The organism is Agromyces mariniharenae, assembly GCF_008122505.1.
GTDB lineage: Bacteria > Actinomycetota > Actinomycetes > Actinomycetales > Microbacteriaceae > Agromyces > Agromyces mariniharenae.
This window is the reverse complement of record NZ_VSSB01000001.1, coordinates 520925-578595: the sequence shown is the minus strand read 5'-3', so window position 1 is coordinate 578595 and position 57671 is coordinate 520925. Positions and strand designations below refer to the sequence as shown.

Here is a 57671-nt window from a genome sequence, read left to right as displayed (position 1 = left end):
AGGGCCGGTCGATGGGCGCGTTCTTCGGGGCCGAGCGGGAGTGGGTCGACTGCGGCGTCTCGGTCGGCATCGCGCCGACGCTCGAGGAGCTCATGGACGAGGTCATGGGCTACGTCGAGGAGGGCTACCGCCGCATCAAGCTCAAGATCAAGCCCGGCTGGGACCTCGTGCCGACGGGCGCGGTGCGCGAGGAGCTCGGGCCGAAGGGGCTGCTGCAGGTCGACGCGAACACCGCGTACACGGCCGACGACATCCCGCTGCTCGCGCAGCTCGACGCGTTCGACCTGCTGCTCATCGAGCAGCCGTTCGCCGAGGAGGACATCGCCGCCCACGTGCGCCTCGCCGAGGCGTGCGAGACGCCCGTCTGCCTCGACGAGTCGATCGTCGACACGACCACCGCCGTCGACGCGATCGACCGCGGGGCGACGTCCATCGTGAACATCAAGCCCGGTCGCATGGGCGGCTATCTCGAGGCGCTGCGCGTGCACGACGCGTGCCGCGCGCTCGACGTGCCCGTGTGGTGCGGCGGCATGCTCGAGACGGGGGTCGGCCGTGCCGCGAACGTGGCGCTGGCCGCGCTGCCCGGCTTCACGCTGCCCGGCGACACGTCGGCCTCGGCGCGCTACTTCGCCGAGGACCTCACCGAGCCGTTCGTGCTCGGCGACGGCGAGCACCGCGGGCAGCTCCGCGTGCCGGATGCCCCGGGCACGGGCGTCACCGTGCGCGAGGACCTCGTGCGTGACTGGGCGGCCGCCGCCCCGGTCTCGATCACGGGCTGACCGCGGCCGCGGCATCCGGGGCCCTAGGAGGAGACGAGCCCGAGCGCTCGCTCGCCGAGCGTCGTCGCCGACGCCGCGAGCCCGGGGTCGTCGTCGAGCGCGAACCACGTCGACGAGAGCGCGCACCACGCGACGAACCAGCGCGCCATCCGCTCCGGCGGGATCCCTGTGGTCGCGAGCACCACGGCGAACTGGCGCTCGAGCCGACCAGGTGCGAGGGCGCGCTCGTGCGACGGGTTCGTGAGCACGTTGCACGCGTCGAACGCGGCCTCGCCGAGCAGCCCCTTGGGGTCGATCGCCAACCAGCCGCGCTCGCCGAAGTCGAGCACGTTGCCGTGATGCAGGTCGCCGTGCAGCACGGTCTCGTCGCGCGGATCGTCGAGCAGTGCATGGGCGATGTCGGCGCCGCGACGGTGGAAGGCGCCGAAGTCGTCGGCGTACGCGAAGAGGTGGCGGAACCACGTCGGCAGGTCGATGAGCTCGGGCGGCGACGCCGATGCGAGCACGTCGGCCGTCGCCTCGTGGATGGGCTTCGCGACCTCGCAGATGATGCGCGTCGCCTCGTCGTCGCGTCCGGCTCGCACCATCCGGACGAGGTTCCGTCCGCCGGTCGCGCGCTCGACGAGCGTCGCCTCGCCCTCACGGCGCAGCACGCGAGCCACCCCGTGACCGTCGAGCGCCGCGAGCAGCTCCGAGCCTCGGGCCTCTTCCTCGGAGTGCGCGATCTTCAGCATGACCGGGTCGCCCGTCTCGGTGCGGGCGCGGATGAGCAGGCTCGACGCGGTCGTCCGCGGATCGCCCTCGGGTCGGAGCCGCCACCGGCGCAGCCACTCGACATCGGCCGCGTACCCGGGGTTCACCGGACCGAGATCGCTCACGACGTCACCCCCGCGGGGGCGGGGCGGGCGGGCCGGCGCATCAGCCGATCGTTCCGTCGGCGTTGCGGTACCGGGCCCACGGGTCGTAGTCGACCTCGAGCGGCTCCTGCTGGGGCCGCTCGCCCTCGGGCACGTGCTGCAGGTTCACCCGGATCCGATACCAGAGCGAGCTCGATCCGCGCATGCCGTCGACGAGCACGTCGGCCGGCTCCAGCTTCGCGACGACGTCGGGATGCCGCGACTTCCACCGTTCGAGCCCCTCGAGCGCCTCGGGCTTCGTCTTGGCCCGCGCGATCTCGATGAGCGGCATCGTGGACTGCCGCCGCCCCGATCCGTCGCCCGCCCGCGGTGGCTTCTCGGCCGGGCCGAGCTCCTCGGCGAGGGCCAGCAGCGCGTCGAGGCTACCGGCGGCGTCGTCGATGCCCGCGTGCGGGTCGCCGCGCTCGGCGAAGCGCGCGAGCACCGTCGGCACGGTGAACCGCTCGGGACGTGACCGCGGCACCTCGTCCCAGTCGAGCGGTGTCGAGACGCGGGCGTCGGGCAGCGGTCGCACCGAATAGGCGGATGCCACGGTGCGATCCTTCGCGTTCTGGTTGAAGTCGACGAACACGCTCTCGCCGCGCTCCTCCTTCCACCACCGTGCGGTGGCGAGGCCGGGCGCCCGCCGCTCCACCTCGCGGGCGAACGTCTCTGCGGCCAGCCGCACCTGTCGGTAGTCCCAGCGCGGCTCGATGCGCACGAGGATGTGCATGCCGCGCGAGCCCGACGTCTTCGGCCAGCCGACGAGGCCGACGTCCTCGAGCACGTCGCGGGCGAGCATCGCGACGTCGACGATCTGCGCCCAGTCGACGCCGGGCATCGGGTCGAGGTCGATGCGGAGCTCGTCGGGGTGGTCGAGGTCGGGTGCGCGCACCGGGTGCGGGTTGAGGTCGAGGCATCCGAGGTTCACGACCCAGGCGAGCGCCGCCGCATCGTTCACGACCACCTCCTCGGCGGAGTTGCCCGAGGCGTAGTGCAGCGTCGCGGTCTCGATCCAGTCGGGCCGCTTCTCGGGCGCGCGCTTCTGGAAGAACGCCTCCTGGTCGATGCCCTTCACGAATCGCTTCAGCACCATCGGCCGTCCGGCGACGCCCCGCACGGCCCCGTCGGCGACCGCGAGGTAGTAGCGCACGAGGTCGAGCTTGGTGAGGCCGGGCTCGGGGAACACGACCTTGCCGGGGCTGCTGACGCGGACCTCGCGACCGTCGATCTCGAGGAGCTCGGCGTCGTCCTTGGCTGGACTCACGCCTTCACCCTAGGCACGACCGCCGGGCACGAGGAACCCCCGCGCCCGGCGTGGCGCGCTCCCTCTGGCGGGTGACGACCCCGTCGCTAGGATCGGCACATGGCCGACGACGCGGTGAAGCAGGCACAGGAGGCGGCGGAGGCCGCAGCGGCAGCAGCCGAGGCGCTGCAGGCGCAGGCGCAGGAGGCGATCCGCAAGGCCGAGGAGGCGGCGGCGCTCGCGCAGGCGGCGCTCGACGCGCAGCAGGCGGCCGCGGATGCCGCGGCGACGGCCCAGGCGACGGCGACGGATGCCGCACCCGCCGCATCGACCCCCGTCGCACCCGCCGCATCGACCCCCGCCGCACCGCCCGCCCCCGCGGCATCCGGCCCGCTCGACGCCGAGCAGGTCGCCGCGATCCGCGACGGCTACGCGTTCGACGGCGCCGCGCTCGAGATGGGCGCGCTCGTCAACGGCGACCCCCTGCCCGACGTGCCGGTTCGCATCCCGCTCGCGATGACGAATCGACATGGCCTCGTCGCCGGCGCGACCGGCACGGGCAAGACCCGCACGCTGCAGGTGCTCGCCGAGCAGCTCGCCGCGAACGGCGTCGCGGTGTTCGCCGCCGACATCAAGGGCGACCTCTCGGGCATCGCGACGCCCGGCGAGGGGAACGAGAAGCTGCTGAAGCGCACCGAGGGCATCGGGCAGGTGTGGTCCGCGGCATCCTTCCCCGTTGAGTTCTTCTCCCTCGGCGGCATCGGCACGGGCGTGCCGATCCGCGCCACGGTCGCGGGATTCGGCCCGCTGCTGCTCAGCAAGGTGCTGGGCCTCAACGACACGCAGGAGTCGAGCCTCGGGCTCGTCTTCCACTACGCCGAGAACAACGGCCTCGCGCTCCTCGACCTCGAGGACCTCCGCGCCGTGCTGCAGTACCTCACGAGCGACGAGGGGAAGGCCGAGCTCGAGGGGCTGGGCGGGCTGTCGAAGGCGACCGTGGGCGTGATCCTGCGCGAGCTCGTCGCGTTCGCCGAGGCCGGTGCCGACGTGTTCTTCGGCGAGCCCGAGATCGACACGGCGGAGTTCCTGCGCGTGGCATCCGACGGACGCGGCATGGTGAGCCTGCTCGAGGTGCCCGGCGTCGCCGACCGGCCGGCCCTGTACTCGACGTTCCTCATGTGGCTGCTCGCCGACCTCTTCAACGACCTGCCCGAGGTCGGCGACCTCGACAAGCCCAAGCTCGTGTTCTTCTTCGACGAGGCGCACCTGCTGTTCAACGACGCGTCGAAGGACTTCCTGGCGCAGGTCGTGCAGACCGTCCGGCTCATCCGCTCGAAGGGCGTCGGCGTCTTCTTCGTCACGCAGACCCCGAAGGACGTGCCCGCCGACGTGCTCGCGCAGCTCGGCTCGCGCGTGCAGCACCAGCTGCGGGCGTTCACGCCCGACGACGCCAAGGCGCTGCGGGCCACCGTCTCGACCTACCCGAAGTCGGGATACGACCTCGAGGAGGTGCTCACGACCCTCGGCACCGGCGAGGCGATCGTCACCGTCATGAACGAGAAGGGTGCGCCGAGCCCCGTCGCGTGGACACGCCTGCGTGCGCCCCAGGCGCTCATGTCCCCGACGCCCGAGGCCGCGATCGACGCCGCGATCGCCGCCTCGCCGCTCACCCCGAAGTACGGCACCGCCGTCGACCGCGAGTCGGCGCACGAGCTCCTGACCGCGAAGATGAACGCCGCCGCGGCCGCCGCGCAGGCCGCCGAGGATGCCGCGGCGAAGGCCGAGGCCGACGCCGAGTTCGCGAAGCAGCAGGCCGCCGTCGAGAAGCAGCGCGCCAAGGAGGAGAAGGCCGCGCAGGCCGAGTACGACCGCCTCATGAAGCGCACGTCGGGCACCTCGCGGTCGAGCTCGTCGCGCTCGCGGGCGGCCGACAAGTCGGTCCTCGAACAGGTCCTCGGCTCCAAGGCCACGCGCGACGTGCTCACGAGCGTCGTCGAGGGCATCTTCGGCACCCGGCGGCGCCGGTGACGGGCGAGCGCCCGGATGCCGCGGTCGGCGAGCCGCGCGCCGCGGACACGGCCCCGGCGCAGCCGTTCATCCGTCCCTACCGTCGCGAGGACCGCGACGCGGTGTTCGAGATCTGCCTGCGCACGGCCGCGGGCGGCGGCGACGCGACCGGCGTGTACTCCGACGACGCGCTGATGCCCGAGGTGTTCGCGCTGCCGTACGTCGAGTACGCGCCCGACCTCGCGTTCGTCGTCGACGACGGGAAGGGGCGTGCGCTCGGCTACATCCTCGGCGTGGCCGACACCCGGGCGTTCGTGGAGTGGTGGACGCGGGAGTGGGGCCCGGCGTTCCGCACGCGGCATCCGCACGCAGGACCTCCGACCGGCCGGAACCCGGGCTACACCGAGGAGCAGCTGCTCGCGGCGGGCGCCGACCCGAACCGGATGCTCATCCCCGAGGTCGACGCGTACCCGGCGCACCTGCACATCGACCTGCTGCCCGACCTGCAGGGACAGGGCTTCGGGCGACGGCTCATCGACACGCTGCGGGCCGCACTCGCCGAGCAGGGGGTCGCGGCCGTGCACCTCGGCATGGACCCGGCGAACACCGCCGCGCGGGCGTTCTACGACCGGCTCGGGTTCCACGAGCTTCCGTCGAGCCGGCCCGACGCGCCGCTGCTGGGCATCGCGACGAGCTGACGCGGTCAGCGGCTGAGCGACCGGCGCTCGAACCAGTAGAGCAGCTCGGGGTCCGTCTGGCGCAGCTCGGCCAGCGTCACCGGTTCGGGGCGCACCGTCTCCTCGGTGCCGAGGATGCGCGCGACGCGATCCATGGTCGCCGTGTTCCAGAACCGACCGCGCATGCGGAAGACGCCGCGGCCGTTGCGGCTCACGACGAAGAGCTCCTGCGAGGTGTCGAGGCTGTTCGAGCGGTACAGCTGCACGCGCAGCACGCCGGCGATGTCGCGGGCGGCCACGGTGTACGTACCGCCGAAGAACCCGCGCTCCACGATGCCGTAGGTGCTGAGCGATGCCTGCGTCCGCTGGTAGGCGATCCACGCGGCGATGATGAGTGCCGCGATGATCGCGGCGGTCCATGCGACGACGGGCCAGGCGCCGCTCGGATCGAGCAACCAGAGCTCGGCGGCCAGCAGCGGAAGCACCAGGGCCACGAAGGGGAGGCCGATGCTCCACCCGAGAGTGCGACGCGGCCTCAGGGTGAACACCCTGAGGCCGTCGCCCCTTACTGTCGACGGCCCGGCGGAGGAGCCCCCTGCGTCCCCACTCCTCGTGTCCATCGGTGCCGTTGACATCTCTCACATCATCGAACGAGGGACGTCGCACCGCTATTCGGCATTAATGAGGACACGGCCGGGATCGGGATGCGGACGGGTCACGGATGCCGCGGGCCGCATCGGTCCCGGTCGGCACTCGCGGAGGCCGGGAATCGGGGTTCGCGAGGGGTTGGTACTGCTGGCGGAGGATGGGGGATTCGAACCCCGGAGATGACTGCTGCGCGTCACCCGGTTCGTACTGCTGGCGGAGGATGGGGGATTCGAACCCCGGAGATGACTGCTGCGCGTCACCCGGTTCGTACTGCTGGCGGAGGATGGGGGATTCGAACCCCGGAGATGACTGCTGCGCGTCACCCGGTTCGTACTGCTGGCGGAGGATGGGGGATTCGAACCCCGGAGATGACTGCTGCGCGTCACCCGGTTCGTACTGCTGGCGGAGGATGGGGGATTCGAACCCCGGAGATGACTGCTGCGCGTCACCCGGTTCGTACTGCTGGCGGAGGATGGGGGATTCGAACCCCCGAGGGCTTTCACCCAACACGCTTTCCAAGCGTGCGCCATAGGCCACTAGGCGAATCCTCCTGGGACTCCTCACGCACCCGCCAGAGCCCGGTTACCCTTGCTGCGTCTCCGCCCTGGGGGGGTTGGCCTGGATGGCGCCACGTGAGGAGCCTGAGTCAGTCTACCCGAGCCGGAGGGGCTCGATGAACGGCGGCCGCCCGCGGCATCCGCTCGACGAGTGATGCAGGAGGAATCGCGTCGCCGACGGCGTGTCGCGGCCCGACGCGCCGCGGCGGCGACCGAAGTTCCTGCATTCGCGATCGGGAGCCGATGCCGTCGCGCTGGCTCGCGCTGGGATTCCACCCGGAAGACCCGGCGCCCGCGGCATCCGTCGCCCTAGGCTGGAGCCCGTGGCGCACCGCATCTACATCTGCTCGGCCGAGGGCAACACGGGCAAGTCCACCGTCGCGCTCGGCGTGCTCGACACCCTCGCCCGGCGGGCGACCCGCGTCGGCGTGTTCCGGCCGATCGCCCGCACGACCGAGGAGCGGGACTACGTGCTGGAGCTGCTGCTCGCGCACGACGGCGTCGTGCCGCTCGAGTACGAGGACGCCGTCGGCGTCACCTACGACGACGTGCACGCCGATCCCGACCAGGCGCTCGCCACGATCGTGCGGCGGTTCAAGGCCGTCGAGGAGCGCTGCGACGCGGTCGTGATCATCGGCTCCGACTACACGGATGTCGGGAGCCCGACCGAGCTGGGCTTCAACGCGCGCATCGCCGCCAACCTCGGCGCCCCCGTGCTGCTCGTGCTCGGCGGTCGCGTCGGCCAGGGCCGCGCGCCGTCGGAGCGCCTCGGCCATGCGGACTCCCGCACGGCCGACGAGCTCGCCCAGCTGACCGAGCTCGCCATCGAGGAGCTCGCCCGCGAACACGCGAGCATCCTCGGCATCGTGGTGAACCGCGCCGACCCCGACCGGCTCGCCGAGATCGTCGAGCAGGTGGGCTCGGCGGCGCGCTGGGACATCGACGCGGTGACCGGACGGCAGGCGCTCGCCAAGGAGTCCATCGCGGTGTGGGCGATCCCCGAGGACCCGTTCCTCGTGGCGCCGTCGATGCGCGCGATCATGCGCGCCGTCGAGGGCGAGCTGTACGCGGGCGATCCCGACCTGCTCGAGCGCGAGGCGCTCGGCGTGGTGATCGCCGCGATGTCGATGGACCACGCGCTCGAACGCCTCATCGAGGGCTCGGTCGTGGTCGTGCCGGCCGACCGCAGCGAGGTGCTGCTCGGGGTGCTCACGGCGCACGCGTCCGCGACCTTCCCATCGATCGCGGGCATCGTGCTGAACGGCGGCTTCCCGCTGTCCGACGCGGTGGAGCGGCTCATCGAGGGCCTGAAGGCCGGGCTGCCGATCATCCGCACCGAGCTCGACACGTACCACACGGCGCTCGCCATCACGCAGACCCGCGGACGGCTGGCCGCCGATTCGCAGCGCAAGCGCGACACCGCCCTGGCGCTCTTCGAGAAGCACGTCGACGAGCAGGCGCTCCTCGACCTGCTCGACGTGGCCCGGCCCGAGGTCGTGACGCCGCTCATGTTCGAGTACGGGCTGCTCGAGCGGGCCCGCCGCGAGCGCAAGCACATCGTGCTGCCCGAGGGCTACGACGATCGCATCCTGCGCGCCGCGGCGACGCTGCTCGCGCGCGACGTCGCCGACCTCACGATCCTCGGCGAGGAGATCGAGATCCGCTCGCGGGCCATCGGGCTCGGCCTCGACATCTCGCGCGCCACGGTGCTCTCGAACCACGACCACGTGCTCGTCTACCGGTTCGCCGACGAGTACCACCGGCGGCGCCAGCACAAGGGCGTGACGCTCGAGCAGGCGCGCGAGACCGTGCAGGACGTGTCGTACTTCGGCACCATGATGGTCGCGCTGGGGCTCGCCGACGGCATGGTCTCGGGTGCGGTGCACACGACGGCCCACACCATCCGGCCGGCGTTCGAGATCATCAAGACACGACCCGGCGTCGACGTCGTGTCGAGCGTGTTCCTCATGGCGCTCGCCGACCGCGTGCTCGTCTACGGCGACTGCGCCATCGTGCCCATGCCCACCGCCGAGCAGCTCGCCGACATCGCGATCTCGTCGGCTGCGACCGCCGCCCGGTTCGGCATCGAGCCGCGCGTCGCGATGCTGTCGTACTCGACCGGGGAGTCCGGCTCGGGCGAAGACGTCGAGAAGGTCCGCCGCGCGACCGAGCTCGTGCGCGAGCGCGCCCCCGAGCTCGCGGTCGAGGGTCCGATCCAGTACGACGCCGCCGCCGACGCAGCGGTCGCGCGCACGAAGCTCCCCGAGTCCGATGTCGCCGGCCGGGCGACCGTGTTCATCTTCCCCGACCTCAACACGGGCAACAACACGTACAAGGCGGTGCAGCGCTCGGCGGGCGCGGTGGCGATCGGGCCGGTGCTGCAGGGCCTCAACAAGCCGATCAACGACCTCTCCCGCGGCGCGCTCGTGCAGGACATCGTGAACACCGTGGCCATCACGGCGATCCAGGCGGCGGATGCCTCGTGAGCGTCGTCCTCGTCATCAACTCGGGCTCCTCGTCGCTGAAGTACCAGCTCATCGAGGCCGAGGGCGGCACGACGCTGGCCACCGGACTCATCGAGCGGATCGGCGACGCGAACGGCGGGCACGCGAAGCACCGCGACGAGACGACGGATGCCGCGGCGGGCACGTGGGAGGCCGACGTCGAGGTGCCCGACCACTCGGCCGCCTTCGACGTGATGCTCGACGCGTTCGCGGGCACCGGACCCTCGCTCGAGGTGAACGCGCCCGTGGCGGTGGGACACCGTGTCGTGCAGGGTGGCGCCCGCTTCTTCGAGCCGACCGTGATCACCGATCTCGTGAAGATCAACATCGACGAGCTCGCGCCGCTCGCGCCGCTGCACAACCCGGCGAACCTCGAGGGGATCGAGGCCGCGCAGCGCGCCTTCCCCGACGTGCCGCACGTCGCGGTGTTCGACACGGCGTTCCACCAGACGATGCCGCCCGCGGCATACACGTACGCCATCGACCGGGCGGTCGCGGCGAAGCACCGCGTGCGGCGGTACGGCTTCCACGGCACGTCGCACCGCTACGTGTCGCGCGCGGCGGCCGAGTACCTCGGCCGGCCGATCGAGGAGCTGCGCATGATCGTGCTGCACCTCGGCAACGGGGCATCGGCCTGCGCCGTCTCGGGTGGACGCTCGGTCGAGACGAGCATGGGCATGACCCCGCTCGAGGGGCTCGTCATGGGCACGCGGTCGGGCGACATCGACCCGGCGGTGCTGCCGTACCTGCAGCACCGCGCCGGCTTCGACGCGAACGGCATCGACGACCTGCTCAACAAGCGCAGCGGCATCCTCGGCCTCGGCGGCCACCGCGACATGCGCGACCTCGTCGCCGCGAGCCAGGACGGCGACGACGCGGCGACGCTCGCGCTCGAGGTGTACACGCACCGCATCCGGTCGTACGTCGGCGCGTACGCGGCCCAGCTCGGGCGCGTCGACGCGATCGTGTTCACCGCGGGCGTCGGCGAGAACGCGGCGCTCGTGCGCGAGTGGTCGCTCGGCGGGCTCGAGGGCTTCGGGGTGGAGGTCGACGTGGAGGCGAACCGCGAGCGGGGGAGCGGGGCGCGGCGCATCTCGACGGATGCCTCGCGGGTCGCGGTGCTCGTCGTGCCGACGAACGAGGAGCTCGAGATCGCGCGGCAGACGCTCGAGGTCGTGGAGGCCTGACCGGCGAATCCAGTTGTACAAGAAGTGTTGTGCAAGAACTCTTGCAGAGCTAGCATGAGCGCATGGCCGAACACGGAAGCTCCATCGACCTCCACGAAGCAGGTCCCATGCGGGCCCTCGCGCATCCGCTGCGACTGCGCATCCTCGGGCTGCTCCGCGTGGAGGGTCCGAAGTCGGTGGGCATGCTCGTCGAGTCGACGGGGGCGGCATCCGGGTCGGTGAGCTACCACCTGGCGACCCTCGCGAAGCACGGCTTCGTGGTGCCGGCGCCAGAGCTCGAGCGCGACGGCCGCGAGCGCTGGTGGCGCGCCGCCCATGAGATGACGAGCACGCGCAGCGAGGAGTTCCTCGACGATCCCGAGCGCCGCGAGGCCTCCGACGCCATGCGCCGCACCGTGCTCGACTCCTACCACCGCGAACTGCTCGAGGCGCTCGACGCCGAGATGACGCTCGAGCCCGAGTGGGTGGCGGTCTCCGACTCGTCCGACGGGGCGGCGCAGCTCACGCTCGAGGAGTTCCGCGAGCTCAGCGCCGAGCTCGCCGCCGTGCGCGAGAAGTGGTGGGCGAAGGGGCGCGAGCCGCGACCCGGCACGCGTTCGGTGCGCTGGATGACCCACACCTTCCCGAGGACCACGCGATGAGCGCCGCGACCGACGCCGCTACGACCGCCGCACCCGAAGCGATGACGCACGACGCGACGGATGCCCCGCGCCGGCGCCTCCCGATCCTCGCGCTCTTCGCTGCCCAGTTCTTCTCGCTCTCGGGCAACGCCATCGCGATGATCGCGGTGCCGATCATCGCGCTCACCGAGACCGGATCGCCGCTCGCGGCCGGCGTCGCCGGCGTGTTCGCGACCGTGCCGCTCGTCATCGGCGGCGCGCTCGGCGGGGTCCTCGTCGACCGCTTCGGATACCGGCTGTCGAGCATCGTCGCCGACGTCGCGAGCGGCCTCACGATCATCGCGATCCCGGTCCTCTGGGCCACGGTCGGCCTGCCGTTCGGCGTGCTGCTCGCGCTCGTATTCCTCGGGGGCCTGCTCGACCCGCCCGGCGACACCGCGAAGACCGTGCTCGTGCCCGACCTGGCCGCCCTGGCACGGATGCCGCTCGCCCGCGCCGCGGGCGCCCAGTCCACCGTCCAGCGCACCGCGACGATGGTCGGGGCGGGCACGGCGGGCGCGCTCGTCGCCCTCGCCGGGCCGGCGCCCGCGCTCATCGTCGACGCGATCGGGTTCGCGATCTCGGCGCTGCTCGTGCTGTGCTTCGTCCCGAGGCGCATCGCGAGGGCGGCGGCGACCGACGGATCGGCGACCGACGGATCCGCGACCGGCGGCGAGGGCTCTGAGGACGCGTCCGCGAAGGGCGGCTTCGTCGCCGGCATCCGCTTCATCGCGGTGCATCCGCTGCTGCGCGCCATCGTGCTGCTCGTCACGCTCACGAACGCGATCGACGCGGCGGGCATGACCGTGCTGAAGCCCGTGTACGCGACCCGCGTGCTCGACGACCCGGCCGTGCTCGGGTTCATGGTCGGATGCTTCGCGGCCGGTGCGCTGGCCGGCTCGGCGCTCTTCGGGCTCGTCGCGCACCGCTGGTCGGGGCGCCCGATGTTCGCCGTCTGCTTCGTGCTCGCCGGCACGCCGCCCTATCTCGCGATGGCGCTCGGCGCGCCGCTGCCCGTGCTCCTGCCGGTGCTCGCGGCATCCGGACTCGCGGCCGGCGCGCTGAACCCGATGATCGCCACCGCCATGTACGGCGAGGTGCCCGACGGCATGCGTGCACGGGTGTTCGGCGCGACGACGGCCGGCGTCGCGGCGTCGATGCCCCTCGGCGCCCTGCTCGGCGGCCTCTCGGTCGACGCGTTCGGCATCACCGCGACGGTCGCGGGCGCCGCGCTGCTCTACCTGGTGCTCGGCGGGAGCCCGCTCTTCCTGCGCTCGTTCTCGGGGCTGACCTCCGCTCGCGCGCACGGGAGCGCGGCTGCCGTCGAATCGGCGACCGATGCGCCCGAGGTCGCGGCCGAGGCATCCGCGGCGCAGCTCACGCCCGGCGGGTGAGGCAGCCGCCGCGACGGCGCGACCCGCCCAGGTTCGTCAGCCGACGAGCCGGGCGCAGTCGATGCAGAGCACGGCCGTGGGACGCGCGTCGAGCCGCCCGACCGTGATGCGCTTGCCGCAGCGCTGGCAGATGCCGTAGCTGCCGTCGGCGATGCGGGCGAGGGCGCGGTCGACCTCGGCCAGCTCGGCCCGCACGTCGGCGAGCACCGCGGTGCGCTGCGACCACTCCTGCGTCATGGTCGGACCCTCGGGGTCGTGCTCGTCGTCGGCCGTGGCGTCGGACCTGGCGGTGCGCACCTCGGCCATCGCGTCGTCGAACTCCGCGAGGCGCTCCTCGGCGTCGGCGCGCTCGGCCATGAGCCGTGCTTCGAACCGTGCGAGCTGCGCCGGGGTCATCGTCGTCGCCGTCATCTCGCCCCTTTCCGATGATCACCGCATGCTACGCCCTGCCACCCCCATCGGGCTGTCAACGCCCCGGACGCCGTGTCGGATGCGGCAACTACGATTGAGGCGTGGTCACCGCCCTCTATCGCCGCTACCGGCCCGAGACGTTCGCCGAGATGATCGGCCAGTCGCAGGTCACCGAGCCGCTCATGACCGCGCTCCGCACCGATCGGGTCAACCACGCCTACCTCTTCAGCGGCCCCCGCGGGTGCGGCAAGACCACCTCGGCCCGCATCCTCGCGCGCTGCCTCAACTGCGTCGAGGGCCCGACCGATGTCCCGTGCGGCATCTGCCCCAGCTGCGTCGAGCTCTCCCGTGGCGGCGGCGGCTCGCTCGACGTGGTCGAGATCGACGCGGCGAGCCACAACGGCGTCGACGACGCCCGCGACCTGCGCGAGCGCGCCGTGTTCGCGCCCGCGCGCGACCGCTACAAGATCTTCATCCTCGACGAGGCGCACATGGTGACGCCGCAGGGCTTCAACGCGCTGCTCAAGCTCGTCGAGGAGCCGCCCGAGCACGTGAAGTTCATCTTCGCCACGACCGAGCCCGACAAGGTGCTCGGCACCATCCGCTCGCGCACGCACCACTACCCGTTCCGGCTCGTGCCGCCCGGGCCGATGCTCGAGTACGTGCAGCAGCTCTGCACCGAAGAGGGCGTCGAGGTCGCGCCGGGCGTGCTGCCCCTCGTCGTGCGCGCGGGCGGCGGGTCGCCGCGAGACACGCTCTCGCTGCTCGACCAGCTCATCGCCGGCTCCGAGGGCACGACCATCGACTACGAGCGCGCGGTCGCGCTGCTCGGCTACACGCACGGCGCGCTGCTCGACGAGGTGGTCGACGCCATCGGCGCGAAGGACGCGGCGGGTGCCTTCGCCGCGGCCGACCGGGTCGTGCAGACCGGGCAGGACCCGCGCCGCTTCGTCGAAGACCTGCTCGAGCGGCTCCGCGACCTCATCGTGGTCGCCGCGTCGTCGCCCGAGGCGGCGAAGGCGGTGCTGCGCGGCGTGCCCGACGACGAGCTCGCCCGCATGGCCGCGCAGGCCACGGCCTTCGGTCCCGCCGAGCTCTCGCGCGTCGCCGACCTCGTGAACCAGACCCTCACCGAGATGACCGGCGCCACGTCGCCCCGGCTCCACCTCGAGCTCATGCTCGCCCGCGTGCTCGTCCCGTCGAGCGACGACACCGAGCGCGGGGCGCTGGCCCGCGTCGAGCGACTCGAGCGTCGCGTCGGGGTCACGGATGCCGCGACCGACGGCGCGGGCACGGTGCCCGAGCGGTCGGCGGCCGCGCCGTCGACGGCCGGTGCGCCGGCGGCGCCGAGTGCGGCTGCATCGCGGGCTTCGGCACCGCCTGCGGCGGCGGCACCTGCCGCGGCGAGCGAGCCGGGCGCTGGAGCGTCCGAGCCCGCGGCGCCGGCCGCTTCGGCGCCGCCCGCCCCCGCGGCGAAGCCGAAACCGGTCGGTCCGGTCACGCTCCAGCAGATGCGCGACGCCTGGCCCGAGGTCCTCGCCTCGCTCCAGCGAACCAAGCGCAGCGCGTGGATGGTCGCGTTCACGGCGCAGGTGCGCGAGTTCCGCGACGACGACGTGCTCGTGCTCGCGTTCCCGAGCGAACACGACGTCGCCGGCTTCCGCGGCGGCGCCCCCGGCCAGAGCGTCAGCGAGCTCCTGCGGGCGGCGATCGCCGAGGTGCTCGGCGTGACCGTGAAGTTCATCGCCAAGGTCGAGGGGCCCGGCCGCGGCGGTGCGGCAACCACGCCGCCCGGCGCAGGAGCTTCGGCGCCAGCCGGATCGGGCACGCCGCCAGTGGGGTCGGGCACGCCCCCTGCCGGGTCGCGCACGTCGCCCGTCGGATCCGACACCGCTCCGGCGGGGGAGTCCAGCACGTCGGCGTCGGGCGCACCCGGCGGTGGTGCCGCCTCCGCACCGTCGGCCCGCGGGGAGCGTCGACCGTCGTCGAGCGCCGCGAAGCCGGTATCCGGCCCGGCTGCGCCCGTGGACACCTGGGCCACGGTCGCCATCCCGGGCGGCGACGTCGCGACCGATGTCGCGTCCGCGCCCGAGAGCTCCGCGGTCCTGGCGGGTGGCCACGGCGGCACGGCGACCGCGGTCGCTGCACCCCCCGCGCCTGCGCCGGTGTCGGCACGTGCGTCCGCTCGGTCGTCCTCGCCGGTGTCCGCTCCGACGGCACCCATCGACGACGTTCCCGACGATGCCGACGCGCCGCCCGAAGACGAGGAGCCGCCGTTCGACCCGGGCCCGGCACCCGAGATCGTCGTCGAGGCATCCGCCCCGCCGTCGGCCGTGTCGCGCGGCGGATCCGGCTCGGCACCCGCCGACGGCATCCAGCGCTACGGCGAGGCCGTCGTGCGCGAGGTGCTCGGGGCGACGTTCCTCGAAGAGGTCGAGGCGCCGGGCCGCCCCGGCTTCGGGGAGCGCGGGTAGCACGTGTACGAGGGCATCGTCCAGGAACTGATCGACGAGCTCGGGCGCCTGCCCGGCATCGGCCCGAAGTCGGCGCAGCGCATCGCGTTCCACATCGTGCAGACCGAGCACTTCGACGTGAGCCGCCTCGCCGAGATCCTGCTCGAGGTGCGCGACAAGGTGCGGTTCTGCGAGATCTGCGGCAACGTGTCCGAGCAGCAGACGTGCTCGATCTGCCGCGATCCGCGACGCGACCCCAGCCTCATCTGCGTCGTCGAGGAGGCGAAGGACGTCGTCGCGATCGAGCGCACCCGTGAGTTCCGCGGGCTCTACCACGTGCTCGGCGGCGCGATCAGCCCCATCGACGGCATCGGGCCCGACGAGCTGCGCATCCGCCAGCTCATGCAGCGCCTCGCCGACGGCACGGTGAGCGAGGTCATCATCGCGACCGATCCGAACCTCGAGGGCGAGGCCACGGCGACCTACCTTAGTCGCCTGCTGACCACGCTCGAGATCCGGGTCACCCGCCTCGCGTCCGGCCTCCCGGTCGGCGGCGACCTCGAGTACGCCGACGAGGTCACGCTCGGCCGCGCCTTCGAGGGCCGTCGCACTGTCGGCTGAGCCCGCGCAAGCCCCCCCGGCGCGGTTGTGGATGTCGGAGGGTACGCGTAGAAACGGACGCATGGCGAGCAGAGGTGCGGAATGGGTCGCGGGATACGTCGCGGCATGGGAGTCGAACGATCCCGAGCAGATCGGGGCGCTGTTCACGGATGACGCGGCCTACCTGACCGCCCCCGACGCCGAGCCGCGGCGGGGTCGCGAGGCGATCGTGGCGGGCTGGCTCGAGGACCTCGACGAGCCCGGCACGTGGAGCTTCGACTGGCAGATCCTCGACGAGCACGACGACTTCGTCGTCGTGCAGGGACGCACCGCGTACCCGGCCGAGAAGGACTACCTGAACCTGTGGATCATCCGGCTGGCCGAAGATGGCCGCGCCACCGAGTACACCGAGTGGTACATGCCGCGCGCGCACAAGGACTGAGGGCGGCATCCGCCGGCGATCGCCGTCAGCGCAGCACCTCGATGAGCACGATCCACGAGTGGAGGATCGCCGACGCGATCGCGAGGATCGCACCCGCGGCGAAGAACCACAGCCCTGCGGCGACCGAGCCGGTCATGAGCAGCACGCTGCCGATGAGGTAACTGGTGATGGGCACCGTGCCGGCGACCGACTTCGCCATCCGCCGCACGGTCGCGAGCACCTGGTCGTGCATGATCGCACGAATGGCCCGCACCTCGAACGCCGCCGCGAGGCTCGCGCCCACGAACACCTCGAGGCCGTAGGCCCAGGCCGGCTGCCCGGGAGCCAACCCGAGCGCCGTGGCCGCGAGCGCCACGAGCAGCGTCGTGAGCGCCGTCGCCATGCGGACCGGAAGCGACCTCGAAGCCATGATCGCCTTGAGGTTCACCGACATCGCGACGATGAGCAGGCCTGCCAACGCCGCCGTGGCGCCGGCCATCGCCACGTTGAACTGCGACCAGTCCTCGGCGAGTTCGGACATGGCCGCACTCTACGCCGCGGCCCGACCCCGGGGCCACGGGTGACGCGGCATCCGCCCTACCGCAGCACCTCGACGAGCACGACCCACGAGAAGAGCAGGCCGGCGATGATGCTCAGCACCGAGCCGACCGCCATGGTGATGAGGCCCGCCTCGAGGACGCCTGCGATCACGAGCAACGAGCCCCCGGTGAAGGCGGCGATCGGCAGGATGCCGGCGATGCTCTTCAGGATCCGGTCGGTCGCGGAAACGTGGTCCTCGCGCGCGACGACCCGGATCGCGTGCCACTGGAAGATCGCGGCGAGCACCGTGGCGACGAGCACCTCGATGCCGTAGGCGATCGAAGGCTGCCCCGGCACGAGCCCGAAGGCGCCCGCGGTGAGTGCGAGCACGAGGGCGGCGATCGACGCCGCGGCGCGCGGCGGCAGGGTGGGCGACTTCATGATCTCGGCGATGTTCACCGACATCGCGACGATGAGGAGACCGGCCAGGGCGGCGGTCGCCCCGACCATCGCGACGTTGAAGTCCGACCACCCCTCGAGCGCCTCCGACATGCACGCATGCTACCGGCGCATCCCGCGGAACCGGGGAGGACGGCGGGGCTTCACGCAGCCGTCACATTGCCGGGGCCGCATACCGGCCGCCGTATGATGGACCTTCCGGCGCCGGGTGCACACCTCCCCGGCCGCAATCCACCTCGGGAGCGCCTACGTGAGCTTGATCGTGCAGAAGTTCGGCGGGTCGTCCGTCGCGGACGCGGAGAGCATCAAGCGGGTCGCGAAGCGCATCGTCGAGACGCGCAAGGCGGGCAACGACGTGGTCGTCGCGGTGTCCGCGATGGGCGACACGACCGACGAGCTGCTCGATCTCGCGCACGAGGTCACGCCCATCCCTGCGCCTCGCGAGCTCGACATGCTCCTCACCTCCGGCGAGCGCATCTCGATGGCGCTCCTCGCGATGGCGATCAAGAGCATGGGCCACGAGGCCCGATCGTTCACCGGCAGCCAGGCCGGCATGATCACGGATGCCACGCACGGCGCCGCGCGCATCGTCGAGGTCACCCCGGTGCGACTCCGCGAGGCGCTCGACGACGGCGCGGTCGTCATCGTCGCGGGCTTCCAGGGCTTCAGCCGCGAGTCCCGTGACATCACCACACTCGGACGCGGCGGCAGCGACACGACAGCCGTCGCGCTCGCCGCGGCGCTCGACGCCGACGTCTGCGAGATCTACACCGACGTCGACGGCGTGTTCACGTCCGATCCGCGCATCGTGAAGAAGGCGCGCAAGCTCGACAGGATCACCAGCGAGGAGATGCTCGAGCTCGCGTCATCTGGAGCCAAGGTCCTGCACATCAGGGCGGTCGAGTACGCCCGCCGCCACGGCGTCACCCTGCACGTGCGTTCGTCGTTCAACAACAGCGAGGGGACGATCGTCTACGACCCCTCGCGTCTTCCCGAAGGAGCAGCTGTGGAAGAGTCCGTCATCGCGGGTGTCGCGGTCGACCTGACCGAGGCGAAGATCACGGTCGTCGGCGTGCCCGACGTGCCCGGCGTCGCCGCCAAGATCTTCAAGATCGTCGCGAACACCAACGCCAACGTCGACATGATCGTGCAGAACGTCTCGGCCGCCTCCACCGGACGCACCGACATCTCGTTCACCCTCCCGAAGTCCGACGGCGAGCGCGCCCTCACGGCGCTCTCCAACGCGCAGGACGCGGTCGGCTTCACGTCGCTGCAGTACGACGACCAGATCGGCAAGCTCTCGCTCGTCGGCGCGGCCATGCGGTCGGCGACCGGCGTCTCGGCGCGGCTCTTCGAGGCGCTCTACGAAGCGGGCATCAACATCGAGATGATCTCGACGAGCGAGATCCGCATCTCCGTGGTGACGCGCGCCGACAGCGTCCACGCCGCCGCCCGTGCAGTGCACTCGGCGTTCGAGCTCGATGCCGAGGAAGATGCGGTCGTGCACGCCGGCACGGGCCGGTAGCACCCGCTCGCTCGGATCGACGCGGCATCCGTCGACTGCCGCACTTCGCGGAAAACCTGCCAGAGGCCTGCGGATCGACGTCATCGGGCGTCGCGCGACCCCCGCGTCGGGCACACTGGAATGAGGGCATCGCCCGGACGACCACGCGGAACCGCGTTCCGCGAGTGAGGAACAGACCATGGCTCAGGGAGTGAACATCGGCGTCGTCGGCGCCACCGGACAGGTCGGCGCCGTCGTGCGCCGCCTGCTCGAGGAGCGCGACTTCCCGGTCGCGTCGATCCGCTACTTCGCCTCGGCGCGCTCGGCCGGCACCACCCTGCCGTGGAAGGGCCAGGACATCGTCATCGAGGACGCCTCGACCGCCGACCCGACCGGTCTCGACATCGCCATCTTCTCGGCCGGCGCGACCACCTCGAAGGCGCAGGCGCCCCGCTTCGCCGCCGCCGGCGTCACGGTCATCGACAACTCGAGCGGCTGGCGCATGGACCCCGACGTTCCGCTCGTCGTCAGCGAGGTCAACCCGCACGCCATCGACGAGGCGAAGAAGGGCATCATCGCCAACCCGAACTGCACGACGATGGCGGCCATGCCCGTGCTGAAGGTGCTGCACGATGAGGCCGGCCTCGAGCGCCTCATGGTCTCGACGTACCAGGCCGTGTCGGGTGCGGGGCTCGCGGGCGGCGAGGAGCTGCTCGAGCAGGCCCGCGCGGCCGTCGCGCAGGACGCCATCGCCCTCGTGCACGACGGCAGCGCCGTGGAGTTCCCCGAGGCCCAGAAGTTCCCGCGCACGATCGCGTTCGACGTGATCCCGCTCGCCGGCTCGATCGTCGACGACGGCGACCTCGAGACCGACGAGGAGAAGAAGCTCCGCAACGAGAGCCGCAAGATCCTCGAGCTGCCGGGCCTGCGCGTCGCGGGCACCTGCGTCCGCGTCCCGGTGTTCACGGGCCACTCGCTCTCGATCCACGCCGAGTTCGCCAACGCGATCACCCCCGAGCGCGCCACCGAGCTGCTCGCGGATGCCCCGGGCGTCGCGCTCTCCGACGTGCCCACGCCGCTGCAGGCCGCCGGCACCGACCCGAGCTACGTCGGCCGCATCCGCCAGGACCAGTCGGCGCCCGAGGGCAAGGGCCTCGTGCTCTTCGTCTCGAACGACAACCTGCGCAAGGGCGCCGCGCTCAACGCCGTGCAGATCGCGGAGCTCGTCGCCGCGAAGCTGCCGGTCGCGGTCTAGGAGCCGCCGGGAGCGGTGTTCCGCCGAGGGGTCGGGCGCGGCGCGGCGACCGTGGTCGTCGCGGTCGGATGCCTCGTGCTCGTCGCGTGCGGGATGCCGGTGACGTCCGCGCCCGGGCAGGCGGCCGCGCCGTCGCCCGGCCAGGTGGTCGTCGCGTACTACGGCGACTCCTACACGCGGGGGACCGGCGCGAGCTCGCCCGAACGCCGCTGGTCGACGATCGTCGCGCGGGAGCGCGGCTGGTGGGAGTTCAACCCGAGCATCGACGGCCTCGGATACGTGAACAACCGCGAGCTCGTCGGGGGCGACGATCTCGTCGAGCAGATCGTCCAGCATGAGCCGGCGCCCGACGTCGTGATCGTGACGATGGGCCTCAACGACAACTTCTCGATGCCCGCACGCGACGACGAGATCGAGGCCGCGATCGACGCCGACCTGCGTCGGTTCCGCGACGAACTGCCCGACGCGCGCCTCGTGGTCGTCGAGCCGTTCTGGCACACCGACGAGCGGCCGGATTCGGTGGAGCAGGTCATCGGTTGGGTCGAGGCGGCGGCCGCCGACGTCGACGCCGAGTACATCGCAGGTGCCTCGCGCTGGCTGGAGGGGCATCCGGAGTGGATGGCGGCCGACGGCATCCACCCGAACGACGACGGCTACGCCGAGGTCGCGCGCCGCATGGACGAGGAGCTCGAGCGGCTCGGGCTCTGAGGCATCCGTCGCCTACTCTTCCCGGAGGGCCGCCACCACGTCGATCTCGACGAGGATGTTCGCGAGGCGCGAGCCGACGGTCGTGCGCACCGGGTAGGGCTCGGTGAAGAACTCGGCGTAGGCCTCGTTGTACTCGGCGAAGTCGGCGAGGTCCTCGAGGTGAGCGGTCACCTTCACGACGTCGTCGAAGTCGAGCCCGTACTCGGCGAGCACGGCGCCGATGTTGCGCAGCACCTGCCGCGTCTGCTCCGCGACGCCGCCCTCGACGACCTGGCCGGTCGCCGGGTCCTGCGGGCCGAAGCCCGCGGTGAAGAGGAAGCCGTTGGCGACCACGCCGTGGCTGTAGGGCCCGGCGGGCTTCGGCGCGTTCGAGAGGGTGACGGCGGTCTTGGACATGGTTCCTCCGGTTCGGTGGGTGGTGGGGTGGTCGATGGTCGGTGGTCGGATGCCGCGGGCCGATGCGGTGCGATCGCGCTCAGCCGAGCTCCCGCGAGATGCGCTCCGACGTCTCGCGCAGGGCGGGGAGGAACGTCTTCAGCCGATCGACGTCGGCGACGACGCGGATCGCGGTGACCGAGACGGCCCCCACGACGCCGAGCGGGCTGCGGATCGGCACCGCGATGCAGTTCACGTAGGGCTCGAACTCGCGGTCGTCGACGGCCCAGCCACGCGCCGAGACGGCGGCGAGCTCGCGTTCGAGGGCCCCTCGAGTCGTGATCGTGTGCTCGGTGAATCGCCGCCAGGCGACGCCGTCGAGCACGGCATCGCGCCCGGCCGTGTCGAGGCCCGCCAGGATCGCCTTCCCCACCGCCGAGCAGTACGGGATGACCGCCTTGCCGATGCGCGAGTACATGCGCACGCCCGATTCGTCCTCGGCCTTGTCCACGTAGACGATCGAGCGGTCCATGAGCGCCGCGAGGTGCACGGTGTTGCCCGTCAGCCGCTGCAGCCGCCGCACGTGCTCGGCACCCGCCTCGCGCAGGTCGAGCGAGTCGAGCGCCTCCTTCGAGAGCGCCGCGAGCCGGGTGCCGAGCGTGTAGCGGCCGTTGCCGCGACGGCGCACCCAGCCGACCTCCTCGAGCGCCTGCAGCTCGCGGAACATCGTCGACCGGTGCAGGCCGAACGCCTCGGCGAGCTCCGCGACCGTGCGCGGATCGGCGGCGATCGCGTCGATGATGCGCGCCGCGCGGATGACGCTCTGCGACATGTCAGGCTCCCGTCGAGGTGGATCGGGCGGCTGAGCGGTCCGCGGCCGCCCGGGCGGCCGACCGGGCGGGTCGGCCGTCGGTCGTCGAACCCCGGGTGCCGCGACGGATGCCGCGGCCGGGCGTCGCTCCGGTGAGCGCGCCGCCCGCCAGCACGGGCACGCCCGCGACGAGCACGTCCTCGATCCCCTCCGCGAGGGCGAGCGGCTCGTCGTAGGTCGCGCGATCGCGTACGCGGTCGGGATCGACGAGCACGAGGTCGGCCGTCCACCCGGCGCGGATGCGCCCGCGGAGCCCGAGACCGAACCGGTCGGCCGCTCGCGTGGAGACGAGGGCCGCGGCATCCGGCCAGTCGAGCGCCTGCTCCTGGAGCACGAGCAAGCGGAGGTACCGGGCGAACGTGCCCCGCGCGCGCGGATGCGGGTGGCCGCCGACGAAGATGCCGTCGGAGCCGCCGATCGCGCGCGGGTGCGCGAGGATCGACGCGAGCTCCGCGGGGGAGCGCTCGTGCCGCACCGCCATGACGACGTTCACCTCGAGGCGCGAGGCGGCGAGCACGTCGAGCGCGAAGCTCGCCGGGTCGGTTCCGGCCGCCCGGGCGGCGTCGCCGAGCGTCCGGCCGAGCGCCCACGCGTGCTCGGGCGACGCGACGTGGGCGAGCGTGAGCATGCCCGGCCAGTCGGGGCCGAGGCTCGGGTAGTCGACGATCGAGGGGAACCAGTCGTCGAGCAGCCGCTGCCGCTCCGCGGGATCGCGGAGCGCTCCGAGGACCTCGTCGACGGGTCGCACGGTGAGGCTCGCCGGCAGGATCGGCATCGCGAGGATGGAGCACCCGCGCGTGTACGGGTACGCGTCGAAGGTCGCATCGACGCCGGATGCCGCGAGCCCGTCGAGCAGGTCGTGCACGATCGGCGGCTCGGCGTGGAAGTGCGACACGTGCACCGGCACGCCCGTGCGCCGGGCGATCTCGGCCACCTCGGCGATGCCCGCCGCCGAGTTCGCCTCGTAGCCGCCGCGCATGTGGGACACGTACACGCCGCCCGCGGCGGCGACCGGCTCGGCGAGGGCGACGAGCTCGTCGGTGCCGGCGAAGATCCCGGGCACGTAGTCGAGTCCCGTCGAGAGGCCGAGCGCGCCGTCGGCGAGGCCGTCGGCCACGAGGGCGCGCATCCGGCCGAGCTCGGCGGGCGACGCGGCATCCGTCGAACGGCCGCAGGCCACGTGCCGCACGGTGCCCGCCGGCACGAGGACGCCCGCGTTGAGTGCGGTCGCGCCGTCGTAGCTCGCGAGCAGGTCGCGGATGCCGCCGCCGCGCCATGCGGGATGCGGCCCGTTGATCGCGGCGAAGTACTCGCTGGCGTAGGCGCCGTCTCCGGGCGCGTACGAGACGCCGTCCTGTCCGCCGATGACGGTCGTGACGCCCTGGCGCAGGAGCGCGAGCTGCACGGAGGCGTCGAACAGGCGGCCGTCGGCATGCGCGTGCGCGTCGACGAAGCCGGGCAGCAGCATCCGCCCGTCGCCCGCGAGGACCGCGTCGACCGACTCGGGCGAGGTCGTGCCGCGCGCCTCGACCCGCTGGACGACCTCGTCGTCGACGACGACGTCGAGCGGCTCGGCGGAACCGCCCTCGCCCACGCCCACGCCGGCGCCGTCGCCGTCGCCGTCGACGACGATGACGTCGCGGATGAGGAGCGTCATGCGGGCACCGGCCTCAGAAGAACGTGCGCACGAGGTCGACGACGCGCGTGCTGCCGGCGCCCTCGACGACGGGGAGCCAGCGGCGCTTGTCGAACGCCGTGCACGGGTGCGACAGGCCGAGCGACACGACGTCGCCGATCGCGAGGGGCAGCGGCGCGGTCGAGCGCAGGAACGCGTGCTGGTCGTTGAGTGCGGTGACGGATGCCCCGACGAGCGGCTCCTCGGGACCGCCGAGGTCAGCCGCGCGCCCGAACGGCACGGGCATCCCCTCGTCGTACGGGAAGTCTCGCTTGCCGCCGTCGAGCAGCGCGAGCCCGGGCTCGGGGTGGGAGACCACACGGGCGTACCCGCGCATCGCGGGCACGAGCGTCGGTCCGTGCGAGTGGTTCCGCATCGCGTCGAGCGGCGAGATGCCGTGGTAGAAGCCGTCGTCGTGCAGGAGCGAGGCGCCCGAGCGGAGGATCCAGCGCGTGCGACGGCCGGCCGCGGCATCCGCCTCGATCGCCGGCTCGAAGACGTCGGCGACGTGGTCGAGGTAGGCGCTGCCGCCCGCCGAGACGATGAGCGGCTCCTCGTCGCCCGCGATGGCGCGCACCGTGTCGTGCAGCTCCAGCAGGTCGGACAGGTAGTCGCGCACGGCCACGAGCGCGTGCCCCGTGCGGTCGTGCCCGAGGCTGCCCTCGTAGCCCGCGACCCCCGCGAGGCGCAGCACGGGCGACTCGGTGACGCGCCGGGCGAGCGCCTCGGCGTCGTCGAGCGTGCGGGCGCCGGTTCGGCCGCCGTGCGCACCGAGCTCGACGAGCACGTCGATGGGGCGCGTGAGCTCGGCATCCGTCGCCGAGAGTCCGCGCTCCATGGCCTCGACGGTCTCGATCGAGTCGACCCACGAGCGGAACGCGAAGTTCGGGTCGGCGAGCTCGGCCGCGATGAACGCGAGCGCCCGCGGCGCGACGAGCGCGTTGGCGAGCATGATGCTCGCGACGCCGAACGAGCGGGCCGTGCGCACCTGCCCGGGCGTCGCGAGCGTCAGGCCCGTGGCGCCCGCGTCGAGCTGCAGCCACCAGAGCGCGGGCGCCATGGTGGTCTTGCCGTGCGGCATGAGCTCCATGCCGTGCGCCGTCGACCAGGCCTGGATCGTGGCGGCGTTGTGCGCGAGCGCGTCGGCGTTGAGCACGGTGAGCGGCGTCCAGAACTCGTCGAGGGTCGGGCCGGTCGCGAGGAACTCGCGCACCGTGAGGCCGGCGGCCCGCTCGGGCAGGGCGGTATCGCTCGTCGCGAGCACCTCATCGGCGAGCTCGTCGATCGGGGGTGACGTCAGTGGCATCCCGGGTCCTCCCGGTTCAGGTGCGAATGTCGGCATGTTGCAGATGCTGCAACGCGCTTGCGTGGAATCTGCACACTCGTCAGCATAGGGGTCGTGACCACGCTCGCTGAAGTGCTCGCCGTCGGAGAGACCATGGCGCTCGTCGCGCCCGCCGCGGCGGAGCCGCTCGAATCGGCCGGCGACTTCCGCATCGACGCCGGGGGTGCCGAGGCCAACGTCGCCTCGCACCTCGCCGCGCTCGGTCGTCGGGCCGCTTGGGCCGGCGCGGTCGGCGACGACGCCCTCGGCCGTCGGCTCGTGCACCAGGTCGCCGAGCGCGGCGTCGACACGAGCCGGGTGGTGTTCGATCGCAGTTCGCCCACCGGCGTCTACTTCAAGGACCCGGGCGCCGGCGTGCACTACTACCGTCGCGGCTCGGCCGCCTCGCGGCTCGGGCCCGCCTTCGCCGCGGAGCTCGGGCTCGACGGCGTGCGCGCGCTGCACCTCAGCGGCATCACGCCGGCGCTCTCGCCGTCGTGCGACGCGCTCGTCGACGCGCTCGTCGATGCCGCCCGCGCCGCCGGCGTCACGGTGAGCTTCGACGTGAACCACCGCGCGGCGCTCTGGTCATCGACGGATGCCGCGGCGCGCCGCCTGCGCGCCCTCGCCGCCAGGGCCGACGTCGTGTTCGTCGGGCGCGACGAGGCCGAGGCGCTGTGGAATGCCGCCACCGCCGAGGAGGTGCGCGCGCAGTTGCCCGAGCCCGCCCACCTCGTCGTGAAGGACGGCGCCGTCGGTGCGACGGAGTTCCACGCCGACGGTGCCGAGCACGTGCCCGCGCTCGCGGTCGAGCTCGTCGAGGCCGTCGGCGCCGGCGACGCGTTCGCGGCCGGGTGGCTCGACGCCTGGCTCGGCGGTGCGCCCGCGGCGGAGCGCCTGCGCGCCGGACACGAGCGCGCAGTGCTCGTGCTCGCCGACACCGCCGACTTCCCGAGGCCGGACTCCGAGCCGGTCGCCCCCTGCAGGAGGAACGACGTGACCGCACTCCGGAACGACGCGTTCGACGAGCTCCTCGCCGGCCGGCCGCTCATGGCCATCTTCCGCGGCCTCGGCGTCGAGCGCAGCCTCGAGCTCGCCCGCCGCGCCTGGGACCTCGGCATCGACGCGGTGGAGCTGCCGATCCAGTCCGACGACGACGTCGAGGCGCTCGCCGCGGTCGTCGCGGCCGGGCGCGCCGAGGGGCGCGCGGTGGGGGCGGGCACCGTGGTGACGACCCGGCACGTGGAGCTCGCGGCATCCGCCGGCGCCGCGTTCACGGTCAGTCCCGGATTCGACCCCGACGTCGTCCGCGCGTCGATCGCGGCCGGCCTGCCGCCGCTGCCCGGCGTCGCGACCGCGAGCGAGGTGCAGGCGGCCATGGCGCTCGGGCTCACGTGGCTGAAGGCGTTCCCGGCGTCGCTCCTCGGGCCGGCCTGGTTCCGCGCCATGGCGGGGCCGTTCCCCGGTGCCCGGTTCGTGGCGACCGGAGGGATGGACGCGACGAACGCCGGCGCGTACCTCGACGCGGGCGTGCGCACGGTCGCGGTGGGGTCGGCGCTCGAGGATCCCGAGCAGCTTCCCGCGCTCGCGCGGCTCCTCGGCCGCTGAGCGCACCCGCGCTCGACCGAGGCCGTCCGACGCGGGCGCTCCGAGCCGCCGTCTCGAGGTCGCAGCGACCCTCCCGTCACCGCCCGAGGTCGCGCCGCGCCGCCACGTCCTGGTGGGCGAGCCGCCGCAGGGCGAGGAGCACGGGCTCGTAGAGCGCGGTGCCGAGCACCGTGTACTCGACCGCCGCGTGCGGCTCCTGCGGCATCCGCTCGAGGTCGAACGCGGCGATGTCGTGCAGGCTGCGACCGTACCCGAGCAGCCGGTCCTCGCTGATCGGCATCCCGGCCGCCTCGGCCGCCGCGAGCGCCGTCTCGAGCTGCGCGACCGCGGCGAACCGCGGGTCGTACACCTGGCCGAGCGACTCGAGGGCGGCACGGGCCCGCGGGTACGGGTCGGGGTCGTCGTCGGATGCCGCGTCGACCGCCGGCGGCAGGGCGCTCACCGCGCGCCCGAGCGTGGCGTAGAGGTCGTCGCCGGGGTCGTCGACGAGGCCGAGGATCGTGCGCGCCTGCCCGACGCTGAGCCCGACGGGCCCCGTGAGGGCGCGGATCAGCCGGAGCCGCCGCACGTGCGACGCGTCGTAGCTCGCCTGCGTCGCCGAGGTCGCGACGCCGGGGTGCAGGAGCCCCTCGCGCAGGTAGAACTTCACGGTCGCGACGGGCAGGCCCGCTTCGGCGGCGAGGGCGGAGATGCGCATCCGGACTCCTTGCATTGGATAGTGCCACTCTCTAGTATTGGAGAGTATCACTATCCAATCATCCTCCTCGAGTCGGAAGGACCCCGCCATGCCGTCGGCGAACGACCTCATCCTCATCGGCATCCTGCTGCTCGCGCTCGTCACCGTCGAGAGCGGCGGCTACTTCCTCACCCGCGTCGTACGCGGGCACGCACCGGCGAACCGGTTGCAGATGAGCTTCTTCCGGGCGGGCCACGCACACGCCGCCGTGCTGCTCGTGCTGTCGATCGCGATCCTCGCGGTCATCTCGTACGCCGCCCTCGACGGGTTCTGGATGCAGCTCGCGCGCCTCGGCGTGCCGATCGCCGCGATCCTCATGCCCGCGGGCTTCTTCCTGTCGGTGCTCGGGAAGGATCCCGAGCGTCCGAACCGCCTGATCTGGCTGCTCTGGGCCGGCGTCGTGTCGCTCACGGCCGCGCTCATCACGGCCGGAGTCGGGCTGATCGCCGGGGGCGTCGCGGCACTCTGAGCGGCGCCGGTCGCGGCATCCGGATGCCCCGACCGGCGCCCGTCGCGACGAGGCGGTGCTCGGACGGCGTTTACCGCACGATCGCCCCGCGGTCAAGAGGACGCCGCCGGGCCATTTAGACTGGAAATCGTGACTTCTGAGGAAACCGTCGACGTCGTGCTCATCGGCGGGGGCATCATGAGCGCGACGCTCGGCTCCCTGATCTCCCAGTTGCAGCCCGACTGGAGCATCCGCGTCTACGAGCGACTCGGCGAGGTCGCGCAGGAGTCGTCGAACGCGTGGAACAACGCCGGCACCGGCCATGCGGCGCTCTGCGAGCTCAACTACATGCCCGAGGCGGAGGACGGCAGCGTCGACCCGGCGAAGGCCATCCAGATCAACGAGCAGTTCCAGGTGAGCCGCCAGTACTGGTCGTACCTCGTGTCGATCGGCGCGCTGCCCGACCCCGAGCGGTTCATCAACCCGACGCCGCACATGACGTTCGTCAAGGGCAAGGCGAACGTCGAGTACCTGCGCAAGCGCTACGACGCGCTGAAGGACCACCCGCTGTTCTCCGACATGGAGTACACCGAGGACCTCGAGCGCATCGCCGAGTGGACGCCGCTCATCGCCAAGAAGCGCAACCCGAAGCAGCGCGTCGCCGCGACCCGCTCCGCCTCGGGCACCGACGTCGATTTCGGCGCGCTCACGAAGTTCCTGTTCCAGGACATGGAGCGTCGCGGCGCCTCCGTGCAGACCAACCACCAGGTCACGTGGCTCAAGCGCCGGAAGGACGGGATGTGGCACCTGCGCGTGCGCCACACCGTCGGCCAGACGCCGAAGGCCGTGAACGCCCGCTTCGTGTTCGTCGGCGCGGGCGGCGGCGCGCTCGCGCTGCTGCAGCACTCGGGCATCACGGAGATCGAGGGCTACGGCGGCTTCCCGATCTCGGGCCAGTTCCTGCGCACGACCAACCCGAAGGTCGTCGCCCAGCACCAGGCGAAGGTCTACGGCAAGGCCGCCGTGGGCGCCCCGCCGATGTCGGTGCCGCACCTCGACACGCGCATCGTCGACGGCGAGGCCGCGCTGCTGTTCGGTCCCTACGCGGGCTTCACGCCGAAGTTCCTGAAGTCGAGCACGTGGTTCGACCTGCCGTTCTCGGTGCGGCTGCACAACCTCGGCCCCATGCTCCAGGTGGGCATGCGCAACTTCGACCTCGTGAAGTACCTCGTCTCCGAGCTGCTCGCGTCGCGCAAGAAGAAGCTCGCCGCGCTGCGGGAGTTCATGCCCACGGCGAAGGACGCCGACTGGGAGCTCATCACGGCGGGCCAGCGCGTGCAGGTCATGAAGAAGGACCCGAAGAAGGGCGGGGTGCTGCAGTTCGGCACCGAGGTGATCACGGGCGGCGACGGCACCATCGCCGGCCTGCTCGGCGCGTCCCCGGGTGCGTCGACGGCGGCCCCGATCATGCTCGACGTGCTCGCCCGCTGCTTCCCCGACCGCATCGCGGCGTGGGAGCCGAAGCTCCGCGAGATGATCCCGAGCGCCGGGCGGCAGCTGTCGACCGACCCGGCCGAGGCCGAGGCGTCGCTCGCCGAGACCGCGAAGGTGCTCGAGCTCACGGCGTAGCTCGGGCATGCATGGCGCGCCTCGCGGGCGCGCCGGAATCCCGTTGTGCCGCCGGAATCCCCGCCATTCGGGATTCCAGCGCGCGAGCGGGATGCCACCGCGCATCGATGCGGCCGTGCCGCGTGCTTGGCGCGCCCCGTCGGCGTCTGCTATCGTCGACCCCGCTATGAAGTGAGCACATCCCATCGTCCCGCGCCTGAGGCGCCGTTGACGTCGGGTGTGCACCTTCCACTGATCGCGACAGTGTCGCGTGCACCCTTCGTGATGGCGAATGCCCGGCGGGATCCTCCATTTCCGCTCCCGGGTCGACGCCCGCGCCCGCCGTGCCGCGCGCGTCGCCCGGTGCACCGTCAGCGACCCCGCCGTCAGGCGTGCCGGTCGTCGACCCGGGAGCCTTCGCGAACGGACGTTTCCGCATGGCTGTACATCTCTCCCATTCCCTTCACCTGCGCGCCGACGGCCTGTCGGCCGCCTACGGCGGTCGACGTGTCTTCGCCGACCTCTCGTTCTCGGTCGCAGCCGGTCGACGCATCGGCCTGATCGGCGAGAACGGCGCCGGCAAGTCCACGCTGCTGCGCCTGCTCGCCGGCATCGAGGGCGCCGCGGATGCCGCGCCGGGCGCCCTCGGCGACGCCGACGTGTCGGGGCGCCTCACGCGCCCGGTGCGCACCGGTTTCCTCGAACAGGTGCTGCCGTTCCGGCCCGAGGATCGCGTCGGCGACGTGCTCGAGGCGGCCGCCGCCGAGGTGCGGGCGATCGAGCGCGAGCTCGATGCCGCCGCCGCGGCACTCGCCCACGACGACGACGCCGGCGCGGCATCCGCCCGCTACGTGGCGGCCCTGGACGATGCCGAGCGCGCCGACGTGTGGTCGCTGGACACGCGACGCGACGAGCTGCTCGACGGCCTCCGGTTGGGTGCGATCGGCCTCGACCGGCGACTCGACGAGGTCTCGGGCGGGCAGCGCAGCCGCTTCGCCCTCGCGGCGCTGCTGCTCGCGGCGCCCGACGCGCTGCTGCTCGACGAGCCCACCAACCACCTCGACGACGACGCCGCGTCGTTCCTCGAGGATCGCCTGCGAGCGTGGCGCGGCCCGGTGCTGTTCGCCAGCCACGACCGGGAGTTCCTCGACCGGGTGGCGACGGGCCTGCTCGACCTCGATCCGGGCCGATCCGGAGCCCTCGCGCTGGCCGGTGCGGGCGGCGCCCCGGCGGGGGCCTCGCGCGACGAGGTGCTCGCGGCATCCGGCGGCACCGTCTTCGGCGGCGGGTTCAGCCAGTACCTCACCGTGAAGGCCGACGAGCTCGAGCGCTGGCGACGGCAGTACGACGACGAGCAGGAGGAGCTTCGGCGCCTGCGCGGCTCGGCCGTCGACTCGGCGCGCCACGTCGCGCACGGCCGGGCCGCCACCGACAACGACAAGTTCCTGAAGCACTTCAAGCGCGGCAACGTCGAGCAGGCGGTGTTGCGCCGCGTCAGGAACGCCGAGCAGCGGCTCGAGACGCTCGAGCGCGAGCAGGTGCGCAAGCCCCCGTCGCCGCTCGAGTTCGCCGGCATCCCGTCGGGATCGCACGCCCTCGAGGACGCGTCGGGGCTGCTGCTGCAGCTCTCGGACGTCGTGGTCGAGGGCCGGCTCGAACTCGACGCGCTGCAGGTCGCGCCGCTCACGCGGCTCCTCGTCACGGGTGCGATCGGGGCGGGCAAGTCGACGCTCCTGGGCGTGCTCGCGGGCGACCGTCCGGTCGACCGGGGCACGGTCCATCGACGCCGCGGCCTGCGCGTCCAGCTCCTCGAGCAGGACGTGCGCTTCGCCGATCCGGATGCCGCGCCACGCCGTCTCTACGAGCGCGTGCTCGGCGAGCGGCGGGCCGAGCAGGTGCCGCTGTCGAGCCTCGCGCTCATCGCCCCGCGCGACGAGTCCCGGCCGATCGGCTCGCTCTCGGTGGGGCAGCAGCGTCGGCTCGCGCTCGCGCTGGTGATCGCCCGGCCGCCGCACGTGTTCCTGCTCGACGAGCCGACGAACCACCTGTCGCTCGGGCTCGCGACCGATCTCGAGGAGGCGCTCGGCACCTACCCCGGCGCCGTCGTGATCGCGAGCCACGACCGCTGGCTGCGCCGGCGTTGGGCGGGGGAGCGGCTCGAGCTCGTCGCCGGTCGCGCGGTGCCGGTCGCGGCCTGACGGGCGACGGATGCCGCGGCGGGTCACGGCTCGCCGCGGCATCCGCTTGCCTCTGATTCGAACATGTGTTCGAATATCGGTATGCGGTGGAGCGGCCAGGAACTCGGCGTCGAGCAGGCCGGCACCCTCCCGGGGCTGGCGAAGCTGAACAACCTCGTGCGCTCGGTGCAGACGCCCGAGTTCGCCGGGGTGACCTTCCACGAGGTGCTCGCGAAGTCGGCGCTCAACAAGGTGCCGGGACCGTCGCCCATGCCCTTCGGGTGGACGATCAATCCGTATCGGGGATGCTCCCATGCATGCCTCTATTGCCTGCACCCCGACACGGTGATCACGATGGCCGACGGTCGTGAGAAGCTCCTCCGTCACGTCGAGATCGGCGACGAGGTGCTGGGCACGCGGAAAGCCGGACGCTACCGTCGCTTCGCCCCGGCCAAGGTCGTGGCCAAGTGGGCCACGAAGAAGCCGGCGTTTCGCGTCTCACTGGCTGACGGCACGGTCCTGATCGCGAGCGGTGACCACCGGTTCCTGACCGATCGCGGCTGGAAGCACGTGACCGGCACGATGTCGGGAGCCGGACAGCGACCGTACCTCACCACGGGGAATCGACTGATGGGGTTCGGGCGGGCCGGGATCGACGCGCAGGTCTCGACGTCGTCCGTCGACTATGCGACCGGCTACCTCACCGGCATGATCCGCGGCGACGGTCTCCTGTTCCGCGGCGAGTACACGCGGGCGAACGGCGGCCCGTCGACGATCCATCAGTTCCGGCTCGCACTCGCGGACGACGAGGCGCTCACGAGGACGCGCACGTACCTCGAGCAGATCGGAATCCCGACCGCCACGTTCTCCTTCGCCCGCGCGCACGAGGGGCGACGTGCGATGACCGCGATCAGGACCGCACGACGGGCACACTTCGAGCAGATCACCGCACTGATCGAGTGGCCGTCCGACCCCTCCGATGCATGGGTCGCCGGGTATCTCGGCGGGATCTTCGACGCGGAAGGTTCGTGCAGCCGCGGCATCCTACGGATCTCCAACAAGGACGACGGCGTGCTCACAGCGATCGAGCGATGCCTCGACCGATTCGAACTGCCGTTCGCCAGGGAGCCGGAGAGACCCAACGGGGTCTCGACCATCCGGCTCGTCGGCGGCCTTCCGAAGCGCAATGCCTTCTTCGCGATCGCCCAACCCGCCATCACGCGAAAGCTCGCTCTGGCTGGAACCGCCGTGAAGACGGTGGCAGACCTTCGAGTGACGGCGATCGAACCGCTCGGCGAGACGCTGGACCTGATCGACATCACCACGACGACCGGCGACTTCATCGCCAACGGAGTGGTCAGCCACAACTGCTTCGCCCGGCCGACGCACACGTACCTCGACCTCGACGCCGGCGACGACTTCGACCGTCAGATCATCGTGAAGGTGAACGTGGCCGACGTGCTCCGCCCCGAGCTCGCGCGTCCGTCGTGGCGGCACGAGCCCGTCGCCCTCGGCACGAACACCGATCCGTACCAGCGCGCCGAGGGCCGCTACGCGTTGATGCCCGGCATCATCGAGGCGCTCACGACGAGCGGTACGCCCTTCAGCATCCTCACCAAGGGCACCCTGCTGCGGCGCGACCTGCCGCTGCTGGCGGATGCCGCGACGCACGTGCCCGTCGACCTCGCGATGTCGATCGCCGTCTACGACCACGAGCTGCAGCAGTCGGTCGAACCCGGGACGCCGTCGACGAAGGCGCGGCTCGCGACGGTGACGGCGGTGCGCGAGGCGGGACTCGACTGCACCGTGTTCATGATGCCGATCCTCCCGTACCTCACCGACACGCGCGCCCACCTCGATGAGGCGCTGCGCCAGGCCAAGGCGGCCGGGGCGACGGCCGTCATCTACGGGGCCCTGCACCTGAAGCCCGGTGTCAAGCCGTGGTTCATGCAGTGGCTCGAGCGCGAGCATCCCGACCTCGTGCCGAAGTACCGCTCGATGTACTACGGCAACGTGACCTACGCGCCGAAGGACTACCGGCGGTGGCTGGGCGAGCGGATGCGTCCGCTGATCAGGGCCCACGGCCTCCAACGCGGGCGTGAGGACGTGGTCACCGGGGGCGTGCGATCCTCGGGCGCGGGCACGCCGAAGGCGGCGCCGCCGTTCGACGTGCTCGCCCCGTCGCTCGATCCCGCCGCCCTGTTCTGAGGGTCGGAGGCGGCTGTGTCCACGTCGCGACGCCGTCGTCCAGCACGGGAGCCACTGCCCGCACGACTGCGCCGAGCGCGCGGGAACTGGGATAATCCGCAGAAGGCCGCCGCGAGAACCCGATCGCAGCGTCCCGAGCGGAGGACTTCGATGACGTTGGGGTTGCCGGGCCACCTCGCGCGTGATTCGCTCAGTCGCGCGCTCGCCCACGCCGGCCATTGCGCCGCCTGGGTGTGCCTCGGCCTCGGCGTCGTCGTCGGAGCCATCGGCGCGACCGTCGGCGGCGACTCCGTGGGCTGGACCGGCGCCGCGCTGTGCGCCCTCATGGCGCTGACCCTCCTCCTCGTCGCACGCCGCCCGACGGTGACGTGGACCCTGCTCTACCTCGTCGTCGGCACCGGCACGGTTCTCGCGCTCACGGTCATCGTCATGGACCCGGCCTACCGGTTCGAGACCACGAACAACGTCATCCTCGCGCTGCCGCGGGTCGCCCTCGTGCTCGTCGGCGGCGCGGGCGCGGGGTCGGTGCTCGGCATCACGTGGGCCGCGCTCGGCTACGGGCTCGGCGAGGCCGCGGCCTTCCTCGGCGCGGCGCTCGCCGGTGGCGCCTGGTCGCCCAACGTCGCCGCGGCCACCGCGTTCGGCATCGTCGTCGTCGTGCGGACGTTCGACGGCGTCAGCCGACGCTCCGACTCCCGGCGCGAGACCGGCCTGCATCGTGCGAGCCAGCAGACGCGCGAGCTCGCGATCCGGCACGACTACGAGCTCCGTGCCACCGCTCGCCTGCACGACACCGCCCTCAGCCACCTCGTGGCGATCGCCGCGGCGGGCTCGGGCCCCGTCGACGAACGGCTGCGCGACGGCATCCGCCAGGACCTCGGCCTCATCGTCGGGCGCGACTGGGCGATCGACCACGGCCACGGCCCGGGCGCAGGCGACCGGGCGGGGGTCGCGCGACGCACGGATGCCGCGGGCGGCCCCGACGGAGAGGGAGCGGGCACCGACGACGCGCCGACCCTCGAGCACGCGTTCGCCGCCGCCGCGAACGCCGGCCTCGACGTGCGAATGACCGGCGACCTCGCGGTGCTCGGCCTGCTCGGTCGATCGCGCGCCGCCGCGCTCGACGCCGCCGTGGCCCAGTGCCTCATCAACGTCGCACGCCACGCCGACGTCGACGAGGCCGAACTCGCGATCGGCTACGGCGGCGGCGAGGTCACCGTGGCCGTCATGGACAGCGGCGTGGGCTTCGACGAGAGCGAGGTGCCCGAGGACCGCATCGGCCTGCGCACCTCGATCCGGGCGCGCATCGAGCAGGAGGGCGGCGCGGTGCGGCTCTGGTCGACGAAGGGCATCGGCACCACGATCGTGCTCACGGTGCCGGAGGGCGGCGAATGAGCCGGATGCGCCTCACCCAGCAGGAGGCCGACCCCATCGGCGGCATCACGGCCGCGCCCATCGTCGCGATCGGCGCGGTGCTCGCGTTCGCGGCGTCGATCCTGCTCACCGTCGCCCACTGGCACGAGGTCGGCTCCCCGCTCGCGGCCGTGCTCGGCATCCTCCTCGTCGGCATGGCAGGGCTCACGGCGGCGATCTCGGCGGCACCGCAGTTCGCCCCGTTCACGGCCGACCGGCTGTGGCTCGTCGTCGCATTGGCGGTGGGCGCCGCGATCGCCGAGTACGTCTCGACGATCGGCGCCGACCGCTACCTCTACGACGACTACGGGCCGATCGTCATCGGCATGCTCATCCTCTCGGTCGCCCCGTACTGCACGTGGACCTCGCTCCTGCTCGCCGGGGCCCTCTCGGCGGCCGTGCTGTCGATCCTGGTGGTCGGCTCGGCGACGGCGACGATGAACACGGTGCCGATCGGCGCGCTCATCGCCGTGAACTCGGCGGCGGTGCTCGCGTTGTCGGCCGCCGCAGCCGGCTACTCGTACGCCATCGTCGACGAGACCCTCGCATGGCAGCGCGAAGCGAATCGAGCGGCGCTCCGACGCGACGCCGAGCTCCGGGCGGGCATCGCCCGCTCGGTGCAGCAGAGCCGGATCTCGGTGCTCGGACGCGAGGTGCTGCCGTTCCTCGCGGGCGTGATGACCGCCGATCGCATCACGGTGGCCGACGCCGATCGTGCCCGCGAGCTCGCGGAGGCCCTGCGCCGGGCGCTCAAGGCGGGCATCGAGGCGACCTGGCTCGACGACCTCGCCGCGACCGTCCGGGCGTCGCGCGACATCCCGGTCATCGTCGACGATCCCGAGGGTGCCGCCGCCGACCTCGACGACGACCAGCGCTCGGCCCTGACCGCGCTCATCTCGTGGCTCGGCGAGGGCGGGCGGTCGTCCGCGATCCGCGTGTCGGTGGCCGTCGACCCGCGCCGGCGTCGCATCGGCGTCGTGGCCGAGCCGGGCGCGGATCCGCCCAGCCGCCGCGACCTCGACCGGTTCGCCGCCGTCGCCCGGGCGGTGTCGATGCGAGCGGAAGTCGACGTGACGCGAGAGAATGTCAGCGTGGAGTTGAGTCATGTCATCGAGTGAGCCCGCCAGCACGACCGTTCCGAGCGAGCCCGCTCCGGGTTCGCCCGTGCGTCTCGCGCTCCTCGACGACCACGGCCTCATCGTCGACAGCCTCGCCAGCTGGTTCACCGACAACGCCCCCGACTTCACCGTGGTGCTCCGCGCCACCAACTGGATGGACCTCATCCGCAGCCCCGAGTTCCCGGTCGACCTCGTGCTCATGGACCTCCAGCTCGCCGACAACGTGTCGATCGAGTCCCGCATCCGCGCCTGCCGTGCGGCCGGCGCGAAGGTGCTCGTGGTCAGCGCGCTCGACGACGAGGCATCCCGCGAGCGCTGCATCTCGGCGGGCGCTGCCGGCTTCGTCTCGAAGACGCTGCCCGCCGGGGAGCTCGCGGAGCTGGCCCGCCGGGTGGCGCGCGGGGAGCGGCTGCGGCGCGGGTCGTCGGGGCGGGCGGTCGACGCGACCGAGTCCGCGATGACCGAGGACACCGACTCCGCGCACCTCAGCCCTGCCGAGGAGCGGGCGCTGCGGCTGTACGCCCAGGGCTACAGCACGGTCGAGGTCGCCGAGCGCATGGACGTCGGCTACGAGACCGCGAAGACCTACCTGCGGCGCGTCCGCGAGAAGTACGCTCGCGCCGGCCGGCCCGCGAGTCGCAAGTCCGAGCTGATCCGCCGTGCGGCGGAGGACGGACTGCTCGAGTAGATGGCGAAGCTCTACTTCCGCTATGGGGCGATGAACTCCGGCAAGTCGACGGCGTTGCTCCAGGCGGCCTTCAACTACGAGGAGCGCGGCCACCGGGTGCTGCTGGCGAAGCCGGCGATCGACACCAAGGGCGACCGCGACATCGTGTCGCGACTCGGCGTGGTGCGCGAGGTCGACTTCACCATCGAGCCTGACGCCGACGTGCTCGACGCGTTCCAGCACCACCGCACGCACGTGATCGAGGAGCACGGCCGCGACGTCAGCTGCCTCCTCGTCGACGAGGCGCAGTTCCTCACGTCCGACCAGGTCGACGACCTGCTGCGCATCGCGCTCATGGACGACATCCCCGTGCTGGCGTACGGCATCCGCACCGACTTCCAGACGGTCGCCTTCCCGGGCAGCCGCCGCCTCCTCGAGATCGCGCACAGCCTCGAGGAGCTGAAGACCATCTGCCGCTGCGGCCGCAAGGCCATCTTCAACGCTCGCCGCGTGGGTGGCCGGTTCGTCTTCGACGGCGACCAGGTCGCGATCGACGGCGAGGAGGTCGCCTACGAATCGCTCTGCGGGGTCTGCTACCTCGAGGAGAGCGGCGGCGTGCTGAACGGCCGTCACTGAGCGTGGCGTCATGACCGACGTCGCCAAGCGGATGCCCCGACGCGTCGACGGCGTCGACGCCGCCCGCGGGCTGGCGCTCATCGGCATGTTCGTGGCGCACGTCGCCCCGGCGGTCGAGTCGCTGCAGGCGGCGGAGTTCATCGCCCTCACCGACGAGCGGCCGCGCCTGCTCTTCGCGTTGACGGCCGGCATCGGACTCGGGTTCATCTCGGGCGGGACGCGCCCGATCGTCGACGGCCGGCCCGAGCTGCGCCGCCAGATCGCCATCCGGTCGGTGATCCTGATCGGGCTCGGCTTCGTGATCTGGGCCACGCTGAGCCCGCTCGTGTTCATCATCCTCGACGTCTACGGCGTCGCGTTCCTCGTCATGCTGCCGCTGCTGTTCATCCGGCCCGGCGCCGCGCTCGGCCTGGGCGCGGGCCTGCTCGCGGTGACGCCCGCGCTCGCCGAGCTCGGCGCGCGCACGGAGTTCGTCGCACAGGTGCGCGACACCCCGTTCAAGTTCCTCTCTGACTGGGTCGTCGGCGGCGCGTACCCGGTGATCGTCTGGGTGCCCGTGATGCTCATCGGCCTCGCCCTCGCGCGCATGGACCTCGCCTCGCCGCGCGTCGTGGGCCTCGTCGCGCTCGGCGGCACGGCGGCGGCATCCGTCTTCCTTCCGCTCTCGACGCTGCTGCCGGCCCCCGAGGTCGTGGCCGAGGCGGGATGGTCGGTGCCGCTGCGCGCGTCGCTGGAGACGCTCGGCAACACGGGGGTGGGCCTGATCGTGGTCGCAGCGATGCTCACGCTGCTCGAGCTGGCGCGACCCGGAGTGCGCCGAGTCGCCGGAACGCTCCTGTCCCCGGTGGTCGCGATGGGCTTCATGCCGCTCAGCGTCTACACGATCCACCTCGTGGTGATCTCGCTGGCCAAGCGCCGCGAGAACGGATTCCTGACCGACGATTCATGGCTCCTGCTCCTCGGGCTGGTGATCGGATCGATGGTGTTCGCGTGGCTCTGGCGGCGGTATCTCGGGCGTGGTCCGCTCGAGCGAGCCCTCCGCTGGGCGAGCGGTCGCGACCGCGCCGAGGTCGAGGAGTCCCCACTTCGGGGGTGACTTCCGAATCGGTCCTCCCTTTGGGGGACCGAGCGGGTAATCTGAGCCTTGCTCGCCGCCCGAACGGTGGGGCCCGCCCTTCCGCGCACCCGAGTCAGAGGGCGGTATGGAGGGGGACAATGACTCTGACCCGGCAGACGTCGCTGGATTCACCGGCTGCGGTCGTCGCCGCATGGCAGCGCGCCTACGCACAGCGCCTCTTCATCACCGACCTCATCGTGATCGTCGTCTCGGTCTACGGATCGCAGTTCATCCGGTTCGGCACCGCCGGCGACGTGCTGAGCGTCCCCGGCTGGGAGGGCGGCGCGTACGAGCTCAGCTACACGCTCGTGTCGGCCATCCTCGTGCTCGGCTGGTTCGTCTCGCTCGCGCTGTTCGCCACGCGCGACCGCAACATCATCGGCGCCGGCACCGGCGAGTACAAGCGCATCACCGACGCCACGATCCGCGTCTTCGCGGTGCTCGCCATCGCGGCGTTCCTGCTGCAGTCCGAGGTCGGACGCGGCTACCTCCTCGTCGCCCTCCCGCTGGGGCTCGCCCTGCTGCTGCTCTCGCGGTGGGCGTGGCGCAAGTGGCTGCTGCGGCGCCGCGCGGCCGGCGACTTCTCGCACCGCGCCATCCTCATGGGCGAGCGCGGCAAGTCGGTGCACGTCGCCGAGCAGATGGCGCGCGAGGGCGCGTCGGGCATCGTCATCGTGGGCGCGCTGACCGAGCGCGGCACCGCCGAGCAGGACCTCGCGCCCGGCATCCCGGTGCTCGGCGACTACACGAGCCTGTCGCGTGTGCTCGAGGAGGCGCGCGCCGACACCGTCGTCTTCACGGGCGCCGACACGATCGACCCGCGCGGCATGCGCCAGCTCGGCTGGGCGCTCGAGGCGACCTCGACGAACCTCATCGTGGCCCCGGCGCTGACGGATGTCGCGGGCCCCCGCATCCACGCGCGTCCCGTCGCCGGCCTGCCCCTGATCCAGGTCGACTATCCCGAGTTCGAGGGCCGCAAGTACGCGGCGAAGCGCGCGTTCGACCTCGTGGTGGGCTTCATCGCGCTCGTCGTGCTGAGCCCGCTCTTCCTCGTGCTGACGTTGCTCGTACGGCGCGACAGCCCGGGGCCCGCGTTCTTCACGCAGGAGCGGGTCGGGCTCAACGGCCGTCGGTTCCACATGCTGAAGTTCCGGTCGATGGTCATCGACGCGGAGACCCAGCTGCCCACGCTCCTCGATCGCACCGACGGCAACGGCGTGCTCTTCAAGCTGCGGTCCGACCCGCGCGTGACCCGGGTCGGCGCGGTGCTGCGCCGTTACAGCCTCGACGAGCTCCCGCAGCTCGTGAACGTGCTGAAGGGCGACATGTCGCTCGTGGGTCCCCGTCCGCCGCTCGCGAGCGAGGTCGAGCGCTACGACGAGTGGACGAGGCGGCGCCTGCTCGTCCGCCCGGGCATCACCGGACTCTGGCAGACGCAGGGTCGCTCCGACCTCTCGTGGGAGGACAGCGTCCGCCTCGACCTGTACTACGTCGAGAACTGGTCGCTCACCGGGGACATCATCATCCTGTACCGCACCGTCCGCGCGGTCGCCCGGGCCGAGGGCGCGTACTGACCACGATCTCGGCGAGCGGCTCGCCGACCTCAGCGACGATCGCCCCTGCGGCCCCGCACGAGCAGGAGGCCGACGGCGGTGCCCGCCGTGTTGGCGACGACGTCCGACAGCGTCGAGACCCGCGACGGGATCGTCAGCTGCACGAGCTCGATGCCGACGCTCAGCAGGAACCCGGCGAGGAGCACGGCCCACCAGCGCACACCGGGGAACGCGAGCACGAGGAGCGCGCCGAGCGGCGTGAACAGCGCGACGTTCGCCAGGAACTCGAGCACGATCGCCGCGGGCTCCCGCGGCACGCCGACCGTGGCGAGGGCCTCGGCGATCCAGCCGACGATCCCCGTGACCCGGCTCGCCTGGCGCGCCGGAAGGAGCACGACCAGCGCGAGGAGCACCAGGTACGGCACCAGCACGATCCTCGCGCCGGCCACGCGTCGCGAGGCCGTCGGCGGCTCGATCGCTTCGGCGTCCACCGCATCAGGCTAGTCGCCCGCCCCGGTCACGCCGACGTGGCCGGAACGCGAGATCGTTTCGAGACCTTCCACGTCTATGCTGGTGCCTCGTGACGGTATCCGAGCTGTTCGACGCCGAGGAGCGCACGAGCTCCCGCAGCGGTGCGCCGAAGCGACGCCGCCGGTGGATCGTGCACGTCATCGTCTGGCCGCTGCTCGCGCTCGTGCTCATCGGCGGCGGAATCGCAGCGTGGTCGCTGTACGACGACGCCATTTCGGTGCGCGCCGACCTCGAGGACGCGAGTTCCGCCGTCGGCGAGTTCCAGACCGCCGCCGCCGAGCGACGCCTGGCCGACCTGCCCGCGATCGCCGAGCGGCTCGAGACCTCGGCGCAGTCCGCCGTCGAGCCGACGGCGCAGCCGCTGTGGAGCATGGGCGAACTCATCCCGGTCGTGGGCGAGAACTTCCGGGCCGTGCGCATCATCGCCGAGGGCGTCGACGACATCTCGGCCGAGGTCGTCACCCCGGCCTCGACCCTGGCCGGCTCGTTCGCCCTCGCGCGCGACCCCGCGACGGGTGGCTTCGACCTCGCGCCGCTGCGCGAGGCCACCGAGATCTCGACGACGGCCCAGGCGCTCATCACCGACCTGCACGACGAGGTGCAGTCGATCGACACGAGCGCCACGATCGGCCAGGTCGGCGACGCGGTCGACCGGTTCGACGACATGCTCGGCACGGCCGAGGCGGCGATCCCGCAACTCAACGGCGCGCTCGCCGGCGTCGGCGCCCTGCTCGGCATCGACGGGCCGAGGACCGTGGTGCTCGCCTTCCTCAACAACGCCGAGGCCGCAGCGCTGGGCGGCGGCCCGGCCGCCCAGACGCTCCTGCGGGTCGACAACGGGACGATCAACATCGCCGAGCAGGTCTCGAGCGTCGACTTCCCGATCGGCATCCCGGTCGACGTCGCCGTCGACGACAGCGCGAAGCAGCTCTACGACTCGATCTTCCTCGACAACCTCAACGCCGCGACGAGTCGTCCCGACTTCCCGACGGCGGCCGCGATCATCTCGGCGAACTGGCAGCGCACGAAGGGCATCACGCCCGATGTCGTCGCCTCCATCGACCCGATCGCGCTGTCGCGGCTGCTGCAGGTCACCGGTCCGGTGACGATGCCCGACGGCGAGCAGCTCACGAGCGAGAACGTGGTCTCGAAGCTCCTCAACGAGGCGTACTTCCGGTTCCCCGAGGGCGGCGCGGAGTCCGACGCCTACTTCGCCGAAGCGGCATCCGCCGTGTTCGCGCGCATCATGTCCGCCGAGTACGACATCTGGGCGATGGCCGACGCGGTCATCGACGCCGCCAACCGGGGATCGCTCATGATGTGGAGCGCCGACCCCGCCACGCAGGAGCTCTTCGACGGCACGCGCCTGCAGGGTGTGCTGCCACAGGGGAACGAGGGCGCCACCGTGGTCGGCGTCTACTACCGCGACCGGTCGTCGTCGAAGATCGACTACTACCTGCGCACCGACGCGACCATCACCACGAACACCTGCAACCCCGACGCCCCCACCTGGACGGTGGAGACGCGGCTGCGGTTCGACATCCCCGCCGACGTCGAGCTCCCACTCTACGTCGACAGCTCGTTCTACGACCACTACATCACCGAGGTCTTCCTCTACGGGCCGATCGGCGCGTCCACGGCCTCGGTGGAGGTGCCCGAGCCCGGCCGCGAGACCACGACCGGCCCCTCGGTCGTCGACCTCAACCGGCCGGTCGAGAAGTTCACCGTGCACCTCGACAACGGGCAGACCGCGCTCGTGCGGGCCACCTTCCAGGGCACGCCGGGCGACTACGGGCCCACCGAGACGCGGGTGACGCCCATGATCAACGCCACGAACGTCACGATGAGCGACGCGACCTGCGGCTGAGTCCGGCTAGCCAGGGTCGGATGCCGCGGCGGGTTCGAGCGCCCAGTACCCGATCGCCGCGCCGGCGAGCACGCCGATCTCGTTGAGGTACAGGTCGAGCCCCGATGCGACGTGGCCGTCCTCGAGGAGCGACGGCCCGAACTCCACCGCGGCGCCGATGACAAGGGCCGCGAGCACGGCGAGCCAGGCCAGGCGGCGGCCGACCGCCACGACCACGAGGAGGCCGACGGGCACGAAGAGCAGCGTGTGCGAGGCGTATTCGACGAACTCGTAGTCGAACCAGTCGGGGAGGCCGTGCTGCTGCCCCGACGCGATGAGCCAGCGGATCCAGGGCGTGAATCCGCGGTCGATGGGCCTCGGCACGAGCAGCACGAACACCGCGAGCGCGGCATAGGCCGCGAGCAGGATCGCGGCCCACCCGCGTGCTCGTGCGGAGACGGCCATCTCCCCAGCCTGCCAGAATGGACACGGCGCGGTCGGGCGCCGCCGGAAGGAGACGAATGCGAATCTCGGTGATCGGCTGCGGGTACCTGGGGGCCGTGCACGCTTCCGCCTTGGCCGAGCTCGGCCACGACGTGGTCGGCATCGACGTCGACGAGCGCAAGATCGCGGCACTCCGAGCGGGTCGACCGCCGTTCTTCGAGCCGGGCCTGCCCGAGATCCTCTCCTCGGCCGCCGCGAGCGGCCGGCTGCGGTTCAGCACCGACATCGCGGATGCCGCGGGCGCCGACGTGCACTTCCTCGCGGTCGGCACGCCGCAGACGATCGGCGGCACGTCCGCCGACCTGCGCTACGTCGACGCCGCCTTCGAGGGCCTGCTCCCGCATCTCGCCGAGGGATCGCTCATCGTGGGCAAGAGCACCGTGCCCGTGGGCACCGCGGCGCGGCTCGCCGCGCGACTCGCGAAGGAGGCCCCGCACGCGAACCTCGCGTGGAACCCCGAGTTCCTGCGCGAGGGCTTCGCCGTGAAGGACACGCTCGAGCCCGACCGACTCGTCTACGGCGTCGCCGACGAGCGCGCGGCATCCGTGCTCGACCAGGTCTACCGAGCCGCCATCGAGGCCGGAACCCCGCGCATCGTGACGGACTACGCGACGGCCGAGCTCGTGAAGGTCGCGGCCAACGCCTTCCTTGCGACCAAGATCTCGTTCATCAACGCCATGTCCGAGATCGCCGACGCGACGGGCGCTGACGTCACGGCCCTTGCCGATGCGATCGGCCACGACGTGCGCATCGGACGCCGGTTCCTCAACGCCGGCGTCGGCTTCGGCGGCGGCTGCCTGCCGAAGGACATCCGCGCGTTCACGGCGCGCGCCGAGGAGCTCGGCCGCGGCGATTCGCTCGCGTTCCTCAAGGAGGTCGACGCGATCAACATGCGGCAGCGCCAGCGGGTCGTCGACCTCGCGATCGACGTGCTCGGCGGCTCCGTCTTCCGCAAGAAGGTGGCCGTGCTCGGGGTGACGTTCAAGCCCGACTCCGACGACGTGCGGGATTCGCCGGCGCTCGACGTGGCGGTGCACCTGAAGGGCTTGGGCGCCGAGGTCGTCGCGACCGACCCCGAGGGCGTCGAGAACGCCCGGATGCGGCATCCGCAGCTCGACTACACCACCTCGGCGCGCGAGGCGCTCACCGGCGCCGACCTCGTCGTGCTCGTGACCGAGTGGCGCGAGTACCGCGCGCTCGATCCCATTGAGACGGGGCGACTGGTCGCCGAGCGACGGATCATCGACGGGCGCAACGTGCTCGACCTCCACGCCTGGCGGGCGGCGGGCTGGCAGGTGCGCGGACTCGGCCGGCCCTGATCATGCCGATGCCGATCGAGGAGTACGCCGCGATCGGCGACTGCCGCACGGTCGCGCTCGTCGGTTCCGACGGCTCCATCGACTGGCTCTGCGCGCCTCGGTTCGACTCGGGGTCGGTGTTCGGGGCCATCCTCGGCGATCCCGAGCAGGGCCGGTGGAGCCTCCGGCCCGCGGATGCGGCGGCGACCGCGACCCGGGTGTACGAGACCGACACCTTCACGCTCGTGACCCGCTGGGCGACGGCCGAGGGAGCGGTGGAGGTCACCGAGCTCATGCCGATGGGCGACGGCTCCGATCAGCGGTGCGACGTCATCCGGCGGGTGCGCGGCATCCGTGGCCGGGTGCGCATGGAGCAGGAGCTGCGCGTGCGGTTCGACTACGCCGCGACGCTGCCCTGGATGCGCCAGCTGGGCACGGATGCCGCACCCGCCGTCTGCGGCGTCGCGGGCCCCGACGCGCTCGTCGTCCACGGTCCGCGACTCTCGCGGAGCGACCATCGCCATGTCGGAGCATTCGAGGTGGCCGAGGGGGAGACGGTCGACCTGCAGCTGTCCTGGTTCCCCGCGCAGCGCCCGATGCCCGAGCCGCTCGACGTCGACGCGGCCATTGCCACGACCGCTGCGTGGTGGCAGGCGTGGATGCGGATGGCGGTGCCGCCCGGGGTCTACGACGAGGCGGTGCGCCGTTCGCTGCTCGTGTTGCGGCTGCTCACCCACGAGGACACCGGTGGCGTGGTCGCGGCCGCGACGACGAGCCTGCCCGAGGACTTCGGGGGCGCGCGCAACTGGGACTACCGCTACGTGTGGCTGCGCGACGCGGCGCTCACCCTCGAGGCGCTCATGCACCACGGCTTCACGCACGAGGCGGAGGCGTGGCGGCAGTGGCTGCTGCGGGCGATCGCGGGAGATCCCGCCGACGTGCAGATCATGTACGGCGTCGCCGGCGAGCGGCGGCTGCCCGAGTGGGAGGCCGAGAAGCTGCCGGGCTACGCGGGCAGTGCGCCCGTGCGCATCGGCAACGCGGCATCCGGCCAGTACCAGGCCGACATCTTCGGCGAGGTCCTCATCGCGCTCGACGCCGCGCGCCACGTCGGCCTCGACGACGACGACTTCTCATGGTCGCTCCAGGTCGCCCTGCTCGGCGAGGCGCAGCGGCATCTCGACCGCCCCGATTCGGGGATCTGGGAGATCCGCGGGCCCGAGCGCCACTTCACGCACTCTCGGGCGATGCTCTGGGCCGCATTCGACCGGGCGATCTGCGCCGTCGAGTCCGACGGCCGGCACGGGCCCGTCGACGAGTGGCGCCGGGTGCGGGCCGGGCTGGCCGACCGGATCGAGCGGGGCGGCTACGACGCGTCGATCGGCAGTTACGTGCAGTACGAGGGTACGACCGAGGTCGACGCGGCGCTCCTGCAGCTCGCGCAGGTCGGGTACGTGGGATACGACGACCCGCGGATGCTCGGCACGGTCGCCCGCATCGAGGCGTCGCTGCTGCGCGACGGGCTGCTGCGCCGGTACCGCACCGAGGCCGACGTCGACGGCGTGCCGGGCGACGAGAACGCGTTCCTCGCGTGTTCGTTCTGGCTTGTCGAGCAGTACGCCCACACGGGCCGGCTCGACGAGGCCGTCGAGCTGATGGACCGGCTGCTGCGATTCCGGAGCGAACTCGGGCTGCTCGCCGAGCAGGCCGATCCGCTGTCGGGGCGGCAGGCGGGCAACATGCCGCAAGCGCTCACGCACCTCGCGCTGGTGCGCGCGGCCGACGCGATCGCGCATGCGCGAGGAGTCGCGGCGCCGGGCGCGAGCCGGAGCATCGCGCGGAGCTGCCGTCGCTGAGCACGCGGCTCGCTACCTCACCTCGCCGTCGCCGCTCATGGAGCCACCAGACCGTTGAACGCGACACGTTCGAGCGTCGGAGACACGGTCGTCGTGCCCGTCAACGTCACCCGGTACTGGATGTACCGTGACGTGCCCGGGACATCCGCGCCGGCGCTCACGGCCGCGAAGCTGCTCCACGTGCCATCGGGTGTCGCGGTGTTCCCCTGGCGCACCTCGACGACCGTCGAGGTGCCGCCCGGAAGCTGCGCACCGACCTCCAGGGCCTGCCAGTCGGCCACCGAGCCCGCGTCGAGGACGCGAGAGGTGAAGACGCCCGTTCGCGTCGCGGACCCGAGCGACATCCGGTCGATGACCAGGCCCGGAGCGGCCGCCGCGAAGTCGCTCGCGACGGCGCCCATCGCACCGGTGATCGCGACGGTCTGCGTGTGCCGCACGGTGCCGTCGATCGAGAAGACGATGCGGTCGGACAGCCAGTCGATCCGGTACGTGTGCGGGGCGCCGACCAGCCCGGTGCCGATCACGGTGTCCGCCATCGTGCCGTTGTTGTTCGTGCGCGCGTACAACGTGTCCGTCGTGCCCATCGTGCTGAAGATCGCCCATCGGGACGTCCCGGCGAGGTCCACGCCGAGACCGGCGTGCTGGTACGCCGCCGCGCCGAAGGTCGCCACGAACTCGACCGAGCTGCCCGGCGCGGACTGGCCGGTGGTCCGCAGGAGCGCGCCGTTCACCGACACCGTTCCGCCCGCGACCGTCGACCCGCCGGACCCACCGCTCCACAGCGAGCTCGCCCAGCCGGACGGGACGGTGCTGCCGTCGAAGTCCGTCGAGACTGTCGGGACCGAGGTCGTGACCCGCAGCCAGCGCATGACGATGCCGCCGCCGCCCGTGTTGTAGTCGCTGGCGATCGGTCGCATGGACCCGCTCACGGTCGCCGCCGAGTGCACGAGGGCGCCGTCGATGAAGAAGCGGAGCGTGCTGTCCCATTCGATCCGGAACACGTGCTCGGATCCGACGTACTGCGCACCGAGCGGGACGTCGACGACGGTGCCGCCGGCGTTGCGGATGCGTGCCTGCAGCACGCCGCTCGCCGCGTTGGTTCCGAACATCGCCCACGATTCGGTCGCCCCGCCGAGCGTGTCCGCGAAGCCGGCGTTCTGGTAGGGCGCACCACTGAACGTCGCGGAGAACTCCACCGCCCGTCCGGAGCCGGCGGTCGCCGTCGTCCTCAGCCAGGAGCCGTCGACCGACGCGGTGCCGACGGGGAAGGTCACCCCTCCGCCGGTCCATGCACCGGTCGCCCAGCCCGTCGGAACGCCGCTGCCCTCGAACTCGGCGCCGATCAGCGGCGCCAGCACCAGCTCCCCGCCCGCCGTGTTCGCCACGTACGTCGAGGTTCCGAGCGTGCCGCCACCGAACTGCGCCAGCGTGGTGTCCTCGAGGACCTTGGCCACCGCGCTCGTCGTCGTGAACGACCAGGTCGAGCTCGACCCGAGCGGGTTGCCGACGGTGTCGGTCACCGTCCCCGCCACGGTCACGGTGTACCGGGTCGCCGGTGCGAGCGCGGCATTCGGGTTGAGCGTCGCGACCCCGCCCGAGACGCTGAGGGACGCGGGGACGTCGGCGCCGGCCCCCTGCGCCCGCAGTGAGAAGGTCGCCGAGGTGATCGTCGCAGCGGCGATCGGCTCGCTGAAGGTCACGGCGATGTCCGCGCCGACGCCGACGTCGACCGCGTCGGGCGCCGGATTCCGTCCGGTGATCGTCGGACCGGTCGTGTCGGGCGTCGGCGTGGTGAACTGCGCGACGGCCGAGGTCGACGTGTTCCCCGACGCGTCACGCGACACGATCCGGTAGGAGTACGTGGTCTGCGCGGCGAGCCCGGTGAGGTCGATGCTGTGGGCGGTGGTGAGCGTGAGGTTCTCGGCGACCGAATCGAGCGCGTTCGGCGACGTGCCGTACTCCACGCGTGTGGTCGACTGCTCGTCGGTCGTCCACGTGATCCGGGCGCTGCTCTGACCGGTCGACTGTGCGGCGAGGCCGGTGATCGCCGGTGGGGTCGTGTCGGGTGCCGGCGGTCGTGGCGAGTACGGCAGGTTCACGGCGTTCAGCACGGGTGTGACCGTGACGTTCGTGGTGGTGAGCCGTGCCCGGTACTGCAGGTAACGACTGGTCGCCGGTACGTCCTGGCCGGATGCGATCGGAGCGAACGCCGTCCAGCTCCCGTCGGGCGTCGCGGTGTCGCCCGTGCGCACGTCGAGGGCGAGGGTCGTTCCCTGCGGGGTCGATCCGGTGAACGACAGGATGCCCCAGTCCGAGGCGGTGCCCGCATCGTGGACCCGCGACACGAACGACCCGCTCGACGCGTACGGGGTCAGCCGGAGCCACTTCAGCGTGAGCCCGCCTCCACCGGTGGTGTACTCGCTCGCGAGGGGTCGCATGGTGCCCCCGACGGTCGCCGCCGTGTGCACGAGCGATCCGTCGACGTAGAACCGCACGGTGGAGTCCCACTCGATCCGGAACAGGTGCTCCGAGCCGATGTACTGCGAGCCGAGGGCGACGTCGAGGACGTCACCGCCGCTGTTCCGGGTCCGAGCCTGGAGGATGCCGTTGGTGCCGTTCGTGCCGAACATGGCCCACGACTCGCCGGCGCCCGCGAGCGTGACCCCGAATCCCGCATTCTGGAACGGCGCGCCGCTGAAGGTGCCCGCGAACTCGACGGCCCGGCCGGAGCCGACGGCGGTGTCGGTCCGCAGCCAGGACCCGTCGAGCGAAGCGGTGCCACCGGGGAACGTCGTCGTCCCGCCCGTCCAGCTGCCCGTTGTCCATCCGGCGGGCACGCCCGAACCCTCGAACTCAGTACCCACCAGGGGAGCGAGCACGACCTCGCCGCCGGCCGAGTTGGCGACGTAGGTCCCGACGCCCGGCGTGCCCGCGCTGAACTGGGAGAGCGAGGTGTCCGTCGCGGCGGCCGTCGGCGTCGTGAAGGACACCACCGGCGCCCCGGTCGCCGGCCAGCTGCCGACGTTGCCGGATGCGTCGGTCGCGACGACGCGGTAGTAGTAGGTGGTGTTCGGGCTCAGCCCGGTGAGCTGGACGCGGTGCGAGGTCGTGGGGACCCCCGTCTGGACGGACGACGTCATGGCGGTCGACGAGGTGCCGAACTCCACCCGTGAGGTGGCCGCTTCGTTCGTCGTCCAGGAGACCTCGGCGGTGGTGCCGCCCGTCGGCGCCGCCGTCGCGCCCGAGATGGTGGGCGGCGTCGAGTCCACGCTGTAGGTGGCCGTGTAGTTGCCGCCGACCGCGGTGAACACGGCGTAGCTGACGCCCTTCACCACCTTGGTCTGGAACGACACGCCCGCGCCGGCTCGCGTGAGCGACTGCAGGGTTCCGGTGCTTCCCTGGGTGGGCAGCATCGCCTGGAGCCCGTTCGCGCCGGGTGCCGCGGTGAGGGTGAACGTCACCGTGCCGCCGTTGCGAGCGAGGTTCGTGAACGACGACGCGTTGCGCCCGTCGGTCCAGTCGAGCAGCTGCTCGGCCGTGATGACCGGGATGCCGCGGGCCTGGGCGGCCGTCAGCACGGCGTCGTGGTAGGCGCCGGCTTCATTGCCATCGGTGTGGAGGTTCGCGACGAAGGCGCCGTAGTACCCCTTGTCGATCGCGCCGTCCATGAGGGCGACGGCCGTCGCGGGATACGCCTGCCCGGATTCGTCGGTCATCTGGGTGGTGGCCTGGTAGACGTCGATCAGTCGGCCGTCGAGCGAGAGGAACCGCTGCGCCATTCCCGAGCCCGTGAACATGCCGGGGCGCGTTCCGGCCCAGGACGGCGGCCAGTAGTAGTAGTTGGCGTCCAGGTTGATGCCGGCCCGCTCCTCCTCCTCGGGGACCGTGGTGTAGTCGACCCAGAACACGCAGTCGTTCCGGCTGGTCTTCGGAGGCGTGATGCTCGGGTAGTTCCTCGCGAGCGCTGCGAGCTGCTCGGTGAGCAATGCCGCGAACTGGGCGCGACTGGGGGTACCGCACCCGGAGTTCGGGTGCAGGGCGATCTCGAAGCCCTGCTGCTCGTACGTGCGCGCCTGCGCGTCCGAGATCAACGAGTAGTTCACGAACTGGTAGGACGTCGAGCGGATGCACTCCCATGCGGTCGGCAGGCAGCCTGCGGGGCTGCGGGAGAGCTCACTGGTGAAGCGGTTCGGGACGTTGCCTCCGTTGTGCTCGTCGGCGGTCATCACGACGGCCGCGACCTCGCCCCGCGGCAGGTACCAGAATCGCGGCACCGGGATCACGTCGCGAGTGGTCTCCGTGATGAGGTTGGCCAGGAGCCGCTGCTGCTCGTCGGCCTGCGGGATCGCGACCTTCGCCAGGTCGATGTAGTCCGTGTAGAAGAGATCGTTGCTGCGGATCGGCGAGGTGCCGTCGCGCTCCTGCCCGACCCAGGCGGGGTTGCCCTGCCGGGTGTTGACGATCGAACGGGCGAGGTCGAAGGTGAAGGCGGCGGCCGATCCGCCTGCGCTGCCGACGGGTCGAACGGTGACGGCGGGGAACTCGGTGGCCGTCGTCGCCGTGCTGTACAACTGGGCGACGACCTGGGTGCCCGCATCACGGGGGCGGTACAGGTCGGCCGTCCCGTGGAACTGCATCGTCGCGGCCTCGATGCCCTGGCCGGGCTTCTTCGACGTGTCGACCTGGAGGTAGCCCTCCGACAGGCTGCCGCCGGCCGCGGTGAGCCCGAGCAGGCCCGCGAGCGACGCGGAGGGGCGCATGACGATGAGGTTGCCTCCGGCGTTCACCCAATCGGTCAGCGCGGTCACCTGGGCGTCGGTGAGGGTGGTCTCACCCAGCACGACGGTCTCGTACGGGGCGAGGGCGGTCGGGGTGAACGAGGAGGTGGTGCGCACCGTGAACAGGTTGAGCCCCTCGCCGCGCATGATCTCGGGGAGGTATGCACCGAACTGGCTCGTGCCCTTGACGACCAGGAGCGGTCCGCCCGGCCCGATGTTCGGATTCGAGCGCGTGCCGGCCCTGGCGATCGTCGCGAACGTCCAGGAGTACTCCGCGGCCATCGGGTTCCCGGCGGCGTCCGTGACGCCGCCGACGCCGCCGGCGATGGTGACGGTGTACTCGCTGCTGTACTCGAGTGCGGCGACCGGGTCGATCATGGCCGACTTGGTGGCGGCATCGTAGGAGGCGACGGCGTTGACGAGGCCGCCCGCGGCGTCCCGCAGCTGCACGGTCGAGCCGGTGATGCTCCCCGCCGCCATCGACTCGCTGAAGATGGCCGCGATGTTCGCCTCCACGCCGAAGTCCGCGGCGTCGCGCGTGGGCCAGGTCCCGGTCACGACCGGGGGCGTGCTGTCGGGGCCGGCCGTGGTGAAGGCCCACGTGTAGTTCGCCTGGAGGGGAGTGCCGTTCGCGTCGCGGACTCCGCCCGATCCGCCCTTGACCGTCACGGAGTGACGGGTCGCGAGGGCGAGCGGCTGGTCGGGGTCGATGACCGCCGAGGTGGTCGCCGCGTCGTAGCCGACCTGCGCGGGGACGAGGTTCCCGGATGCGTCGCGGAGCTCGATGGTGGACGACGAGATCGAGCCCGCATCCATCGCCTCGCTGAAGGCGACGGTGACGTTCGCGCCGGCGACGGCGCCCGTGGCATCCGTCGCGGGCGAGGTCGCCGTCACGACGGGAGCGGTCGTGTTCTCGCCGGAGGTGAGGAAGCCCCATGTGATGTCCGCGGCGAGTCGATTGCCTGCGGCATCCGCGATGCCGGCGGCGCCGCCCGTGACCGTGGCGGTGTACCGGGTGCCCGAGGCGAGCGAGGACGTGGGATTGAGGATCGCCCTGCGGTCGACCGCGCTGTAGCCGACGGCGGCCGGGACCACGTTGCCCGACGGATCGCGCAGCTGGAACGTGCTCGTGTTCACGGTCGCGGGATCGAGCGGCTCGCTGAACGTCGCAGTGATGTCGGCGGTGGGATTCGCTCCCGACGCGTCGGGTGCGGGCGTGGAGGCGGTGAGGGTCGGGGCCGTGGTGTCCTGCGGCGCCGTGGAGGTGAAGAGCACATCCACCAGGTAGTTCGCCGACTCCCAGGAGTTCGCGGGGAAGACCCCGCCGGCGCCGTAGGCGTAGACGCCGTTCGGGCCGTCGACCCCTCCGCGGAGCGCATGCAGCGGCGGGGAATCGACGCCGGCGCTCGCGAACGAGGTGCCCAAGGCGTAGCGGCCGGTGTTCGTGTGGTAGGACGCGACGTACGTCGTACCCGGTTGGACCGTGACGGGCGCGGAGAAGGCGGCCTCCTGCCATCCGGCGGCCGACTCGGCCCCGAACGTCACGGTGGCGAGACGCTGCCCCGATGCCGACCACAGCGTGCCCGTGTGGGCGCCGGTGTTGCCGCTGGTCTTGAAGTACCGGATGCCGACGACCTGCCCCGGGACATCCGACCGGAACTTCACGCCCAGCTCGACCGCGGACCCGTCGGCCTGCTCGGGCCCCGTCACCGACTGCGCGAAGATCGACGAGCAGGCGAGCCCCGTCGGGCAGGCCGTGGTGGCGAGGCCGAGGGCGACCGGGCTGCTCAGGTTCGCGCCGTCGTCGGCGGCGCGAACCCGGATCGCAGGGGAACCGGCGAGTGCGGTGAAGGTGTGGCTCCAGCTCTCGCGTCCGGTCGCACGGCGCCACGTGGAGCCGCCGTCCGTCGACACCTCGACGACGCCGACCACTCCGCCGCCGGCATCGGTCGCCGTACCCGAGACGGTGCGCGTGCCCGGCCCCGTCACGCTCGCCACGGACGAGGTGATGACGACCGAGGGCGCCGTCCTGTCGGTGGTCCCGGATGCCGCGACGAGCCCCGTCTGGATCGTCGCCGGCTGTGCTCCCATGTCGGCGAGGAGATTCACGGTCGCCTGCTGCACGTTGCGGTCCTCGGTGCCGGCGCCGCCGTCGTGCTGCCCGTCGAGCCCCCACGACCACTGGACCGTGCCCGCGCCGAAGACGAGCGCGCCGCTCGGAGCCCGGTACAGGCTCAGGTGGTGCTGCTCCGACCCGATCGTCGTGGTGGAGAGCAGCACCCGACCGGGTGGGTACCAGGCCGCGTACTGCGGGTACTCTGGATTCCATTCGTACCCGAGGGTCCCGTTGGCGAGCGTGACCCGACCCGATGGCGACAGGCCGGCGACGGCGGTGTTCTTCCAGAACCGCATCCGCGCGTAATCGCCGGGCACTTCGATCGCGGAGGTGTTGCTGCGCCAGCTGATCTGACCGGAGAGGGCGTTCTCGGGTTCGCCGATGGCGGTGGTGCCCGACGGCGACCGCGTCTCCCGCCACAGGCCCGTCCAGATGTCGCTCGGGTCGCACGCGAAGTTCGCGTAGCACCGTTGGTGCTCGTCTGGTGCCGCGGGAGCCGCGGTCCCCTCCTTGTACACGACCATGGTCCGTCGGTCGCCGTCGACCCCGTCCTGCGTGGAGTCCTCCATCCGGGTCTTCCAGTAGATCTCGTTGCCGCTGAAGAAGGCGAGGTCCACCCCCGCGTCCCGTGCGGCCTCGACGGCGTCCCGCTGCTCCTGCGACCAGTACTCGTCGTGTCCGACCGAGAAGAAGGCCTGGTGCTCGAGGAGTTCGGCCGGTCGCGCTCCGGTGTCGAGGTCCGTCGAGTAGCTGACGTCGTAGCCGTTGCGCTCGAGCCATCGGATCATGGGGTACTCCGCCGTGAACACCCAGTCCTGGGGTTCGGTGGCGCGCGTCGTGAACGGGCGGTTGTAGCTCACCTTCCGGGCGTTCACGCCCGTCGAACCCGTGGTGTACGTGTTGTAGCCGCCGTACCCGTTGTAGGCCTGCCAGGTGCTGTCCGACGTCTGGAACAGGAGGTCCGAGTTCCCGTCGTCGTCACGGACGATGAAGACGATATGGCTCGCGCCTCCGTTGTCCGCACGCACCGGCTTCGCGATGTAGACCCCCGACACGGCATCGCCCGGAACGTCCCAGGACGCGGACACGCTCCAGTTGCCGCAATCGACGAGGTTGTCGTCGGTCGTGCCGTCGATGAGCGCGCAGCTCGGCTGGTCGCGCTCCGTCGTGGCCGACGTGTCGATCGTGGTGATCTTCCGGGCGCCGTTGCCCTGGTACCACCCGAGTCGGTAGATGTCGATCCGGTAGTCCGCCGCGACGGTGTCGATCTTGAAGTCGACCCGTTCTCCCTGGTTCACGCTGATCTGGGTCGCGAACCCCTGGACGCCCTGGTTGCCGGCCCCCTGGATGTCCCATTCGGAAGCCGGGGAACCGGGGAGGCTGTTCTCCACGGTGATCTCGTTGTCGACCGCCTGGGCGGGGGCGGCCGGAAGGACGGCGAGCGGCACCGGCAGCAGCATCAGTGCCGCGGCCAGGTATGCGAGAACGGGCTGCGACGCGGGTCGCCTGCCGTCCGGGGACTGACGACGCATTGTGATCCAAGGAGGGGTCGGATTGGCTTGGTGTGGCACAGTCTATGGATCGGCCTCGGCTTTCGGTGCCCCCGGATCGAGGGCCATTTCGGGGTACGGCCCGGCGCCGGATTCACGGTCCACGGGGCGTCCCGACGCCTCCGCGATCGAGCCGCGGCGTTCGCACGGTCGCGGTGCTCGTCGGCCCGGGCCGTGATGTTCGCTCCACGGGTGGGCGGTCAGCGATGTCCGGCGTCGAGGGCTCGGTCACGACGCGGCGAATCGGGGGACGAGGAAGCCCCCTCCCGCGTGGGAGGGGGCTTCAGGTGGTCGGGGTGACAGGATTTGAACCTGCGACCTCTTCGTCCCGAACGAAGCGCGCTACCAAGCTGCGCCACACCCCGGTGGCCCGGTCGGGCCTCAACAAGGATAGCCGAAAAAACCCGGCCGCCCGACCACGCGCCTACGCGGCCGGGACGAGCGTGAGCAGCGTCGCCTCGGGCGGGCACGCGAAGCGCACCGGCGCGTAGATCGACGTGCCGAGGCCCGCCGACACGTTGAGGTACGCCGTGCGCAGCCCGTGCCGCCAGACGCTCAGCCCCTTGACCTGCTGCCGCGGGATGTCGCAGTTCGTGACGAGGGCGCCGAAGCCCGGCACGCACACCTGCCCGCCGTGCGTGTGCCCGGCGAGCATGAGCTGCGCGCCGTGGTTCACGAACGAGTTGAGCACGCGCTGGTACGGCGCGTGCGCGACGCCCACGGTGACGGTCGGCCGCCGCTCGGCGACGGCGGATGCCGCGTCGGGCCACAGCTCGTCGCCGAGCGGGTCGTCGGCGCGCAGCTCGTCGATCGCCGCCGTGATGAGGTCGAGGCGGTCGTACCCGCGGTGCGGGTCGTCGACGCCGAAGAACTCGAAGTGGGTGCCGCGCAGGTCGAGGCTCGTGGCGGTGTTGTCGAGGTCGCGCCATCCGAGCTCGGCGAAGTACGCGTGCAGCGCGCCGATGTCGAGTCGCTTCGCCCGCTTGACGATGCCCGACGGGCCGCCGAAGTACGAGAACGGGTTCTTGAGCGCCGGCCCGAAGTAGTCGTTCGAGCCGTTCACGAACACGCCGGGGATGCCGGCGAACGGCTCGAACGCGCGACGGATGCCGTCGAGGCCGCGCTCATGGCCGAGGTTGTCGCCCGTGTCCACGATGAGGTCGGGCTCCAGCGCCGCGAGCGACCGGACCCACTCCTGCTTGTCGCGCTGCCACGGCGCCATGTGCAGGTCGGAGAGGTGGAGCACCCGCACCGGCTCGGCGCCGGCCGGGAGCACCGGCACGTCGGCGCGGCGAAGCGTCCAGCGCGTGCGCTCGACGAGCGAACCCCACGCGAACGCGGCGGCGCCCGCCGCGCCGATCGCGATGGCGATCCGCGCGGCGGGCGTCAGTGGGCGGGGACTCAATCGTTCCCCGGTGCGCCGCCGCCGTCGAAGTTGACGGTGACCTCGTCGCCGCGCTCGACGGAAGTGCCCGGCGCCGGGTCCTGGCTCGTCACCGTGCCCGTCGGGTTGCCGCCGCCGCCCTTCATCCTGAGGCCGGCCGCATCGAGCGCGGCCTTGGCCTGGACGACGTTCATGCCCGTGAGGTCGGGAACGGTCGTGCCATTGCTCTTGCCGCTGCTCGTGAACACCCGGATCGTCGAGCCCTTGCCGGCCTGGCCGGACGGGTCGGTCCCGGAGACCGTGCCTGCCGGCTGGTTCGATTCCTGCTGGCCGCCGTCCTCGACGACGAAGCCCGCTGCCTCGAGCGCCGCCTTCGCCTGGTCGAAGGAGAGTCCGGCGACCTGCGGCACGTCGACGAGGACCTGCTTGAACGCCGACTCGTCGGGCTCGGGGAATTCGTCGCCGCCGTACTTGTTGTCGGCGAGCTCCATGATCGCCGGCCAGATGCGGTGTCGCGCAGTGGCGGCGCTGCCCGAGTCGAAGCTCGTCTCGCGCAGGTTCGTGCGGTTGTCGCCGCCCGTGACGTTGCCAACCCAGACCGCGGTCGCGACCTTGGTGCTCGCCCCGATCATCCAGGTGTCGAACGCGTTGTCGGTGGTACCCGTCTTGCCGATGTGCGGGACGCCGGTGCCGGGGTCGGACGCCGTGGCGGTGCCCCCGCCGGCGAAGGTCTGCTGCATCGCGTACTCCATCGCGTGCGCGACCTCGGGGGTCACGGACTGCGTGCAGGTCGACGCCGGCGGGGGGATCTCCTCGCCGTCGGCCTTCACGATCCTGTCGATGGCGATGGGCGTGCAGGTGAGGCCGTTGTTGGCGATGCCGGCGAATGCCGCCGCCATCGTGACCGGGGCGACCTCCTGCGTGCCGAGCACGTCGGAGGGGTTCATGCCGAGCTCGCCGCCGTCGGCGCGGTGCACGCCGAACGCCTGCGCGGTCTGCTTGAGCTTGCAGAGGTCGAGCTGCGAGGCCATCGCGACGAAGCTCGAGTTCACCGACCACGCCGTCGCGTCGACGGCGTTGTTCGCGACGCGGCCGTCGTCGTTGCGCGGGTTCCAGGCGGGGCTCACCTGGAAGGTGCCGCCCTCGCAGCTGTTGTTGAACGTCGTGAACCCGCGGCGGGCGCCGTTGAACGTCTCCCGCAGCGAGTGGCCCTCGTTCAGCCATTCGGCGAGCGTGAACACCTTGTAGGTCGAACCGGGCTGGAAGCCCGCCGACCCGCCGTAGTCATGGTCGGTGCTGTAGTTGATCGACGTGAACTCGGGGCTCGTCGCCGCGACCTCGGGATCCTCGGTGAACTTCTTGTTCTGCG

43 protein-coding genes, 2 tRNA genes and 1 other RNA gene (2 of these 46 running past the window's edge) are annotated in these 57671 nt (G+C 72.0%); 27 read left to right on the top strand and 19 right to left on the bottom strand.

The genetic code is table 11. The annotated features are described in order from the left end of the window. Nucleotides 1–779: the 3' portion of an o-succinylbenzoate synthase gene (gene menC, locus FYC51_RS02655; protein ID WP_148732130.1), read on the top strand. It extends 448 nt beyond the left edge of the window; only the last 779 of its 1227 coding nucleotides appear in the window; the start codon falls outside the window, past its left edge; it ends in the stop codon at nt 777–779. 23 nt (nt 780–802) lie between these two features. Here the strand turns inward: menC and FYC51_RS02650 are convergent, their stop codons facing one another. Continuing rightward, the gene (locus FYC51_RS02650; RefSeq protein WP_238476179.1) at nt 803–1657 is read right to left on the bottom strand and encodes an aminoglycoside phosphotransferase family protein; all 855 of its coding nucleotides are present in this window, start codon (nt 1655–1657) and stop codon (nt 803–805) included. Between the two features lie 40 nt (nt 1658–1697). Next, nucleotides 1698–2942, bottom strand: coding sequence for a non-homologous end-joining DNA ligase (ligD, locus tag FYC51_RS02645; protein ID WP_148732129.1), 1245 nt, complete (start codon nt 2940–2942; stop codon nt 1698–1700). A 99-nt stretch (nt 2943–3041) separates the two neighbouring features. On the opposite strand from ligD, the gene FYC51_RS02640 reads away from it, so the two are divergent. After that, nucleotides 3042–4949, top strand: coding sequence for a helicase HerA-like domain-containing protein (locus FYC51_RS02640; protein WP_148732128.1), 1908 nt, complete (start codon nt 3042–3044; stop codon nt 4947–4949). Further along, on the top strand, nt 4946–5626 hold the full coding sequence (locus tag FYC51_RS02635) for a GNAT family N-acetyltransferase (protein WP_148732127.1): 681 nt from the start codon (nt 4946–4948) through the stop codon (nt 5624–5626). The genes FYC51_RS02640 and FYC51_RS02635 overlap by 4 nt, the downstream gene beginning before the upstream one ends. Nucleotides 5627–5631: 5 nt before the next feature. Here the strand turns inward: FYC51_RS02635 and FYC51_RS02630 are convergent, their stop codons facing one another. The 3 genes from FYC51_RS02630 to ffs all read right to left on the bottom strand — a co-directional run bounded on the left by FYC51_RS02630 (nt 5632) and on the right by ffs (nt 6898). Next, entirely contained in the window at nt 5632–6099 is a 468-nt protein-coding gene (locus FYC51_RS02630; RefSeq protein WP_148732126.1) for a hypothetical protein, read from the bottom strand. Nucleotides 6100–6716: 617 nt separating this feature from the next. Beyond that, nucleotides 6717–6804, bottom strand: a tRNA-Ser gene (locus tag FYC51_RS02625). Further along, nucleotides 6802–6898: signal recognition particle sRNA small type (gene ffs, locus FYC51_RS02620), an RNA gene on the bottom strand. The genes FYC51_RS02625 and ffs overlap by 3 nt, the downstream gene beginning before the upstream one ends. 235 nt (nt 6899–7133) lie before the next feature. On the opposite strand from ffs, the gene pta reads away from it, so the two are divergent. The 4 genes from pta to FYC51_RS02600 all read left to right on the top strand — a co-directional run bounded on the left by pta (nt 7134) and on the right by FYC51_RS02600 (nt 12554). Continuing rightward, nucleotides 7134–9296 (top strand): phosphate acetyltransferase, encoded by a 2163-nt coding sequence (gene pta, locus FYC51_RS02615; RefSeq protein WP_148732125.1) that lies wholly within the window; start codon nt 7134–7136, stop codon nt 9294–9296. Further along, entirely contained in the window at nt 9293–10501 is a 1209-nt protein-coding gene (locus tag FYC51_RS02610) for an acetate/propionate family kinase (RefSeq protein ID WP_148732124.1), read from the top strand. The genes pta and FYC51_RS02610 overlap by 4 nt, the downstream gene beginning before the upstream one ends. A 62-nt stretch (nt 10502–10563) precedes the next feature. Next, nucleotides 10564–11142: an ArsR/SmtB family transcription factor gene (locus tag FYC51_RS02605; protein ID WP_148732123.1), complete on the top strand. Its 579-nt coding sequence runs from the start codon at nt 10564–10566 to the stop codon at nt 11140–11142. Further along, the gene (locus tag FYC51_RS02600) at nt 11139–12554 is read left to right on the top strand and encodes an MFS transporter (RefSeq protein WP_148732122.1); all 1416 of its coding nucleotides are present in this window, start codon (nt 11139–11141) and stop codon (nt 12552–12554) included. The genes FYC51_RS02605 and FYC51_RS02600 overlap by 4 nt, the downstream gene beginning before the upstream one ends. A 36-nt stretch (nt 12555–12590) precedes the next feature. Here the strand turns inward: FYC51_RS02600 and FYC51_RS02595 are convergent, their stop codons facing one another. Beyond that, the gene (locus tag FYC51_RS02595; protein WP_148732121.1) at nt 12591–12965 is read right to left on the bottom strand and encodes a TraR/DksA family transcriptional regulator; all 375 of its coding nucleotides are present in this window, start codon (nt 12963–12965) and stop codon (nt 12591–12593) included. 101 nt (nt 12966–13066) lie between these two features. Between FYC51_RS02595 and FYC51_RS02590 the strand changes: the two genes are divergently transcribed. The 3 genes from FYC51_RS02590 (at nt 13067) to FYC51_RS02580 (ending at nt 16460) form a co-directional block, all read left to right on the top strand. Next, nucleotides 13067–15439: a DNA polymerase III subunit gamma and tau gene (locus FYC51_RS02590; protein WP_148732120.1), complete on the top strand. Its 2373-nt coding sequence runs from the start codon at nt 13067–13069 to the stop codon at nt 15437–15439. 3 nt (nt 15440–15442) lie between these two features. Then, nucleotides 15443–16039, top strand: a complete 597-nt coding sequence (gene recR, locus FYC51_RS02585) for a recombination mediator RecR (protein WP_148732119.1) — start codon at nt 15443–15445, stop codon at nt 16037–16039. 61 nt (nt 16040–16100) lie between these two features. Continuing rightward, nucleotides 16101–16460 (top strand): nuclear transport factor 2 family protein, encoded by a 360-nt coding sequence (locus FYC51_RS02580; protein WP_148732118.1) that lies wholly within the window; start codon nt 16101–16103, stop codon nt 16458–16460. A 25-nt stretch (nt 16461–16485) separates the two neighbouring features. Here FYC51_RS02580 and FYC51_RS02575 read toward each other — a convergent pair whose 3' ends face one another. Further along, nucleotides 16486–16980, bottom strand: a complete 495-nt coding sequence (locus tag FYC51_RS02575) for a hypothetical protein (protein ID WP_148732117.1) — start codon at nt 16978–16980, stop codon at nt 16486–16488. A 56-nt stretch (nt 16981–17036) separates the two neighbouring features. Next, nucleotides 17037–17531, bottom strand: coding sequence for a hypothetical protein (locus FYC51_RS02570; RefSeq protein WP_148732116.1), 495 nt, complete (start codon nt 17529–17531; stop codon nt 17037–17039). A 157-nt stretch (nt 17532–17688) separates the two neighbouring features. Here FYC51_RS02570 and FYC51_RS02565 point away from each other — a divergent pair, with 157 nt between their 5' ends. From FYC51_RS02565 to FYC51_RS02555, 3 genes are all read left to right on the top strand, one after another. After that, nucleotides 17689–18963, top strand: a complete 1275-nt coding sequence (locus tag FYC51_RS02565) for an aspartate kinase (protein ID WP_148732115.1) — start codon at nt 17689–17691, stop codon at nt 18961–18963. 178 nt (nt 18964–19141) lie between these two features. Further along, complete coding sequence (locus FYC51_RS02560) at nt 19142–20197, top strand: aspartate-semialdehyde dehydrogenase (protein WP_148732114.1); 1056 nt, start codon at nt 19142–19144, stop codon at nt 20195–20197. A 15-nt stretch (nt 20198–20212) separates the two neighbouring features. After that, on the top strand, nt 20213–20905 hold the full coding sequence (locus FYC51_RS02555) for an SGNH/GDSL hydrolase family protein (protein WP_238476178.1): 693 nt from the start codon (nt 20213–20215) through the stop codon (nt 20903–20905). Nucleotides 20906–20917: 12 nt separating this feature from the next. Here FYC51_RS02555 and FYC51_RS02550 read toward each other — a convergent pair whose 3' ends face one another. The 4 genes from FYC51_RS02550 to FYC51_RS02535 form a co-directional block, all read right to left on the bottom strand. After that, nucleotides 20918–21301 carry a RidA family protein gene (locus tag FYC51_RS02550; RefSeq protein ID WP_148732113.1) on the bottom strand — a complete coding sequence of 128 codons (384 nt, stop codon included), beginning with the start codon at nt 21299–21301 and terminating at the stop codon, nt 20918–20920. 79 nt (nt 21302–21380) lie between these two features. Then, a complete protein-coding gene (locus tag FYC51_RS02545; protein WP_148732112.1) occupies nt 21381–22112 on the bottom strand; it encodes an IclR family transcriptional regulator in 732 nt (243 codons plus the stop codon). 1 nt (nt 22113) lies between these two features. Next, nucleotides 22114–23808, bottom strand: a complete 1695-nt coding sequence (locus tag FYC51_RS02540; protein ID WP_187432457.1) for an N-acyl-D-amino-acid deacylase family protein — start codon at nt 23806–23808, stop codon at nt 22114–22116. Nucleotides 23809–23821: 13 nt separating this feature from the next. Continuing rightward, on the bottom strand, nt 23822–25132 hold the full coding sequence (locus tag FYC51_RS02535; RefSeq protein WP_148732111.1) for an alanine racemase: 1311 nt from the start codon (nt 25130–25132) through the stop codon (nt 23822–23824). 93 nt (nt 25133–25225) lie between these two features. Here FYC51_RS02535 and FYC51_RS19520 point away from each other — a divergent pair, with 93 nt between their 5' ends. Further along, the gene (locus FYC51_RS19520; RefSeq protein ID WP_238476177.1) at nt 25226–26758 is read left to right on the top strand and encodes a PfkB family carbohydrate kinase; all 1533 of its coding nucleotides are present in this window, start codon (nt 25226–25228) and stop codon (nt 26756–26758) included. A 76-nt stretch (nt 26759–26834) separates the two neighbouring features. Here FYC51_RS19520 and FYC51_RS02520 read toward each other — a convergent pair whose 3' ends face one another. Beyond that, nucleotides 26835–27455, bottom strand: a complete 621-nt coding sequence (locus FYC51_RS02520) for a MerR family transcriptional regulator (RefSeq protein ID WP_148732110.1) — start codon at nt 27453–27455, stop codon at nt 26835–26837. 88 nt (nt 27456–27543) lie between these two features. Here FYC51_RS02520 and FYC51_RS02515 point away from each other — a divergent pair, with 88 nt between their 5' ends. The 10 genes from FYC51_RS02515 to FYC51_RS02475 all read left to right on the top strand — a co-directional run bounded on the left by FYC51_RS02515 (nt 27544) and on the right by FYC51_RS02475 (nt 40460). Then, nucleotides 27544–27963: a hypothetical protein gene (locus FYC51_RS02515; protein WP_148732109.1), complete on the top strand. Its 420-nt coding sequence runs from the start codon at nt 27544–27546 to the stop codon at nt 27961–27963. Nucleotides 27964–28092: 129 nt separating this feature from the next. Continuing rightward, nucleotides 28093–29571 (top strand): malate:quinone oxidoreductase, encoded by a 1479-nt coding sequence (locus tag FYC51_RS02510; RefSeq protein WP_274379475.1) that lies wholly within the window; start codon nt 28093–28095, stop codon nt 29569–29571. 416 nt (nt 29572–29987) lie between these two features. Then, nucleotides 29988–31748 (top strand): ATP-binding cassette domain-containing protein, encoded by a 1761-nt coding sequence (locus tag FYC51_RS02505; protein WP_148732107.1) that lies wholly within the window; start codon nt 29988–29990, stop codon nt 31746–31748. Nucleotides 31749–31829: 81 nt separating this feature from the next. Continuing rightward, a complete protein-coding gene (locus FYC51_RS02500) occupies nt 31830–33935 on the top strand; it encodes an intein-containing Rv2578c family radical SAM protein (protein ID WP_148732106.1) in 2106 nt (701 codons plus the stop codon). A 150-nt stretch (nt 33936–34085) separates the two neighbouring features. After that, complete coding sequence (locus FYC51_RS19095; protein ID WP_187432456.1) at nt 34086–35330, top strand: sensor histidine kinase; 1245 nt, start codon at nt 34086–34088, stop codon at nt 35328–35330. Between the two features lie 5 nt (nt 35331–35335). Next, the gene (locus tag FYC51_RS19090) at nt 35336–36466 is read left to right on the top strand and encodes a hypothetical protein (protein ID WP_187432455.1); all 1131 of its coding nucleotides are present in this window, start codon (nt 35336–35338) and stop codon (nt 36464–36466) included. Then, nucleotides 36453–37154, top strand: a complete 702-nt coding sequence (locus FYC51_RS02490) for a response regulator transcription factor (RefSeq protein ID WP_148732104.1) — start codon at nt 36453–36455, stop codon at nt 37152–37154. Before FYC51_RS19090 ends, FYC51_RS02490 begins: the two co-directional genes overlap by 14 nt. Then, nucleotides 37155–37769 carry a thymidine kinase gene (locus FYC51_RS02485; protein ID WP_148732103.1) on the top strand — a complete coding sequence of 205 codons (615 nt, stop codon included), beginning with the start codon at nt 37155–37157 and terminating at the stop codon, nt 37767–37769. Nucleotides 37770–37779: 10 nt separating this feature from the next. After that, nucleotides 37780–38865, top strand: coding sequence for a heparan-alpha-glucosaminide N-acetyltransferase domain-containing protein (locus tag FYC51_RS02480; RefSeq protein WP_148732102.1), 1086 nt, complete (start codon nt 37780–37782; stop codon nt 38863–38865). A 119-nt stretch (nt 38866–38984) separates the two neighbouring features. Beyond that, nucleotides 38985–40460 carry a sugar transferase gene (locus FYC51_RS02475; RefSeq protein WP_148732101.1) on the top strand — a complete coding sequence of 492 codons (1476 nt, stop codon included), beginning with the start codon at nt 38985–38987 and terminating at the stop codon, nt 40458–40460. Nucleotides 40461–40489: 29 nt separating this feature from the next. Here the strand turns inward: FYC51_RS02475 and FYC51_RS02470 are convergent, their stop codons facing one another. Next, nucleotides 40490–40930 carry a VanZ family protein gene (locus tag FYC51_RS02470; protein WP_238476176.1) on the bottom strand — a complete coding sequence of 147 codons (441 nt, stop codon included), beginning with the start codon at nt 40928–40930 and terminating at the stop codon, nt 40490–40492. An 89-nt stretch (nt 40931–41019) separates the two neighbouring features. Between FYC51_RS02470 and FYC51_RS02465 the strand changes: the two genes are divergently transcribed. Beyond that, nucleotides 41020–42837, top strand: a complete 1818-nt coding sequence (locus FYC51_RS02465) for a DUF4012 domain-containing protein (RefSeq protein WP_148732100.1) — start codon at nt 41020–41022, stop codon at nt 42835–42837. Nucleotides 42838–42843: 6 nt separating this feature from the next. Here the strand turns inward: FYC51_RS02465 and FYC51_RS02460 are convergent, their stop codons facing one another. Continuing rightward, a complete protein-coding gene (locus FYC51_RS02460) occupies nt 42844–43281 on the bottom strand; it encodes a hypothetical protein (protein ID WP_148732099.1) in 438 nt (145 codons plus the stop codon). Between the two features lie 56 nt (nt 43282–43337). On the opposite strand from FYC51_RS02460, the gene FYC51_RS02455 reads away from it, so the two are divergent. Next, complete coding sequence (locus FYC51_RS02455; protein ID WP_148732098.1) at nt 43338–44639, top strand: UDP-glucose dehydrogenase family protein; 1302 nt, start codon at nt 43338–43340, stop codon at nt 44637–44639. A 2-nt stretch (nt 44640–44641) separates the two neighbouring features. After that, nucleotides 44642–46474, top strand: coding sequence for a glycoside hydrolase family 15 protein (locus tag FYC51_RS02450; protein ID WP_148732097.1), 1833 nt, complete (start codon nt 44642–44644; stop codon nt 46472–46474). Between the two features lie 35 nt (nt 46475–46509). Here the strand turns inward: FYC51_RS02450 and FYC51_RS02445 are convergent, their stop codons facing one another. The 4 genes from FYC51_RS02445 to FYC51_RS02430 all read right to left on the bottom strand — a co-directional run. Next, nucleotides 46510–54816 carry a N,N-dimethylformamidase beta subunit family domain-containing protein gene (locus tag FYC51_RS02445; RefSeq protein WP_148732096.1) on the bottom strand — a complete coding sequence of 2769 codons (8307 nt, stop codon included), beginning with the start codon at nt 54814–54816 and terminating at the stop codon, nt 46510–46512. Between the two features lie 390 nt (nt 54817–55206). Then, nucleotides 55207–55283, bottom strand: a tRNA-Pro gene (locus FYC51_RS02440). Nucleotides 55284–55342: 59 nt separating this feature from the next. Next, nucleotides 55343–56323, bottom strand: coding sequence for a metallophosphoesterase (locus FYC51_RS02435; protein ID WP_148732095.1), 981 nt, complete (start codon nt 56321–56323; stop codon nt 55343–55345). Further along, nucleotides 56320–57671 carry the 3' portion of a transglycosylase domain-containing protein gene (locus FYC51_RS02430; RefSeq protein WP_238476175.1) on the bottom strand. It continues 1204 nt past the right edge of the window, so only the last 1352 of its 2556 coding nucleotides appear in the window; its start codon lies off the right edge, out of view; it ends in the stop codon at nt 56320–56322. Before FYC51_RS02430 ends, FYC51_RS02435 begins: the two co-directional genes overlap by 4 nt.

Coding starts and splice junctions, on each gene's coding strand:
- FYC51_RS19090 (WP_187432455.1), top strand. CDS start 35,336: ATGCGCCTCACCCAGCAGGAGGCCGACCCCATCGGCGGCATCACGGCC.
- FYC51_RS02500 (WP_148732106.1), top strand. CDS start 31,830: ATGCGGTGGAGCGGCCAGGAACTCGGCGTCGAGCAGGCCGGCACCCTC.
- FYC51_RS02490 (WP_148732104.1), top strand. CDS start 36,453: ATGTCATCGAGTGAGCCCGCCAGCACGACCGTTCCGAGCGAGCCCGCT.
- FYC51_RS02545 (WP_148732112.1), bottom strand. CDS start 22,112: ATGTCGCAGAGCGTCATCCGCGCGGCGCGCATCATCGACGCGATCGCC.
- FYC51_RS02575 (WP_148732117.1), bottom strand. CDS start 16,980: ATGTCCGAACTCGCCGAGGACTGGTCGCAGTTCAACGTGGCGATGGCC.
- FYC51_RS19095 (WP_187432456.1), top strand. CDS start 34,086: ATGACGTTGGGGTTGCCGGGCCACCTCGCGCGTGATTCGCTCAGTCGC.
- FYC51_RS02570 (WP_148732116.1), bottom strand. CDS start 17,531: ATGTCGGAGGCGCTCGAGGGGTGGTCGGACTTCAACGTCGCGATGGTC.
- FYC51_RS02580 (WP_148732118.1), top strand. CDS start 16,101: ATGGCGAGCAGAGGTGCGGAATGGGTCGCGGGATACGTCGCGGCATGG.
- FYC51_RS02480 (WP_148732102.1), top strand. CDS start 37,780: ATGACCGACGTCGCCAAGCGGATGCCCCGACGCGTCGACGGCGTCGAC.
- FYC51_RS02540 (WP_187432457.1), bottom strand. CDS start 23,808: ATGACGCTCCTCATCCGCGACGTCATCGTCGTCGACGGCGACGGCGAC.
- FYC51_RS02600 (WP_148732122.1), top strand. CDS start 11,139: ATGAGCGCCGCGACCGACGCCGCTACGACCGCCGCACCCGAAGCGATG.
- FYC51_RS02505 (WP_148732107.1), top strand. CDS start 29,988: ATGGCTGTACATCTCTCCCATTCCCTTCACCTGCGCGCCGACGGCCTG.
- FYC51_RS02640 (WP_148732128.1), top strand. CDS start 3,042: ATGGCCGACGACGCGGTGAAGCAGGCACAGGAGGCGGCGGAGGCCGCA.
- FYC51_RS02460 (WP_148732099.1), bottom strand. CDS start 43,281: ATGGCCGTCTCCGCACGAGCACGCGGGTGGGCCGCGATCCTGCTCGCG.
- FYC51_RS02455 (WP_148732098.1), top strand. CDS start 43,338: ATGCGAATCTCGGTGATCGGCTGCGGGTACCTGGGGGCCGTGCACGCT.
- FYC51_RS02485 (WP_148732103.1), top strand. CDS start 37,155: ATGGCGAAGCTCTACTTCCGCTATGGGGCGATGAACTCCGGCAAGTCG.
- FYC51_RS02595 (WP_148732121.1), bottom strand. CDS start 12,965: ATGACGGCGACGACGATGACCCCGGCGCAGCTCGCACGGTTCGAAGCA.
- FYC51_RS02520 (WP_148732110.1), bottom strand. CDS start 27,455: ATGCGCATCTCCGCCCTCGCCGCCGAAGCGGGCCTGCCCGTCGCGACC.
- FYC51_RS02535 (WP_148732111.1), bottom strand. CDS start 25,132: ATGCCACTGACGTCACCCCCGATCGACGAGCTCGCCGATGAGGTGCTC.
- FYC51_RS02560 (WP_148732114.1), top strand. CDS start 19,142: ATGGCTCAGGGAGTGAACATCGGCGTCGTCGGCGCCACCGGACAGGTC.
- FYC51_RS02475 (WP_148732101.1), top strand. CDS start 38,985: ATGACTCTGACCCGGCAGACGTCGCTGGATTCACCGGCTGCGGTCGTC.
- FYC51_RS02515 (WP_148732109.1), top strand. CDS start 27,544: ATGCCGTCGGCGAACGACCTCATCCTCATCGGCATCCTGCTGCTCGCG.
- FYC51_RS02605 (WP_148732123.1), top strand. CDS start 10,564: ATGGCCGAACACGGAAGCTCCATCGACCTCCACGAAGCAGGTCCCATG.
- FYC51_RS02450 (WP_148732097.1), top strand. CDS start 44,642: ATGCCGATGCCGATCGAGGAGTACGCCGCGATCGGCGACTGCCGCACG.
- FYC51_RS02550 (WP_148732113.1), bottom strand. CDS start 21,301: ATGTCCAAGACCGCCGTCACCCTCTCGAACGCGCCGAAGCCCGCCGGG.